Below are 55,448 nucleotides of genomic sequence, written 5' to 3' on the forward strand. Positions count from 1 at the left end.
TACGAGCAGATAAAGCGGTTCACCCTCGTCCCAGAGGCGTTCACCGAGGCCAACGATTTGCTCACGCCGACGCTGAAACTAAAACGTCGCAATATCGTGACGCGTCACGCGGACAGTGTTGCGGCCATGTATGCCGATTAATGTCGAATTGAAAAGGTGCGTTTATCAGTCGCCCGTCCGTTACCGCGACTAATGGAGGCGAAACTGTGGCAGAAGGCGGCTCACTGATTCCACTCGTCGCTGCTATCATCGGGATTGGCGTCGGAGCGCAGGTGCTCGCAGACCGCTTTCGGGTACCCAGTATCATCTTCCTCATCGCCTCCGGTATCATCCTCGGGCCGGAAGGACTGAACTTCGTCACGCGAGAATCGTTCGGTGGCGGGCTCTCGACTATCGTTGGCCTCTCCGTGGCCATCATCGTCTTCGAGGGCGCATTCCACCTGCGAATCAACAATCTGCGAGAAGCCCCTGCGGCAACGATTCGCTTGGTGACCATTGGGGCGATTATCGCCCTCGCGGGGACGGCGGCCGTCGTCCACTTCGCCCTCGGGGTGTCGTGGACGGTTGCCGCGCTCATCGGTGCGTTGCTCGTCGCGACGGGACCGACGGTCATCGCTCCCATCCTCGTGGTCGTTCCCGTACGCGACCGCGTGGCGACGGCGCTCGAAACCGAGGGCATCGTAAACGACGTGACGGCGGCCATCCTCGCGGTCGTCGTCTTCGAAATCATCCTCGTCGGCGACGCCACGCCCTTCGAGTTCATCCAGTTGTTCGTCGAACGACTCGGCGTCGGCATGGTCATCGGCGCGGCCGTCGCGGGCGTGCTTTGGTACCTGCTTCGGTACGTGGACCTCTCGCCCGCGAACGCCCCGCAGAACGCCCGCTTGCTGACGCTTGCGGGGGCGCTCGTGGCGTTCGCCGCGGCGGACGCCGTCCGCACCGAGGCCGGCATTGCGGCGGTAGCGACGGCAGGCATCCTGCTCGGCAACACGGACATCCCGTACGAAGAGCAGATCTCCGAGTTCAAAGGCGACATCACGCTGCTCGTCCTCTCGTTCGTGTTCATCGCGCTCGCGGCGTTGCTCGATTTCGAGACACTGCTCGGCCTCGGCGTTGCGGGGCTCGTCGTCGTGGTCGCGGTCGCGCTCGTCATTCGGCCGCTACTCGTGTTCATCTCGGCGGCGGGCGACCGCTTCACTCGCGGTGAAAAGCTGTTCATGAGTTTCGTCGGACCACGCGGGATTATCCCCGCATCCGTGGCGACGCTGTTCGCCGTCGAACTGCAGGCGGCCGGGTTCGACGAGGCGGCGACGGTCCTCGTCGGCACGGTGTTCCTCGTCATCCTCACCACCGTCGTCTTCGAGGGTGGCTTCGCTCGGTACATTGCAGAATATCTGGACGTGATACCAATGCGCGTAATTATCGTCGGCGGCGGAAAGGTGGGCCGTGCGCTCGCCGAACGCCTGGTCGACCGTGGCGAGAACGTAGTGATTATCGAACAAGACACCTCGGTCCTGCAGATTGCCCGCGACGCGGGATACACCGTCCACAACGGCGACGGGACGGACACGGACGTGTTGCGCGCTGCAGGTGCGGACAACGCGAAAATCATCGTCGCGGCCACTGGGGACGACGACGTGAACCTGCTTGTCTCGCAACTGGCGAGTTCGAAGTTCGACATCGACCGCATCATGGCCCGGGCGAACAACCCGGACAACGTCGATGCGTTCGAGGAACTCGGGGTTCGGACCATCTCGTCTGCGCTCGCGACGGCCTACGCGCTCGACAACCTCATCGAGCGTCCCGCGCTCTCGAACTGGATGACCGAAATCGGCCGCTCGGGCGACGTCCAGGAGACGGAGGTCACGGCTGACGACCTGGTCGGCAAGACCATCGGTGAAATCGACACCGAACTCCCCGATGGCGTGCTCATCGCGCTGGTCAGCCGCGACGGCAAAAACCAGATGCCAGACGAGGACTTCACCCTCCAGAACGGCGACCACGTTACGCTGCTCGGGCGCAAGGAGTCGGTTCGCACTGCGCTCAAGACGTTCAACCCGCGCGAATGACATGAACTGCATGTGCGTCGCTGCACGTTTATAATAAATTTTTATTAGCGTGGGGCCGTCTGTTTGGCCGAGAATGATACACACGAAAGGTCCCCTCTTGACCGTCGATGTCGGGTCGCGCGAGTTCGAGACCACGAACGTAGACGCGATTCTCGAAGCCTACGTCGGCGGTCGCGGCGTCGGCACGAAACTCGCCCACGACCGCATTCCATTCGATGCAGACCCGCTCAGCCCAGAAAACAGCCTCATCTTCGCTACCGGCCCACTCCAGACCTCCCAGATGAGCTTCACCGGTCGGATGAGCTGTACTGGACTCTCGCCGCTCACGAACGGCCTGCTCTCGTCTAACGCCGGCGGCTTCATGTCCCGACCGTTCGCCGATACGGGGTACAGCGCAGTCCAGTTCACGGGCGCGAGCGACGAACTGCTCGCCGTCCACGTCCGCGACGACGGCGTCACCTTCGAGGAAGTACCCGACCTCGCGGGAGCGAAACTCGACGAGGTTACGGCGTGGTTAGACGAGGCCCACGACCTCGGGCCGGAACACGCCGCCGCAATTGGACCGGCAGGCGAGAACGGCGTCCGCTTCGCCTCCATCATGACCTCGGAGAACCGGGCGTTCGGCCGTGGTGGCCTCGGCGCGGTGTTCGGTGCGAAGAACGTCAAAGTCATCACCTTCGACGGTGACTCGCGCCCCGACATCGAGTTGGACGTCGACATCACCGCGGAGATTCACCAGAAGGCCGCCAACGCTGACAGTCCAATGAAGTCGGCGGGAACCACGTCGGTCACGAACTACGCCAACTCGGTCGGGGCGCTCCCGACGAAGTACTTCGAGGAGACTTCCTACGAACACGCGCACAAAATCGGCGGGTCGGCCGTCGCAGAGAAGAAGTACAAAAAGGGCACCTGTTCTGCGTGTGCCTTCGCGTGCAAACTTCCCACGCGCGACGAGGAAAGCGGCCTCGAAACCGAGGGGCCGGAGTACGAGACGGTGATGGCGTTCGGGTCGAACGCGCTCGTGGACGACGTGGTGAACGTGATGAAGTCGAACGACCTCTGTAACAAACTCGGGATGGACACCATCTCGTGTGGCGACGCCGTCTCCGCCTACCTCGCCGCCCACGACGAGTTCGGCAACGTCGACCTCATCCACGAACTCGTCGAGAAAATCGCCTACCGCGAGGATGAAGGCGACATGCTGGCGGAAGGCATCGCCCGATTCCACGAGGAACTCGGCGTCGAAAACTGGACCATGAAAGGCATGGAGTTCTCGGCCCACGACGGGCGCACCCTGAACGGCCAGGGCCTCTCGTTCGCGACGGCGAACCGCGGGGCAGACCACATGTACGCCGAAATGTACAACCTCGAATACCCGCTCGTTGCGCCGCCACAGGCGCTCGACCCGGACGGCCTCGACGGCAAACCAGCGGTGCTCGTCGAACACGAGAACCTGAACGCGCTCAAAGACGCGGGCGTCCTCTGTAAGTTCGGATCGTCGTTCATGAAGGAAGAACGCTACGAGAAACTGTTCGACGCGAGTTACGCTGCCCTCCTCGAAGTGGGCGACCGCATCGTCACGCTCGAACGCCACTTCAACAACAAGCGCGGCTTCGACCGGGCTGACGACGACGCGCTGCCCTACGAACTGGACGGGTTCGACGAGGCACTCTCCGAGTACTACGAACTCCGAGGTTGGTCGGACGACGGCGTCGTGCCCGACGCGAATGTGGGAGACACGCCTGCTGCGGCCGATTAGACCAGCGATTCGAGGTCGGTCAACAGGGATTCTTCTTTCGTCGCTATCGCTGAGACAGCGTCGCCAATCTCCGTGAGCTGCGCTCGCAGGTCGGCTTCGTCCTCGGCTTTGCTCGCGGCTTTCAACTGCTCGCCGACCGCCGTCCAGTCGGCGGCAATCTGAGACATGCGCTCGCCGTGCGAGTCGTCGAGTTCGGGAACCTGCTCGGCCATCGACGCGAGGAACGCGGCGTAGAGCCGCCGGAAGGTGCCGCCACCCGTGCCGCGGCGTTCGACGTTCTGGTAGGCGAACCGCGCCGTCCACGTGATTTCGCGGAATTCGCCGAGGTCGGGAAATACGGGGAGTTCGTCCGCGAACCGGCGGATGCCGGGCAGGCCGTGTGCTGCTTCCACCCCGCCGAGCGACCACGGCGCGGATTCGGGGTTCTGCATGTAGGCTGCCGTCGTCCGAATCGCCTGTGTCGCCGCCTGTTCGAGGCTCGCCTGCGGCTCGGGGTCCGTGACGACGATGTGTCGTCTGGCGAGCGGAACCATCGCCTGTGAGGTCCACGCTTCGTCGAACTGCTCTCGGGAGAGGGTCTGCACTTCGTCGAACTCGCTATCCGAAATCTGCACGCTCTCGTCGTCGTAGCCTACGAGGAGGACGGTGTGTGGCGAGAAGTGGGTGTCCGTGTTGTAGTAATCGAGGTAGAATAAATCCACGAAGCACATGACCGGATTGCCGTCATCAAGGTCGGCCTCGACGGCGGCCCATGCTTCCTCGTGGCTCTGTCCCTCACGCTCCTCGTGGGGGATTTCGAGGTTAGCGAAGAAGGCCGATTCGAGCCACACTGGACGGCCGAAAAAGGCGCGATACGGTGGCTCCTCGGTGATGAAGTAGGTAAAGCCGAGGCCGGAGGCGAGGCCGAAGCACTCGGCCTCTGAGAGGCCCCAGCCGTAGAAATCGGAGAGATTGCGAAGCGAGGTAGACCCGCAGTGGTGTCCGGTTTCGTGGGTGTAGCCGGAGAGGTGCATACGTCGCGTTTTCGGCGGGCAAGCGATAACGATTGTGACCCGATCAGTCGACTTCGGGGTCGGCCTCGAAGAGTTCGGGGGCCACGTCAGCGGAGACGTGCTGTAGGGCCGGTGGACGGTCACGAGTCGCGTCAGTCATCGGCGGAGAGCGGCGTCCCGTCGTGGGCCGTCGGAGCGGGACTTTCACCGGTGGCAAAGGGGTACCACGACTGTTTTGCGTCGGTCAGACATGGGTCCTTGTAAGTCGTTTCTTCGGGTTCACAGAGTTCGACGATGGCCTCTGGCCCGGTCGCCTCGACCCACTCGCGAAACGACTGCCCCTCCTCGCGGAGGGCGGCGAACGACTCCATCAAGTTCTTGATGGCGCCGGGAATCTCGTCTGCGGGGATGCGCTGGCGCACCCACTCGACGAACGAGGGTTCCGCACCGATACCGCCACCGACGCCGAGGTCCATCGCTTCGACCATCTCCCCATCTTTCCGAGCACGCATCCCGAGCAACCCGATGTCGGCGGTGTTTGCCTGCCCGCAGTCGGCCGTACACCCCGAGTAGTGGATGTGGACGTTTTCCACGTCGTCGGGCAGCGAGACGTTGTCTCGAAGCCACCGCAGTAGCCGGGCCGTCCGCGCCTTCGTCTCGGTCAGCGCGAGCGAACAGAACTCCGTGCCGGTACACGCGATGGCCCCGCGCTGGAACGGGTTCGGCTCGGGGGTGTGCTTCGCGAGGAGCGGGTCGCCGAGGAGGTCGTCGAGTGCGCTCTTCGGCACGTCCATGATGAGTGGGTTCTGCCGGCGGGTCAGGCGTACCTCACCGCTACCGTACTCGTCTGCGAGGTCGGCGAGTGCGAGGGCATCGTCCGCAGTGAGTCGACCGACGGCCACGCTCAAGCCGACGTAGTAACGCCCGTCTGCCTGCTCGTGGACGCCAACGTGATCTGCCTTCCCCTCGCTCGGCGGCTTCCCGGCGTTGTACGTGTACGCTTCTCTGATGTCTGTCCCCGCTGTCCTGAGCGCGCCATCGACGTATTCGGCTTCGAGCAGGTCACGAATCTTCTCTGTGCCCCACTCGGTGACGAAGAACCGACTGCGATTTTTCGAGCGAACCTCCCGATTGCCGTGGTCGTGGTACAGTTCGACGAAGCCGCGGACTACGTCGTAGGCCTCCTCGGGGGTGACGAACACGTCGAGTGGCTGAGCCACCTTCGGTTTGCGACCGCCGAGACCGCCGCCGATGCGGACGTTAAAGCCCATCACCGGTTTGCCGTCCTCCTCCTTCCGGGCGGGTTCGAGGCCGATGTCGTTGATGCTGTCCTGGGCACAGCCCTCCCGACAACCGGTGATGCTGATGTTGAACTTCCGGGGCATATTCGCGAGCGAGTTGTCGGTTCTGAGTTCCGTCCGAACCCGTTCGAGAATCGACTTGGTCTCGACGAGCTCGTGGGTGTCTTTTCCGGCGACCGGACACCCAGAGATGTTTCGCATCGTATCGCCCCCCGACGAGCGCGTCGAGACGCCTGCCGCCTCCAGTCGCTCCCAGATGGCGGGCACGTCTTCGAGCTTCATCCAGTGAAGCTGAATCGATTGTCGGGTGGTAAGGTCGAGCCAGCCGTTACCGAACTCGGGGTTCGAGACCGGACCCGTCGAGAAGTCGCGGGCCACCTCGGCGATAGCCCGCATTTGCCCGGGTTCGAGTCGCCCGTTCGCGTTCGTCAGTCGCATCATGAAATAGCTCTCCTGGCCCCGCCGCTGATGGAATAGCCCCCAGAACTTGAACCGGGTGAACCACGCGTCGCGTTCGTCATCGGGAATCGAGTCCCAGCCAGTTTCAGCGAACGAGAGGAGTTCCTCACGCACGTCGTCTCCGTACAGACCGTCCTTCCAGTGTTCTTTTTTGTGTACCATGTTTATTTCCCAAACGAATGTCTATTTTTGAATCTGATTGTTCGACATTCGGCTCTATTTTTCCTGTCAGGATGTGCGCAACGAGACTATTTAATGATAATCGTTGAAATAATAAATTTAATAGTGTCTTTAGTTGTCGGATGGCCAGTTTAATAGTGAATAAGGGTTGTATAAGGATGTATTCTGTCTACTTTCTGGACGAATATGTGTTCGCACGTCTACTAATATTTTGAATCAATGACATTATCGGTTTGGCACGTTCGGGCGGTTCGCGCGGGCAATCGCGCCTCGCAGATCGGCGTGGGTATTGACGTTCGTGAAGGCGTCTCGTCCGGCGTGGGCCGTGGCTTCGCGTTCCGGAATCACGACCGGGTCGAGCAGTGCAACCAGGTCGTAGAGACTGCCGTCTCGCTCCCGAACCACCTCCGTGCAAACCGATTCGGCAGCCCGGACGTGTACGACCGCCGGAAACGGCGTGATGTGGTCACGAAAGCGAGTGACAGTCCCCGTCTTTGTGTCCGCTCGCGAGAACAGGAAGTCGAGAAATCCAGCGGAAAGAAACGGCATATCACAGGGCACGGCTGCCGCGTACTTCGCCTTCGTCGCTCGCAGACCGGTTCGGATGCCGGCCACCGGTCCACGGTCTGGAACGCGGTCGACGGCGAAGCGCACGACGTGGTCGGCGAGGGCTGACTCGATAGCCTCTCGTTGGGCCCGCCGACAGTTGACGACGACCTCGTCGACCGCCGGCGCGACCGCTTCCACGACGTGCCAGATGAGCGGTTTACCGAGCAGGGACGCCAACGCCTTGTCCTGGTTCTCGAACCGGGCGGACCGCCCGCCGGCGAGGACGATTCCGGCGCGTCCCGTATCCGCTTTCATCGAGGGATGCTCCGTTCAGTCATCGCTCGAACCAAAGCCACCGAATCCATCGACGTGGGCACGCTCTGCGATGACGGGCCGGGCGACGTAGGCGTTGAGCAGGACGATTGGCACCATGATGGTGGCCACGATGATGTAGCCGCCGTGGATGGCGCCGACCGACGCCGCGTAGGAGTAGACGAGCGGGAATCCGATACCGCCGAACGTCCCAATGCCGCCGACGATGCCCGCTGCCGCCCCGGAGTTGTTCGGGAACATCGCGGGAACCTGCGCGAAGATGGCTCCTTCGCTGAACGCACAGGCCACGCCGACGAGGAACCCGACGGCCACCGTGAGCAGGACGCTCCCCGTTTGCCCTGCGAGCGTGAGCGCGCCGAGCGAGACAACGATGGCGCTCAGGCAGACGACCGTCCACTGTTCGCGGTAGCGACCGGTGAAGACGGGGAGGACGTTGCGTTCGGTTCTGACCACCCAGTCGCTGACGAACCCGCCGATGGGCCGTAAGAGGCCGGCGGCGAGCGAGAACGTAGCCGCAAATGTACTCGCCACCACGAGATTCGAGCCGAACCCTTCCCGGAAGTAGGTGGGAAGCCACCCGTTCATCGAGATCTCGAGGCCGAAGCTCATCACGTAGCCAAGCGCGAGGGCGATGACGCCGTAGCGGGTCGCCGTGTGGGCGACGGCTTCGAGGGTGGCCGCCTCACGGTTCTTCGTGGCACGTTCCTCGGTGGCGGCGTCCTGGCCGAGCACGTAGTAGGTGACCGCCATCACGAGGGCGACGATGCCGGTATAGAAGAACGCGGCACGCCAACCGGTGTCGAACAGGGGGCCACTCCAACCGTCGAACAGCCGCGGGAGGATGAGTGCCCCGCCTGCCGCGCCGGCGTTGCCGATGCCGGCGTAGACGCCCTCCGCGGTCCCGAGTTGTTCTTCGGGGAACCATTGGGCGACGTGCTGGATGCCGACGACGAAGGTGATGCCCGCGGAAGCGACGACGAGTCGTTCGATGAAGAATACCTCGTAGCTGGTGGCGAAGGCACTCGCGATGCTGAATACACCCACGTAGCCAAGGACAATGGCGAATACCGTCGGCGCACCGTAGCGGTCAGAGAGCCATCCTGTGAGCATACGACCGGGCGGGGCGGTCCAGATGGCCGCGCTCGCGAGGATGCCGAGGTCGGTGAGGGAGAGGCCGAACTCGTCGGCGATGGCCCCGGTAAACGGGGCGAAAGAGAACCAGATGAGAAACGAGAGGTTGAACGCCGCCGTGGCGAGCACGAGCGTCCGCCACTTGGTCATCCTCATCTGCGTCCCTCCGGCGAGGAGATGGCTGCCTTCTCGTGGAGCGCGGCAGACGGCGCGGAAAGGGCCACTGCACACTGTTTGTAGTTCGGTTCGTTCGATCGCGGGTCTCTCGCGGCGATGGTCAGCTCGTTGGTCATCGGATGGTGAATCGGGAGCCAGACGAGTCCAACAGGGATGGCATCGTCCCGTTCGACCCGCGCCGGAATCGCACCCCGGCGCGAGGTGAGCACTGTCTGGTCGTCAGTAATCTGGTTATCGTACGTTCCTGCGGTGGCCGGGTTGATGCGCATTCGAACGGGCGCACCGTCGCCGTCGCGCGACCGGACACCGGTGTTGTAGCCGTCGGGCTCGCGGCCCGTCGTCAACACGAGGGGGTAGTCGTCGCTCGCTGGTTCGGGAAGTGCAGCGGGAAGAGTGGCGGAAAATCGTGCCTTCCCCGACGGGGTCGGAAACCGCCACTCGCCGTCTGCGTAGTACCGATAGCCACCCGAAGATTCCGCGTCGGGCGCGGGCCAGCGCACGGCCAACTCGGCGTTCAGCCGGTCGTAACTGATGCCCGAGCAATCGGCGTTCGTCCCCGCGGTGAGAGCGCGGAACTCGTCGAACACGGCGAACGGCTCGGGGCGGTGGCTCGGGAACACAGATGGTGCGAGACGCGCACCGACTCCGGCGATGATATCGCGGTCGGAGCGAACCCCGGACGGGGTATCCGTCGCCGGGCGCACCCGCGAAACGGTCCGTTCCATGTTCATGGCGGTGCCGTCTGATTCTCCCCACGTCGCCGCTGGCAGCACCACGTCTGCGTACTCGACCGTCTCCGAGCGAAAGGCGTCCTGGACGACGAGAAACGTCTCCTCGAACGCTCGACGTGCGGCCGACGCATCTGGCAATCCAGCGACGGGGTTGGTCGCCACAGTCCAGAGGACCGACGGCGCTGTCTCCACGATACCGACCGGGCCGGGACCGCTCTCTGCGGGCAACCGTGAGACTGGGACGCCCCAGTGGTCGGCGACGGTTTGTCGCTCGTCGGGGTCCTCGTACGACCGCTGGCCGGGCCAGGACCCCTTCGAGGAACAGACGCGCGTTCCCATCGAGTTGGCCTGTCCGGTGAGCGAGAACGGTCCGGTTCCCGGGCCGAGATTTCCGGTGGCGAGACAGAGGTCGACGAGTGCACCGGAGGTGGCCGTCCCCCGAACGCTCTGGTTGACCCCCATCCCCCAGTAGATGAGCGTGTCGCGTTCGAGTGCGGCAGCGAGTCGCGCCACGACTGCTTCGGAGACGCCCGCCTTCTTCGCCGCCGCCGCGACGGTCGGCAATCGGGCCACCAGCGCGTCGAATCCACTCGTGTGCGCCTCGATGAACGCCCGGTCCACGCGATTGGTTTCGACGAGGGAGGCAAGGACGGCGCGGGCGAGTGCCTCGTCGCCGCCGGGAGTGAGCTGGACGTGGCAGTCGGCCTGTGTCGCAGTCTTCGTCCGGACAGGATCGACGACCAGCAGTTCGCTGTCGTCGGCGCGGGCAGACGTGTAAATCCACCTGAACATGACAGGGTGGGCGACCGCGGGGTTGGCCCCCCAGACGATGTGCGACGACGCCTTGGGGATGTCGTCGTACGTTGGCGGTGGCGCGTCGCTCCCGAAGGCATCATAATAGGCGGTTACGGCGCTCGCCATGCACAGCGTGGTGTTCGCGTCGTAGTTGCGCGTCCCGACCACGCCCCGAGCGAGTTTTCCGAGGAGGTAGGCCGCCTCGTTGGTCTGCTGGCCACTGCCGAGAATCGCCACGTCGTCAGGCTGCGTGGCCATCGCGTCCTCAATGGCCGTCGAAACTCGGGTGAGGGCGGCTTCCCATGTCGTCCGAACGAGCTCGCCGTCCTTGCGGACGAGGGGTCTCGTCAGCCAGTCACCCCCGGGATTCGCTGTCTCGCGAATACCTCGGCCACAGGCGAGACCTCTGTTCACCGGGTGGTTCGCGTCGCCTCGCACTGAATCGATGCCGTAACCGATATCCGCTCCGACCTGAAGGTGGCCACACCCCACGGCACACCGCATGCACGTCGTGGGAACGGGGTCGCTCACACGGCCACCTCCGATTGACCAAACAGACTAATCCTACGTTCGTCGAACAACAGTAAAAATTCCGTTAACTCATTTCGATATTGCATGCTTTAGCGTGACTGATTCGAGTAATAAAACGATAACTGTTGAAAAAAGAATTTTCTGACGAATTTTTAGAGACGCGTGTCTGGTTTATAATGAACTTTAAACTCCTAAGTCACATATTCTGTCCAGATAATTGGATATTTTCTGGATGAATGCAACAAAATACTTTGGCCAACGTCCGTGTACATCTCTATGCGCGAACTCGAATCTGCGCACGAACTTCGGTGAAAAACGACTCGGCCGAGCACTGGGTGCTCACAGGGGTCGTCGCTCTATCGGCTGAACTCGATAGCGGCCCCTTGGCCAAAGCCGACGCACAGCGTCGCGAGCCCGTTCTCTGCGTCCTGCTTGATCATCTCGTGGATGAGGGTGACCGGGAGGCGTGCGCCACTCGCGCCGAGTGGGTGGCCGATAGCGATTGCGCCGCCGTTTACGTTGAGTTTCTCCTGGTCGATGCCGAGTTCGTTCGCGGAGTAGACACACTGGCTCGCGAACGCCTCGTTGATTTCGTAGAGGTCGTAGTCCTCGATGTCGGTGCCCGAGCGTTCGAGCAGGCCGCGGGTCGCCGGAACGGGGCCGATGCCCATCACGGTCGGGTCGACGCCGGCGACGTTGTTGTTGCCGACTTCGGCGAGGATGTCGAGGTCGCGTTCCTCTGCGAAGGCCTTCGAGGTGACGAGCAGGGCTGCTGCGCCGTCAGAAATCTGGGAGGCGTTGCCGGGGGTGACGGTGCCGTCTGCTTTGAAGACGGTCGGGAGGCCAGCGAGTTTCTCCGCGGTCGTGCCGGGGCGGAGACCCTCGTCTTTGGTGACTTTCTCCTCGCCGTTGTCGATTGGGACGATTTCGTCCTCGAAGCGGCCGGATTCAGTTGCCTCGACGGCGCGCTGCTGGCTGCGTGCGGCGAACTCGTCTTGCGTCTCGCGGGAGATGTCGTACTCCTCTGCGACCTTTTCTGCGGTCATGCCCATCTGGAGTTCGGCGACGTTGTACACCTCGTTCATGCGTGGGTGGGTTTTGTGGGTGTTGCCGCCCATCTCGACGCGGGACATGTTCTCGACGCCGCCCGCGATGATGGCGTCGCGCTGGCCGGCGCGGATGGCGTCGGAGGCGGAGATGAGCGCCTGCATCGAGGAGGCACACCAGCGGTTGATGGTCGTCGCGGGGACGGATTCGCCGAGTTCCGAGAGGAGCGCGATGACGCGGGCGACGTTGTTGCCCTGTTCGTCGCGCTGCTGGGCACAGCCCCACATCAGGTCGTCGATGTCCTCGCCTGCGAGGTTCGTTCGGGCGAGAATTTCGTTGATGAGCGGAATCGAGAGGTCCTCAGAGCGAACGTCTGCGAACACGCCACCGTCTTTCCCTTGCGGGGTTCGGACAGCCTGGACGATGACGGGAGTGTTGTCTGCCATGGCTGTCTCTAGAGGACCGGTGCGTGTTAAACCCACTCGAACCCACATGGCTAGCACCGAGAGTTTATTCGGCCTGTTCGACGGTCTTATGCCACTCCCACTCTTATTCCCCCGAGAATGAGCAGCCCGGAGCTTGACGTCGTTGAGTTCTTGTTGACGACACATCTCTACAACCAAGACCGCGACCGCGACGAGAACGACCTGCCGCCCCGATATCGCCGGGTTTTCTGGGGCGAGGATGGCATCGAACGACCGCTTCCCTCGACCACGAAGAAGGCCGCCGCGGCCACGGGCGTCGAACACCCCTGGGAAGCCGTCTCGGGGTTGATGTTCACGGACTTCGACGACTTCAATCAGGTCATCAAACTCACCGAGGCCGACCTCGCGAAGCAGTGGTATCTCGACCGTGCCGACCCAGAGCGCATCATGGGCGTCCCGACGCTCACCGCCGCCTTCGCCGAGGAAGTCGAGGACCTCGATTACGACCGCGCTCGCGCCGAGAATCGACCACTGCGTGCCGACCGCGTCTGGATTGACAGCCTGTTAGAGGAGTACTTCGACAGCGAGGAAGAAGAGGAGATGCTCGACCTCGTGGACGTGCTCGCGCCCGAGGAAATCGAGATGAGCTTAGACGACCTCGTCCTCACCGAGGACCAGGAGGGCGAGATTCTGAAAATCATGAAGGCCATCGAGCATCGCGACTACCTCGCCCAGATTGGCCTCCGCGAAATCGGGAAACTCCTCTACGTCGGCCCGCCCGGAACCGGGAAGACGACGACGGCACGCGCTCTCGCCCACGAACTCGACCTGCCATTCGTCGAGGTGAAACTGTCGATGATTACGAGCCAGTATCTCGGTGAGACGGCAAAGAACGTCGAGAAAACGTTCGAGGTCGCAAAACGCCTCTCGCCGTGTATCCTGTTCATGGACGAGTTCGACTTCGTGGCGAAAACCCGCGCGTCGGACGAGCACGCGGCCATCAAGCGCGCCGTGAACACCCTGCTCAAGTCCATCGACAACATCAGCCTGGTGCAGGACGACGTACTTCTCATTGGGGCGACGAACCACCCCGACCAACTCGACGCGGCGGCGTGGCGACGCTTCGACGAAATCGTCAACTTCCCGAAGCCGGACCACCAGATGCGCTCTGACATTCTCTGGGTCATCACCCGGAACATGGAAATCGTGGATTTCGACCCCGGCGAAGTTGCAGACCTCACCGAGGGGCTGACCGGCAGCGACCTTCGTCTCGTGATGCGCGAAGCCGTGCTCGAAGCACTCACCGAAGAGCGGATGGTGCTCACCCAGCAGGACCTTCTCGACGCGATTACCGACTTCGAGGAACGTGATACGCTGAAGGACCTGGACATGATGAACGGCGACCACGACGCGCTCATCGCGGGCGGGAGCGACTTGCCCGGCGGCTCCGACGACGGCCACGATCACGACCACGACGACCACGATCACGACCACAGTCACGACTGATGCAGGTCACGCTCCTCGGGACGGGTGACACGACGGGGACGCCCACGCCGAACTGCGACTGTGACACCTGCGTCGAAGCCCGGGAGCGTGGCGTCCACCGCAGCCGATTTTCCGTCCACATTCACAACGAACGCACCGAGGAGACGCTGCTCGTCGATGTGAGCCCCGACTTTCGCCACCAGTTTCTCACGAACGACGTGCCGCTCCCCGACGCGGCGCTCATCACCCACATCCACTTCGACCACGTCGACGGCCTCGGCAACGTCTATCGCCTGCTCTCTGACCTCCCCGTGTACGCCGCAGACGAGACGGACCCAGTCACCGGCGAGAGCGTCGCCGAAACGATTCGGGACAAATTCGACTACCTGAGCGCCATCACCGTCTGCGACTTCTCGCCGTTCGAAACTCGGAGGATTTGCGGCCTCGACGTGACGCTCGTGCCGGTTGACCACCCGCCGCTGCTCTGCTACGGACTCACCGTCGAAGACCCGGAGACCGGCGCGAAACTCTCGATTTCCGGTGATACGAGCTTCGACCTGCCCGACGACTCACGAGAACTGCTCAAAAACCCGGACCTCCTGCTCGCCGACGGCATCGTCCCAGGCCACCTCTCCGAGTACCACCCCGCCGGCGGAAGCCACCACGACGCAGATGGCACCGCCCGAACCTTCGGGACGAAACACATGACTCGCGAAGGCGCGATTGCTCTCGGCGAGGAACTGAACGCCTCAATCACTCGCCTCGTGCACATCGCCCACTACTATCCCGTCGAAGAAGCGTTCGAAGACCCGCTCGCCGTAGACGGCGAGCAGTATCAGCTATAGAAATCGGTCGAGGCCGCTCTGTTTTCGCGGGCCACTCGGGTTCGCGACCCACGGTGTCCGCCCGTCGCGGATGGCTGTGATGTCTACTGCGGGCGGGTCGGCCGGTTCGTAGCCGGGACACGCCGGCCCGCACGCTTCTGCCGGATTGACGATTGCATCTTTCCACTCGCAGTAGGGGATGCCATCGGCTCCTGCAACCACCGTCGTCGCCCCGTGGACACACGCCGGAAGGTCGAAACTTCGCCAGCCTTTGCCATACGCGCGCTCGGCCATCCGGCGGCGGAGTCGGGCCTTTTCTTCGGGCGTCGCGACGCGCATGTCGGTCCGCCCGGCGAACTCGTCGACGATGTCTACGCCCGACGCAGACGGGTCAAGCGGGGTCGGTTCCCGCACGACTTCGAGCCCCCCCGTTTCGGGTCGAAACCGCCAGACACCGACTTCTGCGGGGATGCGGTTCAGGTGCGCCCGTGTCACGTAGGATTCAGTGGCGAGAATCACCTCGTCGAACACGCCGAGAGAGACGTCTTTTCGCAACTGGAGTTCCAAATCGCCCGGCACGGAGAGGTCTGGTTTGTTCTCGATGCCGACGACCTTCCCGAACCAGTCGTCGGGATAGCGCGCCGTCTGGCGGACGTAGAGGCGTGACCCCCGGCGCACGCGCTCGAAGAAACCGATGTCGATGGCGCGCTCTGCGACGCTCCGTGCCCGCTCTGGGTGCATATCGAAGCAGTTGCGGTAGTATTTGGCCTGCCCGACGCCCGCACTGCTCTCGATGGCCGCGTCGGGAATCTCGTGGGGTGTAATCGACGCCCGGGCGTCGAACTCGGGGCCGGGTTGGACGCAGACGATGTCCATGATGCGCCGCCCGTGGACGCTCGCGCCCAGTTGGCGGGCGATAATTTGGGCTCGCTCGCGCTCGAGCTGGGCGCACAGGGCCACCTCGAACGCGAATTCAGACACGTATGAAGGGTGGTGTTGGTGGCTGAAAAACCTCGTGCTAGATGGAGTTTTGTATGGGTATTCTGGAGCTGTGTCACACGGGGCTTCCAACACCTCGAAAGCCCCCGACTTCTCGACGGCTGCACCTCGCTGCGCGCTTCGCTCGCGTCGCTCGCTCCAGTGCTTCCGTCGGTTCGCTCGCCGAGAAGTCGGCCCCTTTCAGTCCCACCCACGTGGTTTGCCTCCCCGCTCTACGGGCCGGGAAGCGCGTCTCGTCGCGCGACCCGGGGGAGGGCAGGCATGCTGTCTCTCATTGTGGCTCGTGATTCGTGCGGTCTTGGACCACTCACGAACTTCTCCCGAGCAACTTCGACCCTCCTAAACACCCAGCTCGTCAGCCAGGTCGTAAAACGTCTCAATCGTCAGGTCAGGCTCCCCGCCGAACGTCTCGTAGGGCGTGCCCTTCCTATCGACCCACACGCCTTGCATCCCGGCGTGCTGTGCGCCCATCACGTCGAACCAGCCGGCCGAAACGTGGGCGATCTCTTTTATCGGGGTTCCCGTCCGCCCCGCCGCGTGGCGATAAATCTCGGCGTCCGGCTTGAACGTCTCCACCTCGTGGGCCGAAATCGTGTCGGCGAGGAGGTCCGTGATTCCGGCGTGTTTCACCATCGAGTCGAGCATCTCGGGGTTTCCATTCGAGACGACGTAGCAGTCGTAGCCGCCGTCTTGCAGGCGCTCTATCCCGTCGCGCACGTCGTCGAACACGTCGAGTTCGTGGTAGACGGCGAGGATTTCGTCGCGCTCGTCGGTGGAGATGTCCACGCCGTGGACGTCTAAGGCGTACTGGAGGGCGTCGCGGTTCATCTCGTAGAAGGGCTGGTAGGCGTCAACGAAGTTCGCGACCATCGTGTACTCGATGGAGCGCGCGCGCCACAATTTAGAAACGGGTTCGGGGTCCGCAACCCGGTCCGCGAGCGCCTGCTCTGCGGCGTCTACGTCGACAATTGTACTGTACGAATCGAAGGTGACGGTCGTAACCCGGGCCGCGTCGAATGCCATGTCAGTGGGTTGCGCGCCGGGTTACAGAACTGTTTCCCTCACCGGGTGAGGAGCGACCCCACGGCGAACGGGAGCGCAAGCAAGCCGGCGACGCCACCGACCCACAGCGCCACGAACAGGGCTGGTGCGGGCAGGAGGGCCGTCGCCGCCACCGCGAGCGCGGCGAGTGCCGCGAACGCGAGGGTCACGAACAGCAGCGTGACGAGTGCGTCTGCGGCGGCGTCAGTGGGCGTTCTCGGGCCGAGTCGGGCGGCGGATGACAGGTGCGGGTTGGTTGCAGCCATGGGCTTCTTCCTCAGATAAAGAAAGGAGCCACGGCACCATATCTGATTCCTGAATTACATTTCTGTAAACGGGTGGACTGAACTGCGTTTCTGGAAGAAATGTGATAGTTCAGGCGGTCGTCCGCGAGTCGGCGGGTGCGGTGGCGGGGAACGTCTCTACGTCCGTCACGCGCAGGTCGCCGTCGAGGGTGACGCGCAGTTCCTCGTCGTCGAGCGGAATCGTGACCTGAATCGACCACGGGTCTTCGGAGACGATGGTGGTGTGGTTGTCGGAGACGCACCAGTCGAACTCCCAGTACGGCGTCGCACAGAGGTCGATGCCGTGATTTCGATGGAAGGTAACCATGTCCGACTGGTCGAGCAGTTTCAGCCCCACCGCAGAGCTAATCTGGTGGTTGCACTGCGCGCAGGTCAGCTCGACGCAGACCTCGCCCGCGAAGTCGGCGTCCTCGGCCCGTCTGAGGGTGGTCTCCATCCGCCCGGTACACTCGGGGCAGACGCCGTCGGCAGCGAGACAGTGGAGGTGGCGCACGCGCTGGTTGAACGCGGCCATGATCTCTTCGCGGGTGCGGTCGTTCAGGCCGCCCGGCGGGAAGGAGTAGCGAGAGTGAAATCGCCCGCAGACGGTGCAGTCGATGGTGATTTGTTCGTCGGCATAGGCGGCCTGTAGCCCGCCGCCGCAGTCGGCACACGACCCGGAAATCCCGAACGAGGGGAGTTCTGGGTCCTCGTTGAACGAGCCTTCGAGGACGGCGCGAACCACCTTCTTACCTGCGTGGCGAAAGTCGTAGCCGTCGTCGGTCTTCTTCACGAAGTGGCCGGTCAGCTTGCCGAGGTGGTAGTTGAACTGCGCGGAGTCACGCATCCCGACCGACCGCCGGAGTTCGGAGAAACTGACGGGCCGCTCGGGGGCCGTCCAGAGCGCTTCCAGAATGGCGAGGCGCGTCTCGTTGGCGATAGTGGAGAAGGCGTCGGCGGGTGCGAGACATTCCTCGCAGTCCTGGATGGAGGATTCCTTCATTGTGGTAACAGTTGTGACCCCGTTGCAAAAAGTTTCAGTGAAATAAATTTAGGTTGGATTCGTGATTACGCCTCCACCGCCGAGACGACGAGTTTGATGGCCGCGAACGGGACGAGCACGAGGGCGCTCACCAGGCCGACCATCCCGAGGACGAACAGCGCGGGGCCGGGGAGGAGTGAACTGACACCCACGGTCAGGACCGCGAGGGCGGTGGCGATGGCGAGTAGGATGACCCCAGCGCGGAGGTACTCGCTGAGGCGCTCTGCGGCCGTTCGAGCGGGTCTGCGGTAGGCGTACTGTGCGGCAGACAGGGTGCGAGTGTCGGTCTTCATGGACAGGTGAACGGAGGCGTTCGGGGTTAAAAAGAGTAATCTGAATTACATTTCTGTAAGCGACGATACTGAAGTCTGTTTCTGTCGAAAATCGGATAATTACTCGCGCCGGTAGGACTTCGCCCGCTCGACGGCGACGACGTCGAAGGTGTCGTCGAGGGTGACGCGCAGTTCCTCGGCTTCGAGGCTGATGTCGACGCGTGCCATCCACGGGTCGTCCTGGATGACGGTCGTGTGCTCGTCGCCGACGCACCACGGCAGTTCCCAGTAGGGAATGGTTCTGAGGTCGATGCCGTGGTCGCGGTAGAAACTCACCACGTCGGGCTGGTCGAGCAGGGTCATCCCGACGGCGGCGATGGCGCTCGCGTCGCACTGGACGCAGCGGTGGCTCACGGCGATTTCGAGTTCCGGCAGGCAGTGTTCGCCATCGACGATTTTCGAGCCCATCGAACTGCCACACTCGGGGCAGACGCCGTCGGCGGCGAGGCCGTAGAGGTGGCGCACCCACCGATTGTAGCCCTTCATCAACTCGTCGCGGGTGCGCCCGTAGATGCCCGCCGGCGGGTAGGGGTAGGCGCTGTGGACCCGGTCACAGGCCGGACAGACCACGGTGAGGTGTTCTTTCTCGTAGGCCGCCACCAGCGTCTCGCCACAGGAGACGCACGTTCCGGGCAGTGAGAAGGCGTCGATGCTCACGTCGTCGGTGAACATCCCCGAGATGAGGGTGCGCATCACGCGCTTGCCGGCGAACGTGAGGTCGTAACCGTCGTCTGATTTCTGGACGAAGCGGTCGAGCAACTGGCGCAGGTGGTAGTTGAACTGCGCCGAATCCTTCATGCCAACCGCTCGATTCAGGTCAGAGAACGTCACGGGCCGGGTCTCTGCGGCCCACAGCGCCTCTAAGATGGCCAGTCGTGTCTCGTTCGAGATGACGGCGAACACCTCTGCGGGCGCGGTTTTCGGTGTCGCAGAGAGTGGCACGACGGGTGCATCGCCCGGCGTGGGGTGAGATGACATACCACCTGTACGCCGCGAGGGGTCTAATCCCTTCCCTGAAGGAATCTTCAGCAGACCTGGGGAAACCCACAGCAGGCGGAGGGGCGCTCTGGCCCGCCCTCGCGCGGGGTGTGGGGCGAGAACAGTAGGTTTATGCGTCGCTCGGGGTGACTACTCTGTAAGATTACTCTCGAAATGACAGGGAAACATCAACAACCGGAGGTGAACATCGGACTCGTCGGTCACGTCGACCACGGCAAGACCACGCTCGTGCGAGCGCTCTCGGGGGAGTGGACGGACCAGCACTCGGAGGAGATGAAACGCGGTATCTCCATCCGCCTCGGCTACGCCGACGCGACGTTCCGCAAGTGTCCCGGTGTCGAAGCGCCGGCGTGTTACACCGTCGACGAAGAGTGCGAAGACGGCACGGAGAGCGAACCGCTTCGCACCGTCTCGTTCGTGGACGCGCCCGGCCACGAGACGCTCATGGCGACGATGCTCTCCGGAGCAGCCATCATGGACGGCGCGGTGTTGCTCGTGAGCGCCACCTCGCCCGTGCCACAGGCACAGACCGAAGAGCACCTGATGGCCCTCGACATCATCGGCATCGACAACATCGTCATCGCCCAAAACAAGGTCGACCTCGTCGACGCAGAGCAGGCCCGCGAGAACTACAAGCAGATAAAAGAGTTCACGAAGGGCACGGTCGCAGAGGACGCTCCCGTCGTCCCCATCAGCGCCCAACAGGAGGTCAACTTAGACCTGCTCATCCAGGCCATCGAAGAGGAGATTCCGACCCCAGATCGCGACCCGAGCGACGATGCCCGACTGCACATCGCCCGCAGTTTCGACATCAACCGCCCGGGGACGACCTGGGAGAACCTGACCGGTGGCGTCATCGGCGGGTCGCTCGTCGCGGGCGGTCTCGAAACCGACCAGGACATCGAAATCCGCCCCGGCCGCGAGGTCGAAGAGGGCGGCAAGACCGAGTGGCGACCGATTACGACGAACGTCCGTTCCATCCAGGCGGGTGGGCAGTCGGTCGATTCGGCCACGCCCGGTGGCCTGCTTGGCGTCGGTACTGGCCTCGACCCAAGCCTCACGAAAGGCGACGGACTCGCCGGCCAGATTGCAGGGCCACCAGGGTCGCTGCCACCGACGCGTGAAGCCTTCGAGATGACGGTGGACCTCTTAGACCGCGTCGTCGGCGACGACGAGGACACCGTCGACGAGATTTCGACCGGCGAACCGCTCATGATGACGGTCGGGACGGCCACCACCGTCGGTGCCGTCACGAGCGCCCGAGACGGCGAGTGTGAAGTTCGCCTAAAGCGCCCGGTCTGCGCCGCAGCAGGCGCGAAGGTCGCCATCAACCGCCGTGTCGGCGCGCGCTGGCGACTCATCGGCGTCGGCACGATTACGGAGTAGGATGGCGGTGACGGTGCTCATGGACGCGAACGCTCTGATGATGCCGGTCGAACTCGACGTGCGCGTGTTCGACGAACTCGACCGGTTGCTCGGCGTGGTCGACCTCGTGACCCCCGAAGCGGTCGTAGCCGAGTTGGAGAAACTCGCTGCGGGCGCGAGTCGCGAGGCGGTCGCCGCGAGCGTCGGAGCGGACCTCGCCCGCGAGCGCTGTCGCACCCTCACACACGATGCATCGTATGCGGACGACGCGATCGTCGAACTCGCCGACGACGGTGAGTGCGACTACGTCGTCACGAACGACGGACCCCTGAAACGGCGGTTGCTGGCCGCTGGCGTACCAGTAATTGGTATAAGGGGCCGGAACAAACTGGCAATCACTCGACCATAAGTATGTACAAACGGGTCAGACTCAAGGACACAGTCGAGGTGCCACCGAAGCACCTCGCGGACGTGTCTCCACAACTGGTAAAGCAGCTGTTACAGGACAAACTCGAAGGGCGGATGGACGAAGACGTGGGCAGCATCGTCAGCGTGACGAAGGTCCACGAAATCGGCGACGGCGCGGTCATCCCGAACAAGCCCGGCGTCTACTACGAAGCGGATTTCGACGCTCTCACCTACGACCCACAGATGCAGGAAGTCGTAGACGGCGAAGTCGTCGAAGTGGTCAACTTCGGCGCGTTCGTCGGCATCGGTCCCGTGGACGGGCTGCTCCACGTCTCACAGATTTCAGACGAATACCTCGCGTTCGACGAGGAAGGCCAACAACTGGCCTCCCGCGAGTCCAACCGCGCCCTCGGTGTGGGCGACTCGGTTCGCGCCCGCATCGTCACGAAGAGCATCGACGAGCGCAACCCACGCGACAGCAAAATCGGCCTCACGGCCAAACAGGTCGGCCTCGGCAAACACGGCTGGCTGAAAGAGGAGCGCGAACGCCGGCAGGCCGCTGCGGGTGAATAACCATGGCAAAGAAGCGCAAAGTGTGTCGCGACTGCCACCGCGTCCTCGAAGTCTCGGACGGTGACGTCTGTCCGGACTGTGGGTCTACGAGCCTCACCGAGGACTGGGCGGGCTACGTCGTCATCGCCCATCCCGAGAAGAGCGACATCGCCAAAGAGATGGGCGTCACCTCGCCGGGCGCCTACGCACTGAAGGTTCGATAGTGACCGACGACGCCGTCCTCACGCTCCCCGACGAATTGCGGTCGGCGTTCAAAGACCCGCTCGGACCGCTGTTTACCGACCCGGACGAACTCCTCCAACAGGCAGGGCGCCCGATTATCGCCGTCGGCGACATCGTCACCTACCATCTGACGCAGGCGGGCGTCGTCCCCGACGTGGCCGTCATCGACGGCAAGACCAAGCGCAAAGCCGTAGACGAGGCCATCTCCGAGGCCATCGGCGGGTACGACCGTCGTCTCACGTCGGTCAACCCGGCCGCGACGCTCACCGAGGAGTTGCTCTCGGTGCTGCGGGAGGCCATCGACGCGCCGGAGACCGTCGTCATCGTCGTCGAGGGCGAAGAGGACCTCGCGACGCTGCCGGCCATCGTCGCCGCCCCGGAGGGGGCAAGCGTGGTCTACGGCCAACCCGACGCGGGCATGGTGCTCGTCACCGTGACGCCGGAGGTCCGCCATCGCATGTTTTCCCTGCTCGAAGCGATGGCGGGCGACCACGAAGCGGCGTGGACAGCCCTCGGCGTTGACGCAGAATAGGCCGCCAGTCCCTTCGAAATCCTTTTAGCCGGTTCGCCGCCAAATCCCTGTAACTGAGTTACCATGGACATTACCATCCTCGAAGAATCGGAAAATCCGATGCTTCACCGAACGGACGTTCGCTTCGAAATCATCCACGACGAGGCCACGCCGTCGCGCCTTTCGGTCCGCGACAGCCTCGCCGCGAAACTGAACAAAGACGCCTCGGAAGTCGTCGTCCGCAAGATGGACACGAAGTTCGGCATGCGCAAGACCCGCGGCGTCGCGAAGGTCTACGACAGCTCCGAGTTCGCCCGTGAGGTCGAACAGAAGCACATGCTAGAACGCAACAAGATTCTCGCAGACGGCGAGGACGCAGACGCCGAGGCGGAGGAAGCGTAGATGGCCCGTCACGAACTCTACAACGAAGACGGCACGACCGACCGCGAGATGTGCCCAGAGTGTGGCGACGCATTCCTCGCAGAGCACAGTGACCGCTTCCACTGCGGCCGCTGTGGCTACACCGAGTGGAAATAGGGAATGCGCGTACTCGGTATCGAGGGGACCGCGTGGGCGGCGAGCGCGGCGATTCACGACACCGAGACCGATTCAACTGTTATCGTCTCAGACCCCTACCAACCAGCGACGGGTGGGATTCACCCGCGCGAGGCCGCAGAACACATGGCCAGTGCCATCCCTCGCGTCGTCTCCGAGGTCCTTGACGAGGCAGCGGGCCCCGTCAACTACGTCGCCTTCTCTCGGGGACCGGGACTCGGCCCGTGTCTCAGAATCGTCGGTACGGCCGCCCGGTCGCTCGCACAGGCACTCGACGTTCCGCTCGTCGGCGTCAACCACATGGTGGCTCACCTGGAAATCGGCCGCCACCAGTCGGGATTCGACTCGCCGGTCTGTCTGAACGCGAGCGGCGCGAACGCCCACCTCCTCGGCTTCCACAACGGGCGCTATCAGGTGCTCGGCGAGACGATGGACACCGGCGTCGGCAACGCAATCGACAAGTTCTCTCGGCACGTCGGCTGGTCGCATCCCGGCGGCCCGAAAGTCGAAAAGTACGCCGAGGGCGGGGAACTCATCGACCTGCCCTACGTCGTCAAGGGAATGGACTTCTCGTTTTCCGGCATCATGAGTGCGGCCAAACAGGCCTACGACGACGGCGCGTCTGTCGAGGACGTCTGTTTCTCGCTGCAAGAGAACATCTTCGGGATGCTCACCGAAGTCGCAGAGCGCGCGCTCTCGCTCACCGGAAGCGACGAACTCGTCCTCGGGGGTGGGGTCGCCCAGAACGCCCGCCTTCAGGAGATGTTGCGGACGATGTGCGAGGAGCGGGGCGCTGACTTCTACGCCCCCGAACCGCGCTTCCTGCGCGACAACGCCGGCATGATTGCGGTGCTCGGCGCGACGATGGCGCAAGCAGGCGACACCATCGCCGTCGCGGAGTCGGCGGTCAACCCCGACTTCCGCCCGGACCAGGTGCCCGTCACCTGGCGCGAGGACGAGAGCGTCGCCGTCGTTGGCGAGGCCGGACGTGAACTGGTCGGCGCGGAGGCCACCGTCACCGTCGAAGGTAACCAGGTCGTGAAACGCCGCCTGCCCAAGACGTATCGCCATCCCGAGTTGGACGCCCACCTCCGCAAGACTCGCACCGTTCAGGAGGCGCGTCTGTTCAGCGAGGCGCGAAAACACGGCGTCCCGACGCCCGTCGTCTACGACGTGGACGTCCGCGAGGGCGCGCTCACGCTCGAATTCGTCGGCGAGAAGGATTTGAGTGCGGACCTCACCGCCGCGCGCGTTCGGGACGTGGGCCGCCACCTCGCCGCGCTCCATCGGGCGGGATTCGTCCACGGCGACCCGACGACACGCAACGTCCGCGTCGGCGAGTTCACCTACCTCATCGACTTCGGCCTCGGGTTCTACACCGACCACGTCGAGGACTACGCGATGGACCTCCACGTCTTCCACCAGAGTCTGACGGGGACGGCGAGCGACCCAGAACCGCTGCGCGACGCGGTAGAGGCCGGCTATCGCGAGGCGGGCGACGAGCGCGTCCTGCGCCAACTCCGGGAAATCGAGGGTCGCGGGCGGTATCAGGAAAGCCACTAATTCCTTAACCCTCCCCTTCGTATGCGTTCGTATGGCTGACAAACCATCGTCCGGAGAGATACTGGGGATTCCGTACAACTTCGAACGCCCGAGCCTGAAGCGCATGCTGCAGTCGTACTGGCAGCCAGGCGACGAGATGCTCGTCGAGAAGCCCTTCGGCATCGGCTACACCCTGAACCTCGCCAATTGGCGGTCGTGGATCGTCCTCGGCGTCGTCGGCGCACTGCTCTACCAGGAGCGCAACAAGGTCGTCGAGAAAGAAGACCTGCCGGACGAGGGGCCGGTCGAGGTCATCGTCGACTGAGCGCGACTCGTTTTTCCGCCCGGCATCGACATTCGACAGGCTATTTTCTCCCGCCCACGCCCACTTGGATATGCTCCGGTTCGTCACAGGCAACGAGGGGAAGGTCCGCGAGGCAGAAACCTACCTCACGGAACCACTCGCACAGGCCGACTTCGACTACACCGAAGTCCAGAGCGACAGTTTAGCCGAAATCGCGCTCCACGGCGCGCGAGAGGCGTTCGACCACCTCGACGGCGACGACCCCATCATCGTAGACGATTCGGGACTGTTCATCGACGCACTCGGCGGCTTTCCCGGCCCGTACTCGGCGTACGTCGAGGACACCGTCGGCGTCGAGCGGGTCTGGAACCTCACCGAGATGGAGGACAATCGCCGCGCTCGATTTCGTTCTGTGGTGGCCTACTACGACGGCGAACGGGCGGAGACGTTCGAGGGGAGCGTTCGTGGGCGCATCGTCGCGCCCCGCGGTGAGGGTGGCTTTGGCTACGACCCAATCTTCGAGCACAACGGGACGACGCTCGCGGAGATGGACGTGGAGACGAAAAACTCGATTAGCCACCGCGGGCGGGCGCTGGCGAAGTTCGCCGAGTGGTTCAGCACCGACGGCGAGTGGAATCCGGGCGTGCCGGAATAGGCGCGAGCGTCGAGGGTTGCCTGCCCCAGTCTACGCACGCGGGTCGCGGTCCGGGCCGGGATACTCGCCGCCGCCGACCACGTCGTAGAGCGATTCGGGGTCGAACAGTTTTGCGAAGGCGTCGGGGTGCTTGACGCTCGTTTTCACGCGTTTTTGCATGGCTGCACCGGCTTTCGCGCTCCGGAAGCCTTCGTCGAACGAGAGGATGTGGGCGGCCTGCCCGTGGTAGGCCGAGGCGAGCGCGGGGTGGTCTTGTGGCGGGTGTTCGACGCGCACTCGGAGGGTCTCGATTTTCGCGCGCCAGTCTGCGGCGAGTTCGGCGTCCGCGAGTCGGGTGATGACGGCTTCTGCGTCGTCGAGCAACTCGTCTGAGGCCACCAGTTCGACCCACGAGTGGCGGCGAACGTGGTCGAGCGCCTCGCGGGCGGGGCCGCCGACGAGCAGGTCCGCGGCCAACACGTCCGCGTCGCCGACCACGCGTGCGGGGTTCGGATTACTCATCGCGCACCTCGGTGAGGGCGTCTCGCACCGCTCGTTCGGTGGTTTCGTGACGCGCCGCACGCTCGAACAGGTCGGCCCAGGTCATGCTCGCAGGTTGCAGGGCGCGGGCGAAAACCGTTACGCGCGCCGGGAGAGAAGCCACCAGCCAGCGAGGCCGACGACGAAGGCGACGCCCACGCCGAAGACGAGGCCGAGCAGGCCCACCGCGATGGTGACCGGCAGGTGGTCTGATTCGAGCGAGACGCGACCCAGCTGGAGGGCGACCACGACGAGAAGGACGCCGAGCAGCGCCATCGGGAAGCCAACGAGCACGCCCGCCACGAGTGCCGCAAGCCCGTAGAGGACGCCGAGGATGACGTTCGCGCCGCCGGTTCGCGCACCGAAGGCGTACTTGCCGGCGAGGCCGCCGCTGCCGTGGCACATCGGAAGGCCGCCGAGCGGGACGGCGAGCAGGTTCATCGAGCCCATGCTGCCGGCGAGGCGGTCTGCGGACACGTCGCGGTCGAAGAGGTCGGAGAGCAGGAGCGAGGTGGCGACGGCGGCGTTGCCGACGGTCATCGCTAACTGGCCGGCGAGGCCCTCCGTTGCGGCGAGCGAGAGCGTGGGTGGCCCGGCCGGGAATAGTGCCAGCGAGGGAACGGAAACAGTAAACGGCGTCTGTGAGAGGGCCACGAAAACCCCGACTCCGAGCACGACGAGCGCACTCGCCTGCGTGTATCCGAAGAGCGCGACGACGCCGACGAGTGCCACGCCGCCGACGGCGATGGCTGGGTCACCGACACCAAGGGAGAGACCGGTCTGGGCGAGCAGGAGGGCGACGGCGAGTTGTACGCCTCGGATGACCGGTAATCCCACGATTTCGGAAAGTCGAGAGAGCGTTCCCAGTCGCCCCGCGACGAGCAAGATTCCCCCGGCCAGCAGGCCCGCGGCGACGAGTTCGCCGTGGGTGATTGCGCCGGCGATCGCGAGTCCGGCGAGTGCCTTCATCGGTTCGACTGAGAGGGGAAGTCCGTAGCGGACGCCCCAGACGACCTGAAACAGCCCGAAGAAGAGCAGAATGTGGGCGAGCGACGCCTCTGTGAGCGTTCCAATCGCGACGATGAGCGGGAGGGCCGTAATCGAATCTCCTAACGCGCCAGTCAGTTCGTTCGTCGTGAATTTGAGTGCCGGACGGGTCCGCTCGGCGTGCCCAATCGCCATCGTGTGGGTCGTAGCGCTCGATTGGCTTCATTCTTCTCAGTAACCTCATCTCCAAACGTTTTCCACACGATGCAACCAAATTTGGTTATTCCGCTTCATCAAGATTTAATGCGGGTACCGCCATCGATACGCTCAGGATGCAACGACGACGGTTCCTCCAGGCGACGGGCGCGGGCGCGCTTCTCGGGCTCAGTGGCTGTCTCGACTCCGATGGCAACGACGCGGCGAACAACCAACAGACGCCCGCCCAGTCCGGGCAAATTGGCGACGGCGAACTCGTCCTCGCGACGACGACGAGCACGTACGACACGGGCCTGCTCGACGCGATTCACCCAACCTTCGAGAAGAACTTCGGCGTGACGATAAAAACCCTCTCGAAGGGAACGGGTGCGAGTCTCCGTACCGCCCGTGACGGGGACGCGGACGTCATCCTCGTCCACGCCCGGAACGCAGAAGACAAGTTCATGCAGGATGGCTTCGGCGTCAACCGCCGCGACGTGATGTTCAACGACTTCGTCGTCGTCGGGCCCGAGGACGATTCGGCGGGAATCAACGGAATGGGGAGCGCCACGGAAGCGTTCTCGACCATCGCCGAGTCTGAAGCCGTGTTCGTCTCTCGCGGCGACGATTCCGGCACGCACAAGAAAGAACGCATCATCTGGGAGGAGGCCGGCGTCGAACCGAGCGGTGGGTGGTACCGCGAAGTCGGGAAAGGGATGGGTGATACGCTCATCCAGGCAGACCAGACGGGTGCCTACACGCTCGCAGACCGGGGGACGTACCTCTCGATGCAGAGCGACATCGACCTCGTCATCCACGTCCAGGGGCCGCTCAAGGGTGGACCGGTCATCCTGAAAAACCCCTACGGCGTGATGGCCGTAAACCCCGCAAAGTACGAGGACGTGAACTACCAGGCCGCGATGGCGTACATTGGGTTCCTCACGAGCCCTCAGGGCCAGTCGATGATCGAGAACTACACCGCGAACGGCTCGCAGTTGTTCTTCCCGAACGCCATTTCAGAAGAGCCGAACTTCGAGCAGTACGTCCCCCAGGGTTACTCCGCGTCGCAGGCGCAGTCGCTCTCGACGCGCGACAAGCAGTACCTCTACTGGGTCGACCAGCAGGTTCCGGCCGATTACTAACGGCCACTTTCACCCACAGCGTGTGCCCGCCCGATTCCCCACTCACAGAAATACAAGGAGGAAGCCCACGGCTTTAGCCGTCCTCAGAACGGCAGAGCCGTTCTGATGGGCTGCACAAGAGCTGTACTCTTGTGAACGTGGGAGGAATCCGATAGCAGATGGATACCGACGACGTTACATTGCCAACCCCATCGAAAACGCTTTGATTGGTGGTGTTGGCCCTTGAACTGCCTGATTGGGATGTTGCACCACGGGAACTTCGTCCAACACAGGCACACGTCGCGGGCGCACTGCGAGCGACGTGAACCCCGCTTCGTGGGGCGAGGGCGCATCCTCTCCGTCGAAACATCCGACGTCCAGCATGGAACACTGTACCACGGGGCACAAGAACCGCAGGCGGTTGTGCTACCTCCACGTTTCGGTGGACGCTGTTCTGGCCACGTCCGCGTGAGACACGCACTCCCTGTGGGTTGGGTCGCCCGTCAGGAGGCCCGAGAGTCCGAGACGATGAACACGAGTGGTTGCTCCATGCTCCCACGCTGTCAGGCGTTAGAGTCGGAGTCTCCTGGACAATTAAATTGCCACGGCGGGTGGCCCACCGCTGAGGCAAACCCACGACTGTAGTCGTGAGTACCTGACTCGTGGCCTTTTAGTCACCTGACACCCGAGGACAGCACGTGTTAGAGAGCCTCGCGGACCTGAACTGGCGCTATCTCATCAGCATCACTGTCGTGTCCCTCCAGGTGAGCACGACGGCGGTGCTGTTGAGCACCCTGTTCAGCCTACCCGTGGCGCTCTCTGTAGGATTCACCGACTTCCCCGGTAAGCGCGTCGTCACCGCCGTCATCAACACGGGGATGGGTCTCCCGAGCGTGGTCGTCGGCCTCGTCGTCTTGCTCGCGCTCTCTCGGTCCGGCCCCCTCGGGAGCCTCCAACTGTTGTTCACCCCGGAGGCCATGATCATCTCGCAGGTCATCCTCGCGGCCCCCGTCATTACGAGCGTGACGCTCTCGGCCATCGAGAGCGTCGGCCAATCGGTCAGAGACGCCGCCTATGCCGCCGGTGGCACCCAACTGGACGTGGCCCTCGTCGTCGTCAAAGAAGCCCGGTACGGCATCGTCACGGCCATTCTCGCGGGTTACGGTCGGGCAATCAGCGAGGTCGGGTCGATTCTTATCGTCGGGGGGAACATCGTCCTCTCCGACGGCACGTCGCTCACCCGAACGCTCACGACAGCCATCACCGTGGAGGCTCGACGCGGGCGCTTCGAGACGGGTATCGCCCTCGGTATCGTCCTCCTCGTCCTCGTCCTCGGCGTGAACGCGCTTGGGGCGTGGGTCCGCGACCGCGGACGGTGGGACGCATGATTCGAATCGAGAACCTCTCACACGGCTTCGACAACGGGCGGGTCCTCGCCGACGTTTCGCTCGCCGTCGAACCGGGCGAAGTCCTGGCTATCGTGGGTCCCTCTGGAACCGGGAAAACGACGCTGTTGCGCCTGCTCGCGCTGTTCGAACCGCCTCAGGAGGGGTCGGTTCGCGTAGACGACACGGACGTCTGGTCGCTCCCACGAGAGAACCGCCTCGCGCTCCGACGACGCATCGGCATGGTGTTCCAGGACCGAAGTCTGTTCAGTACGACCGTCGGCAAGAATGCGGCCTACGGCCTCGAAGTGCGTCGGTCGTGGACCGACCGCCTCGCCGGGCGACTGTCCCGAAACGGCACCCACGAGGCGGTCCTCGACGCCCTCGAAACGGTCGGCATGCGCGACCAGGTAGACCAACACGCCCTCGGGCTGTCGGCGGGTGAAGCCCAGCGCGTCGCGTTCGCCCGGGCACTCGCCGTCGAACCGGACGTGCTCCTCCTCGACGAACCGACCTCGAATCTGGACCCCCGGAACACCGCGTTGCTCGAACAGGCCGTAGACCGGGCGCGTGATCGTGGCATCGGCGTCGTCATCGCGACCCACGACATGCAGCAAGCACGCCGCGTGTCCGACCGCACGGCGGTGCTGTTGGCTGGTGAGTGTATCGAACGCGGGCCGACAGAACGAGTGTTCGAGCACCCACACGACGAGCGGGCGCGAAAGTTCATCACCGGCGAACTGGTGTACTAGCTGGCCGTCGCCTGTCGGTTCTCACCAAGCAGGACGTTTTTCACTTCGTCCATGTCACCAACCTCTGCGATGACCGAGACGCGATCTCCCGGCTGGACGACGGTCTGGGGTAGCGGGATAGTCTGGGCGTTGTGCGCCCGACCGTGGGCGTAGAGGACGGCCCGGTCTGGGAGTTCGATTTCGCTGATGTGCAGGTCGATGACCGGCGAGTCGTCGGGCAGCGAGAAACTCGCGAGCGAGAGGTCTGCGGTGAGGTCTGCGATGATGTTGAAGTCGCCGCCGAGCAGCGCGTTCTTCGCGCCGATAGCTCCGAGGCGCTCGGGATAGATGATTTCGTCTACCTCTGCCGCGTACTTCTGGTAAATTTCTTCGCGGTAGTCCTCGTCGATGCGCATGACCGTTCGACAGCCGTGGTTCGCGGCGACGATACAGGCCGCGTAGTTCACGTTCAGGTCGCCGGAGAGGCCGCCGAAGGCGTCCGCCGAATCGAGGTCTGCGTCGTTCAGTATCTGTTCGTCCATCGCGTCGCCTTCGATGACCGAGAACCCCTCGTCGCGGGCACGGTCACACTTTTTCGGGTCGATTTCGATGATGGTGACGTCGTGCCCCTCCTCTTTTAGAATTCGCGCGGTTCGGTGACCCACGCGCCCGAAGCCTACAATGACATACCTCATACGGCCTCCATACGACGGCGGGCGTAAAAACGTTAGTTACTGACTATCACGTCGCAAGCTTCAGGCTCATCCTCCGTCTTCGTGGTGTATGGCGCGACAGCGAACCGCCGTCCGGGGATTCGGTCTCGCGATGATCACCCTCGCGTGCGGTGGTCAGGTCTGGCTGTTCACCATGGTCGGAACGCCCGCGGTCGGCGAGTGGTTCCTCTACCTCTCGCCAGCCTTCGGACTGCTCGGATTCGTCGGCTTTGGCACCCTGCTCACCTCGTATATGGACCGGTAATCGCTCACTTCACGCCGCTCCCGTCAGTTAATTTCAGAACGTTGGACAGTAGATATAAGTTCGCGCGGCCCAATCGTCCATCCGGGGGTGGGACGCGGTGACTGTGCCACGAACCTCGTCAGTCCGGTTCGTCGCATACCGCCCTGAATGCCGTCGGATTGGGGTCCCGGCGGCGGTCCCCTTCGTTTCGACGCAGACGCGACAAGCCGTGCTCACGTCCGTCATCATCCACGGTTCGTGGCTCGACTGTCCACGCCGTCTCCTGCCCCTTTCGAAAAACGAGGAGTGACGACTATTCTTCGCCGTGTGGCGGCTGGAGCGCTGCGTTGCTCGGCCGCGACCCGCTGAACTTCGGCGCGGCGCGTTTGCCGCGGTCGTCGCTGAGGAACACGATTCCGCGACCGATGTCGCTCGCGATGGTCGTCCCGCGCTCGTAGACGGCCCCCCAGAACGAGGACCCATCGGGGTCGTAGCGAGACAGTTCCTCGGGATTCGCAGGGTCGATCACGTTGAACACCGTGAGGCCCCCGTCGTACCACGAGGTATAGAGGCGATTGCTCGTCACGTCGAAATTATGCGACGTGCGGAACGCCTCGACGTCAGGCGGACTGATGCGTGCCACCTGTTCGGGATTGTCGAAATCAGTCACGTCGAACACCTTGATGCCGCCGTAGTCGTCGTTGTCCGGTTTGTCGACGTATCCGCCGGGGAACGTCTCTGCGCCCACGAACACGTACTTGCCGTCGGGAGTTGGTTGGACGTAGTGGGAATTCCCCGGGAGGGTGAGGAGGCGTTCCCAGAGATTCCCGTTGGGAGCTTGGTCCGCGTTCGGAGCCATTCCGAACCCGCTTACAGCCTCGGGGTTTGCCGGGTCGCTCACATCGAGCACCCACGTCCCGGCGTCCCAGTAGGCGAGGTAGGCGTAGTCACCCTGAACGTACACGTCGTGGATGAAATTGGTCTCTCGGTCGAGTTCCGGTCGGTCGTCCTCGACGGCCCACCGCGAGAGCAGCGACGGGTTCGTCGGGTCGCTCACGTCCACGATTTGCAGTTCGCTGTCGTCGAACGGCGCTTCCTTCGCAATGTAACAGACGTCTCCGACGAGGTAGTGGTTGTGGACTCCCTCGGGAAGGACCTGCCACGTCCCCTGGAACTCGGGGTTCGCTGGGTCGCTGATGTCGTAAAAGTGCGTCCCGATTTCGTCTTCGGGAGCGCGGTCTTCGTCCCCATCGCCGTCGCCGTGGTCGTGTTCTTCGCTACCCTGACTGCTGATGGCGAGCAGGTCGCCGTCTACTTTCACGTCCCAGACGCCCGCGCCGGGGACTTCCATGTCTACGAGCAGTTCCGGGTCGTGGGGTTTACGCCAATCGACGACGGCGAGTCCATCGTTCGTCGCCGCGTAGGCGTAGGTTCCCTGCGTCGTCACCTCCGTGATTCCGCTCACGCCGACTTCGCCGAGCAGTGAGAGGGTTCGGTCGTCTTGTTTCGCACTCGCTACGCCCATACCGCCCGCCGCAACCGCGGAGGCGCCGAGCAACTTGAGCGCCTGCCGTCGTGTCGTGTGGTTGGAAGGCATAATCCATCCCTTCGGTCACGCCGGAATTAATTAAAATATTCTTACGTTAGGAATAATATTGACGTTGATAGTTTGACACGCTTGCGCAGCTGGTTTTGCGACGACGGCCACGCGAGACAGACGACCTAATCGTCTTCAAACGCCGCGTCAGAACGACTGGTCTTCTTCGTCTTCGGATTCGCTCGCCTCGTTTCCGCTCGTTCCCCTGTCCGTGTACCCCTCGCGTCCGACGTACTCAGCTGGCAGATTTGCCTGAATCGACTCGAACAGTTCCACTGGCGAGCCGTACTCCTCGTCTTCGATGTGCGAGAGCACCTCCGCGATGGTCAGCTCGTCGTCGGTGTTCGCCGATTCGAGTTTCGTCTCCCCAATCTCCTCGCGGACCGTCGCGATGTCTGCGGGAAAGTCGAGTTCGGATTCGAGGTAGTCCTGCAGTTCTTGAACGTCCATGCTCGGAGATTCGTGAGCCAGTGGTTTCGGTGTTGTGGCAGTCTTCACGGCAATCCAAACTCCCACGTCCTTCGCAGATGCCGTATGTGGACGCCTCACGGCTCCTGTCCGCACACGTTCATCTTCTCACGCGACGCTAGATACACCTGTGCCAACGATCCGAACGAACGACGTTCTCACCTACTACGAGGAGCGTGGCGACGGGCCACCTCTCGTGTTCATTCACGGGGCCATCGTGGACCACAACCAGTGGAACCCGCAGATAGACGCCCTCAGCGACGGCTACCGGACCATCGCCTACGACGTGCGCGGCCACGGCCGAACCGGCGGCTCCGACCGAGACGCCTACTCCATCGACCTCTTTGCGGACGACCTGGACGCGCTCATCGACGGCCTCGGCCTCGACCGGCCAGTCCTCTGTGGCACCTCGACGGGTGGCTGCATCGCGCAGGTGTACGCCGCCCGCCACCCCGAGAAGATTGCCGGCCTCGTGCTTGCGGACACGTTCACCCCCGCCCTCCTCACTCGCGGCGAGTGGCTCCAGCGGTCTACGATGCTCAAAGCGACAATTCCGTTCGTCCGCCTCGTCGGCTACGAGCGCGTCGAGAAGGTCCTTGTCAGGATTCAAGAACGCCTCTCCCGGGGCGCGAGCGGCGATTACGAGCACATCGAACGGCTCCGCGAGCAGGGACCAAAGATGACCACCGACGAGTTCGCGAAGGTGATTCGCGCCGTCGCAAGTTTCCACGAGACGACCGTCGAGTACGCGGCGATTACCGCCCCGACGCTCGTGCTCTACGGCGAAAACGAACCGCCGTTTCTCCGCCGCCACGCACCCCTCCTCGGCGCTCGAATCGACGGGGCCGTCGTCCGGACCGTCCCCGAGGGTGGCCACGCCTCGAACCTCGACAACCCCGCGTTCTTCAGCGATGCGATGCGGGCGTTTCTGGAGGCGAACGTCGTGACTGTGTAGGATTTGGATTGCTGAGACACGTGAGGCTGGGATTTGAACTCAGTCGCTAACGCTCCTTGCTCAAATCCCGCTGACGGCTCACTACTCACTCGAAACGACTCGCTATCGCTCGTTGTGTGAGTTCGTAAGAAGAGCCTAGGCCGGGATTTGAACCCGGGCTCTCGTCCTTACCAAGGACGCGCTTTACCGCTAAGCTACCCAGGCAGGCATTACCCACTTACGGCGGTTTGTTGTTAGACGTTTCGATTCGCATCAGGGGTCCGTCGCCGAGGTTCGGACCCCGTCGTCCAGTCCCTTGCCCGCGTCGTGGGCCGCGAGATGGCCCGCGAGCGACTTCGTGACGGCGTCCGTGTAGAGAATCGTCGCCGTGGGGAAGGCGACGGCCTCATAGGTCGTCGTCAGGTTGCGGACGAACGCCCGCAGGGCGGGTGAGATAGTCGCGCCGACGGCGGTGGTTCCCGCGACGAGCGCGAGGTCGAGGACATCGCGTTCTAAGTTGCGGTCTAAGTCGTCGGTGTCGGCGTCGGGTTCGCCTCGCAGCGTCTGGTCGCGGCCGAAGGCCTGGACCGTCGCGACGGCGTTGTTCGCGGCTTCGGTCCGGGCGAGAAGGTGAAATCCGCGGGAGACGAGCACGTCCGCGGCGAGTACGTCCAAATTCGCCTGTTCGACGTTGGTCTCCCACGAGGGGTTCTGTGTGAGGGTTCGCGTGAGGCGAAGGCCTTCGTAAATTAGCTGGACGCCCGCGGCCCGGGTTCGAATCGCGTGTGGTTCGGCACCGTCGATGGCCTGGGCACAAAGGAGCGTCAGGACCCCCGGGGCCATCGACCCTGTAGAGAGTATGGCCTCCAAGTCGCCACGGAGGCGCACTGGCTCGATTTCACGTATCGCGTCCAGCGCGGCGCGGCGGACCGCATCGGCTTCCTCCATTGCCCCAATTTAGCGGCGGGAAGGGCAAAGACCTTTGGAAACGGACGGTCACTTCCTGCCATGATTTCGACCACGGATACCGGGGCTTTGCGGGTGGTCACTCTGGACCGCCCCGCCCAGCGAAACGCCCTCACGGTCGACGGTCTCGAAGCCCTCTCCGAGGCCGTCACCGAGACGGACGCGACAGTCGTCTACATCCACGGCGCGGGCAGCGCCTTCTCCGCGGGGGCAGACCTCTCCGAAGTGCGGGACTTGGACGGCCAAGCAGCGAAGGAGTTCGCCGAACTCGGCCAGCGCGTCGCCGCGGACATCGAGAATGCGGAGGCCGTCACCGTCGCGGGTATCGACGGCGCGGCGCGCGGTGGCGGCGTCGAACTCGCGCTCGCCTGCGACGTTCGGGTGGCGACCCAGCGGGCGACGTTCGCGGAACCCGGCGTCGTGTTCGGCCTCTTCGGTGCGTGGGGCGGGACGGTTCGCCTGCCGAAAATCGTCGGCCAGGGCGAAGCACTCGACATCGGCCTCACCGGTCGCATTATCGACGCGGACGAGGCCCTTCGCGTGGGGCTCATCTCCCAGATCACCGAAAACCCGCAGGCGGTCGCAGAGCGCATCGCGTCGAACAACCCGGCTGCACTCCGAGTCGTGAAAGAACGCATCAGAGACGAGGCCACGACGGACGCTCAAGAGCGCGCCGAGGCCGAGGCGTTCGCCGACCTCGTCGAGACGGCGGTCGATTTTGACTCTCACCGAAAAGGTTGAGTCGCTTCCACGTGCAGGAGTTGCTAACCAATGCCCGAGTGTTCGTACTGTGATGCGTCGTTCGCAGACGAGGCGGCCTACCACCGTCACCTGCGCGACGAACACGCCGCAGAACTCGGGCCAATCGACCGCAGACGGGTGGGCGTAGACCGCGACCAGCCGACGGCCGTCGATGCCGCACCCTACGCGCTCGTGGTGGTCGTCGTCACCGTCGCGGCCATCATCGGCTACGTCACCTTCTTCGCGGGAAGCGACGAGATTCGCCCGACGAACTTCGGCGGCGCGCACTTCCACGGTCCAATCACAGTGACCATCGGCGGTGACCAGCTGGATTTCAGCCAGGACCGCTTCCAGCGTCAGGACGCCGCCTTCCACTTCGAGGGCGGTGACGGCACCACCTGGCACGGTCACGCGAATCAAATCACGCTCAAATACGCCATGGGGACACTCAACATCTCGGTGACGGAATCGACTGTCTCGTACGACGGCACGACCTACTCGGAAGCCGACGGCGACACGGTGCGCGTGCAGGTAAACGGCCGGTCTGTGACGCCGGGTGACTATCTGCTCGCTGAGGGTGACCGCATCGCCATCGTCGCGGAAAAAGGGTAGGTCCCGAAACGGAACGCCTCAGTGCCCCGAGAGCGGGTCGGGGCCCGGCGGGACGTGACGTTTGTGCTCGCTTTTCGTGTACAGTTCGTCTACCCGGTCGACGACGGACTCGTCTACGCCGAGGGTCGCCATCGTCTGTGCCTTCGTGAGCGGGCCGTCTACGTGCAGGGCGAGCACCTGGTCTAAGGTGTCGTAGGAGACGCCCATCTCTTCTTCGTCGGTCTGGCCGACCCACATCTCCGCGGTAGCGGTCTTCGCCGCGAGGTCTTCGGAGACGCCGACGTGGCGGGCCAGTTGCCGTACCTGCCCCTTATAGAGGTTCGCGATTGGGTGGCAATCGACCGCGCCGTCGCCGTACTTCGTGAAGTAGCCGACGAGCGCCTCAGACCGGTTGCCCGTCCCGAGGACGAGTCGGCTGTCGTGATTCGCGACGAGGTAGTTGAGCACGGCTCGCGTGCGGACGCGGACGTTCCCGGCGGCGAGCTGGTCGTCTGCGGCCTCCGGCACGGCGGCGAGGAACTCTTCGACGATGGGGTTGATTTCGATGACGTCGTACTCGATTTCGAGCAGCTGGGCGACGCGCTCTGCGTCGCTCATGTTGTCCGCCGCGTTGACCTCACTCGGGAGGACGAGGCCTCGGACGTGTTTCTTCCCGAGTGCTTCGACCGCGAGAAACGCTGTGAGCGTCGAGTCGATACCGCCCGAGAGACCGAGGACGGCCCCATCGACGCCCGCGGCGCGAACCTGGTCGCGGATGAACTGAGTGATGTGTTCGCGGTGGGCGTCGAGTTCGGCCTCTGTAAACGAGAGGTCGATTCGAGTTGCGACGTCGGCGGACTGAGTATCGGTCATTGGCGAAAGTAGGGGCGGGAGCGTCAAATAGCCTTGTTACCACGGCGAATTTGTGGACGTTCGTAGCGCGAACGGGGCCGTGGCTCGTCGATTCGAGGGTCTGAGAAGTGCGCCCGCCGGGAATTGAACCCGGATTGTAGCCTTGGGAAGGCTAAGTCATGCCATTAGACCACGGACGCGCTGTCTGCGTCTTTCCATTCTTCGGCGTCACACTTGAACGTAGCGCTTCTCGCGGGTCGTGACTGCGCGGCTGTACAGCGATTCGGTTCCGCAGCGGATGTACGTTCGCCCTCACGTCCCGTAGGTTCCGGGTACGGGCAACAGCGCGTAGACGATGGCCGAGACGACAGTCACGCCGCCGAGGACGAGGAACGTCGTCTCGAACCCGGAGAAATCGCTGAGGAGGCCGACGAGGGCCGGACCCGCCGCGCCGACGAGGAAGAACACGGTTCGGACGAGTCCCCACGATGCGCCCTGCACCTCGTCCGGGAGCAACCGGATGATGTAGGCGTTCGTGACCGGATAGGTCCCGAGTCGCACCCCGACTACGGCCGAGAGAATGGCGAACGGGACGACCCCGGAGACGAACGGGACGACGAACAGCGGGAGTGCGCCGATGGCCGCCGCGACGGCGAGGACGGCCCGGTCGCTGTACGTGTCGGCGAGGCCGCCCGCGAGCGGTTGGGCCACCGCTCCGGCGAGGAAAATGAGCCCATAGAGTCCCGCCGCTGTCCCCTGATTGAGTCCCTTCACTTCGGTCAGGTAGGTCGGAAAGAACGCGGCGAAGCCCTGAAAACTCGAGAGCAGGAGCGTAATCGCGACGACGGCGATGAGTACCGGACGCTTGAGCACACCCTCGACGATGCCGTCCATATCCTTGGCGACACTGCGCCCATCGTTGCCGACTGCTGCAGACCGGGCACGAGGGACGACGCGCCAGACGAACAGGGCGATGAGCGCGAACAGGGGGACGAGCAGGCCGAGGGTGGTGCGCCAGCCGATGCTGACCACCAGCACCCCGGCCAGAAAGGGGATCAGCGCCCCGCCGATGCTCCCCGCGGCGAACGTCACGCCGATTGCGGTTCCATCGCTTTTGTCGTACACTGCAGAGAGTATCGTCCCGCGTGCCGGGCCGTAGAGTCCCATCCCCAGGCCGAGCAACAGGCTACCGAGGACGAACGCGGCGAACAGCGGCGAGAGTGCGAGTCCGGCGACGGCAAGCGCGGTGAGGCCGAGACTCGCCACGAGGAGCGTCCGCTCGCCGAAGCGGTCGACGAGCAGCCCCGCCGGAAACTGCATGATGGCGTAGCCACTCCACAGCGCGGAGTAGGCGAGGCCGGCGGCGGCGTTGTCGAGGACGAACGCCGTCTTGATTTGCGGTAGAATCGCGGGCACCGCGGCTCTGAGTCCGTAGACGAGAAACCAGCCGAGCGCAATCGAAACGAGAATCGGGCCGCGGCCATCGCTCCAGAGTCCCCGAACGTTCGCTGCGAGTGAGGTTCGTTCGGGGGACTCTGTGGCCATGCACCGGGCGTTTCGGGCGAGCCCTCAAAACGGTATGTGAGCCGTCAGGGTCTGCCGGATTCTCAGGTTGCCTCGGTTAGAGGCCGCCCTGATTGACGCTGGTCGTCCAGCCTGTTCGTTCGCCCGACATGCTCGTTCCGCTTCTGAAGCGATTGCCCGTCACGATCCCGTTCTTGAGCGAGGCGCGACTGTACTGGTACAGCTTTCCGGCTTTGAAGTCGTTGTTCTGAAGCCGGATGTAGTCGGCACCGTCGTCGAGCAGCAGCGAGAGGCCGTCGTCTCCCTTCCCGTGATAGAACGTACAGCCACTGATGTCCACCCACGGCGCGTCGATGACGAGGCCGTGGCGCTTGCCGTCGGACGGCGGGTTCAACCGGACTTCCCAGTCCTTAATCTTCACGTTCGCGCGGCTGATGCGCCCGAGTTGCGCCCGGGTGCCGCTCCCGCCAGTGTCGTTGATGGTCCAGTTCGAACAGACGATCATCCCTTCGTCGTCGCCGCTGCCCCTGAACTCACAAATGTACTGGGAGTCGTCGGAGTTGACGTGAATGTTCGTCAGTTGGCAGTGTTTCGTGTCCTCGTTTACGCGAATGAGTTCGGAGGGCGTCCCCTGAATCGCATCGATGTAGATGCTGTTCGCGACGGCGTGGCGGGCTTTCGCGACCCAGAGGGCGGCATAGGAGTAGTCGCGGTCCTCCGCGTCGTCGTTTATCAGGTGGCACTTGTACGCGAAGTCACCGTCGCCGAGGCGAAGCATCCCGGCACCACAGTTTTTGATCTGGGTGTTTCGGACGCTCACCTGGCCGTTGTGTCCGGCGCTGTAGATGCCGTTGTTGATGAACCCCTCGATGAACGAGTTCTCGATGACGATGTGACCGAGGTGGTCACGTTCGAGCGAGATACCCATCGGATGTTCTTGCTCCCTTTGCTCCGGGTTGTAGTATCCGCCGTCGGGCATGGTGACGCTCACGTAGCCGCGACCGGTTTCCTTGAGCAGGGTCGGGTGGATGGAGTAGACCTGACCGTAGTCGCGGTCCATCTCGCCGATGATTTTGATGTTGTTGATGTAGAGGTATTCGTCTACGGCCGCCTGGATGGAGGAAGCCGCACACTGGGGCATGGTAATGTCGAACGTGATGTTCTCTGTGAGGAACATGTCCGCGTTGTCCTTCGCCCCGCTGCCCAACTTCAGGAAGTGGGTCATCTGCGGATCTCTGCATTTCACCCTCGCCTGTGGCTTCCCGATAATACCGAAGGCGTCGAACTTCTCGACGGTGACTGCGGTGTTCCAGGTGTACTCGCCCTCTGGGAGAACGTAGATGGTCGTGCTGTTGACGCCACCGTCGAAGTCGTCCTTGATGAACTTCCCGAGGTCGTCGTCCGTTCCCGGCTGGATGCCGCGCTCGGTGACGTCCACGACGTTCCAGCTCTTGACGGACATCGAATCGAGGATTGCGCCCTTGGTGATTTCCAGGCTTCCTGGATTTACGGCACCGGCATCATCCTCGTCTGCGCCCGAAATCGGCGACTGGAATTTGACCGGGCCGGGGGCGTCGCCGTCGCCCTCGTAGGCCCGCATCGACCACGTTTGGGCGGTCGAGTCACGGAGTTGGATGGTCCCGTTTCCGGAGCCGGAGGTGCTCCAGGACGAGAAATCATCCGACGTCGTGATGTCGTTCAGATTGAGGATGTTGTTCCCCTCCATGTTGAGGTTGCCGTCGATGGAGAGGGCGTCGTTCTCCGGGGTCAGATTTCGGAACGATGCGTTGGGGGATGGTCGGCCGTTGCCAACCACGCTCAGCCCTGTGAGCCCCGCCAGCGCGAGTAATCCCCGTCGAGTCGTATCGAACGTCTCGTCGTTGTCGTCCGGTTCGTCAGTATTTTCTTTCATGCTATAAATTGCCCCTCGGCAAGACAGTAACGTACTAACGACTGTTATTATAGAGTGACTAAACTATGACGAAACGAAAGGATGATGCTGCGTTAACAACTCGTTATCCAGCATAATTACGGGTTATTCCGGGTTTTACGGGCTCGTATTCCGGATGAAACGACATTTTCGAGATTGACATCTACAGTGGCTCACATTTTCGGCATCCGGCGGGTGTTTTTCCCGACAACCGTTATCGGAGCGGCCTTTCGACGTAGCAACCCCGTTATCAGGTAGGTAACAATACCCATGGCTCACTCATCACATACTGGGGGAAACGCGTGTACGGACAATCGGACAATTCGGCAACCGTGGGGGGTCGCCGATGAAAACAGTCTCAACAGGTATCGAAATTTTAGATCGCAAACTCGGTGGTGGCATTCCGGCCGGCAGTATCGTCGCGCTCGTGGCGAAGCCTGCGAGCCAGGCAGAACTGGTGCTCTTGGAATTGACTGCCGAGCACGAAACGCTGTATCTCACCACCCAGCGATCCGCACAGGCGGTCCGCGACGCGATAGACCGAACGTCTACGCGAGTGGGTGAACCGGTCGTCCAGGAAGTCGAAGCTGAAGCGCCAATCGACCACGCGCTGGCACTGATTCGGCAGCTGCCAGAGGGGGTCAACCTCATCGTAGACTCCGTCGACGTGCTCGAAGCAGATGGGGGCGTTCGGTATCGCAACTTCCTGAACGACCTCCAGACTCACATGGTGAACATCGGCGGCGTTGCCTACCTGCACTGCCTCGACGGGCGGGCCGTTCCGCCGATGCGAGATACCACCGAGTACATGGCGGACCTCGTCTTCACGCTCTCGACGGACGTGAAGGGCGAAACCATCGAGAATCGCCTGACGATTCCAAAGTATCGCGGCGGGGCCGCGATTCGAGACGCCATCAAGCTCCAGTTGGCAGACCGAGTCGCCATCGACACCAGCCGCGACATCGCCTAGTCCTGCGTTTTCTCCCCGAGTTCTGCCCGAAGTTTTTCAGTTGCAGATTCATCGAACCGCAGCGGTCGTCGCCACCACGGTCCCTTTCCAGAATCGCTGGACCACTCGGTGACGGCGTGATTCGCCGTCGCTCCCGCCTCCGGCGTGCTGAGCGGGAACGCCCGGTCGAACAGGCGCGACTCATTGGGGTCGCCGCGAAGCAACACTCGGGCGTCGAAGGGATCGCGTTTGAGGTGGGCGTTCGAGGCGAATGCCGCTTTCTCAGTCGCCGAAAGCTCGTCGAAATCGTCGCCCGAAACCGGGTCGCGGGCGAGTTCGAACTGCCCGATGATGTAACAGCCCCAGCGCGGGGCAATCCAGGGCGCGGGGTCGTCGCCCGCTGTCGAAAGGGTGGCGTAAAAGTACACGAAATCACCCGCTTCGAGCGATTGCAGCGGTCGGGCTTTGACGCCGAACGGGTCGCCGTAGGTGTAGTTTTCACACGGACCATAGTCGGCGAACTCCGGGTCCAAGTGGACCGGTGTCTCGCGGATTTCTGCTGGTATCTCCATCGAGAGACCGAGGTCTGCGTAGGTCGGGACCGGGTCGGTCGTGGACGCTTCTTCCGGTATCGGGACGTACTCGAAACTGCCGTCGTCGTAAATCGGGCCGCGAAAGCCGGGCGCGTTGGTGTTCGCGCCGATGTTGATGGCGACGCTTCGTGGCATAGTGGTCACTCGGGGCACGACGCTAAAACGTTAAACGGAGAGTGGCTGGATACACTCTTTGCAAAAGACGAACACCGGGTCTGCCTCGTTCTGGGTGCCACAATGTGGACACTGGCGGAACTCGCCCGGGACGTGCCCGCTCTGGGTTCCGTAGTCCGCAGTCGCGCTCGACCCCTCGTACCCGGAGGCGTCGCTCGGCGAGAATTGTTCGAATCGAGACTCATCGCTCGTGCGGAGGTATTGGTAGACCAACAGGTGGATGACGGTGAACCCGATGATGTAGGCGACAACCCACCCCCACGCGTCGAGCATACTTTGAGATACGGTGTCAAGGTACTTTGTCTCTTCGGCGTTACAGGCCCTTAGGCTGGTCTAAGCCGGATGACGCGATCGTCACCGTCCTTGGCAAGTCCGCGCCCGTCTCGATTGCTCGTCGTGACGTAGAGGTGGCCGCCCGGTCCCGAAAATGCCGTCCTGAGTCGGCCGAATTCATCGACTAACAACTGTTCTTGTTCGGTTACAGTCCGGTTATCGAACCGAATTCGCCGCAGATACGACCCTTTCAGCATCGGCACGAAGAGGTCACCCTGCCACTGGCTGATGGGGCCGTCGTAAAACGCCGCGCTCCCCGGGGCAATCGTGGGCGTGTAGGAGACGAGCGGGTCGGTGTACTCGCCACCGGAATCGCCCATCACGTCGGGCCAACCGTAGTTGTTCCCGGCTTCGAGGACGTTGATTTCGTCCGCGCGGTCCGGGCCGTGTTCACTCGAAAAGAGCACGCCGTCATCACGGAAGGCGAGGCCCTGTGGATTCCGGTGGCCGTAGGTGAACACCGCGTTGTCGAAGTGATTGTCCGGGTGTGGTTCCCCGTCGAGGGTCAGGCGTAGCACCTTCCCGTTTAACGTCTCTGTGTCCTGTGCGCCGTCGCGTTCGCGGGCGTCGCCCGCCGTCGCGTACAGTGCGCCCTCGGGACCGACCGCGAGGCGGCCGCCGTCGTGGGTGGTCGCGCCGGGGATGCCCGAAACGATTTCTTCGAATGCCCAGTCGTTCCCGACGTCGTGGCGGAGGATACGATTCAGCATTCGCGTGTTCGGGGTGTGCGTCTGGTAGGTGTAGGCCACGTCGGGGTCGTCGGGGTGGAACACGAGGCCGAGCAGGCCCGCCTCCCCCCTCGCTGCCGTCGCATCGGTCATGTCCCGGACCACCTCGCGCTCGCCGTCGCGAACGCGGACGATGCGGCCCGGGCGCTCGGTGAGATACAGGTCGCCATCGCGAAACGCTGCCCCCCACGGGACTTCGAGGCCGGTTGCGAAGGTTTCGACCACGACCTCCTGGTCACCGACTGTGGTCGTCGAATCGTCGGGGGCGGACCCGCCGAGGCCGGGGAGGGTACAGCCGGCGAGTCCGGCCGTGGCAGTGGCTGCGACGCCTGCGAGGTAGGCGCGTCGATTCATGCTCGCAGTTAGGGCTCACGGGCGGAAAAGCCCTCGTCTGCGAGCAATTCCGACGTTTCCGCGTGGCGCTTTGAAAGGGCGACGTACCGGTCGCCGGCGGCGAACCAGCCCGAGTCCTCCAGTTCGAACTTCACTTCGGCGGGCGACCCGGCCACGAGCACGCCGCCGGGGATTTCGGTGTCCTCGGTGACGACGCTGCCGGCCGCGACGATGGACTTCTCGCCAATTACCGCCCGGTCGAGGACGACGGCGTTCATGCCGACGAGACTTCGCTCGCGTACCGTCGCGTCGTGGACGATCGCGCCGTGGCCGACGGTGGCGTAGGGTTCGAGGACGGCGTCCTCGTGGAGCGTCGCGTTGTCCTGGACGTTCGCCCCTTCGCCGATTTCGATGGTTCCGACGTCCCCTCGGAGGACGGCGTTCGGCCAGACGCTGGCGTCGGGACCGATTCGCACGTCGCCGATGACCACGGCTGCGGGGTCGACGTAGGCACTGTCTGCGATTTGGGGTTCCTTCCCGTCGAACGAGCGGAGCATAGCCTCGCTTGGTGGGTCTGGGCCAAAAGTCCTCGTCTGGGTGGGAAAATCAGTTCGGCGGCTGTCGCGTGCGCCCGAATTCGTCGAACTCGTCTAACTCCTCGGGGAGTTCGTACGGAATCTTGCGCTCGTCGCGGTGGCTCTCGTAGCGTTCGTCGACCGGGTGGGCGACTGACTCCCAGCCGGGTTTGACGCGGACGCTCTTTGCGGGCTGGCCGACGACGACGTGGTGGGGTGGCACGTCGTGCTGGACGACCGACCGGGCACCGGCGACCGAGTTTTCGCCGACTTTGACCCCGGCGCGAACCATCACGTCGAACGTCAGGCGTGCGTCGTCTTCGACGATGGTGTGGAAGTTTTCGACGGCGGTCTGGTCGTTGATGTCGTGGTCGTGGCTGTAGATGTGGACGCCGTCGGAAATCGAACAGCGACGCCCGATGGTGAGCTTGCCGCGGTCGTCAAGGTGGACGTCGTCGTGGATGACGGTGTTGTCGCCGATGGAAATGTTGTGCCCGTAGGTCATCGTGACGCCCTTGAAGATGCGGAGGTTGTCGCCTGCATCCTCGAAGAGGTGGTTCGCGAGCATTTGCCGGAAGCGCAGGGCGAACTCGATGTTGTCCGCCATCGGCGTCGCGTCGAACTGCCGCCAGAGCCACTGGAGGTGTTTCGAGCGCTTGAACTTCTCCTCGTCTTTCTCCGCGTAGTACTCGCTTTCGAGGGTGGAGTTACACGGGTCGTAGCCCTGCAGGCGAACGCGCTCTGCGGTAGAGACCGACTCGCCGTTCTGCCAGCGTTCGTATGCGTCTCGGTCGCCGTAGAGGTCTACGAGAACGTCCTCTACGACCTCGCAGGTACTTTCTTCGTCACCCGAGAGTCGCTCATCGACCTCGTCGATGAACGCCCTGACGCCTGCCTCTGCGGCGTCAGGCAGGTGGACGTGTCGCTTCGTCATGGCAACTCGTTCACGCTGGTGACTGATAGGGGTTTCCGTTACGGCACTTCCGGAACCGCACTCCACAATAACTGTAACGGCCGGTCGGGGCAGAATGCACACGGATAAGTGCGTCTCGTCCCTACCCCCGCCCATGCACTACCGAACACTCGGCGACTCGGGCGTCGAGGTCAGCGAAGTCGGCTTCGGTGCGTGGGTCGTCGGCACCGACTGGTGGGGCGACAAATCGGAAGCCGAATCCATCGAGATGGTCCAGCACGCCCTCTCCGAGGGAATCACCTTCTTCGACACCGGTGACGTGTACGGCCACGGCCGCAGCGAGGAACTCATCGGCCAGGCACTCGCAGAACACCGCGACGAAGTCACCATCGGCACGAAAATCGGCTACGACTTCTACAACCACGCGCAGGCCGGCCACGGCGAGATTCCGAAGAACCTCGACCCCGACTGGATGCGCCAGTGCGTCGAAAAGAGCATCGACCGCCTCGGCGTCGAGCACATCGACTTCCTGCAACTGCACAACGCGAACGTAGACGAGGTCACGCCCGAGGTCATGGACGTGCTCTACGAACTGCGCGACGAGGGCCGCGTGGATGCCCTCGGCTGGGCGCTCGGCCCCTCGATTGGGTGGCTCGCAGAAGGCGACCGCGCCGTCGAACTCGACTTCGACGCCATCCAGACGGTGTACAACATGTTCGAGCAGGTGCCCGGCCAGCACTTCCTCGACACCATCCGTCGTGAGAACGCGGACACCTCCATCATCGCCCGCGTGCCCCACTCCTCGGGCCTCCTGAACGAGCAGGTCCGTCCGGAGACGGAACTCGAATCCGGTGACCACCGTGGGTTCCGCCCCGACGCCTGGTACGAAACCGGCTGGGATAAACTCGAAACCGTGCGCTTCCTCGAACGGGATGGCCAGCGCTCCATGGCCCAGGCCGCAATCCAGTGGCTCCTCAGCCACGACGAAGTCGCCTCCGTCACGCCGACGTTCCACTCCACCGACGACATCACCGAGTGGGCCGCTGCCTCCGAGACGCCGCCGCTCTCGCCGGAAGAACAGGAGCGCGTCGCCGCGCTCTACGAGACCAACTTCGAAATCGACCGCAACGACGGCATGGACAGCCTTCGCTCCTCTGTCGATGGCGAAGACATCGAAGCCGCCGGCCTGAAACTTAAGAACGCTGGCGCGTAATCGCAACCCCTCGGTTGCAACTCGAAAACCGAATGCAGGCTGGCGTCTGACGCTGATTTTCGTTCACTTTCACCACGGTTTACCTGTCAGCGACAGCGCGTAACTGAACTGCAAAGTCGAACCCCTTCGTTGCGAGTCGAGACCCGCTTACGGAACCTGTCTGACGGTCGAAGTGAAGTGGGCGAACCTGTTGACGGGCCAAGACTTACGCACCGACGGTGCGGAGGTCTTCACATGGTAGACGTGCTCCTCGTGAACCAGCGCATCGCGGACGGAAACGTAGACCGCGCGAAGGCTCTCCTGTCGCAGCTGGACGACCCAGAAACGCTGGACGCCGCACTCGCTATCCTCGACGCGGAGGGCGTCCACACTGAATCGGCGTTCCTTCGGCACGACGACGAAGGCCCGTTCGTCACCTACTACATCGAAGCCGAAGACGGCGCGACGGTGTACGACGTGTTCAAACACGTCACCGAAAATCCCGAGGCGCAACCCGACGAGATGGCGGCCTTCATCGAAGAATTTAACGCCGTGATGGACGGCGACCCGTATCTCGTCGAATCAGAGGTGCTGTACCATCTGGTGAATCCCGAGCGGCCAGAAAAGGTGAACTGAACTTCTACGCCAAGAAGACGTGCCGCGGCCGGTCTGCAAGGATGTCGCGGCCCCACTGCACGGTGTCGCGGAAAGCTTCACTGCGGAAGAACGCCATCGCGTCCTCCTTGTCGCGCCACTGGCTGGCGATGAACATGTCGTTCTCGTCGTCCAGATTGGCGAGCAGCGCGGTCTCTAAGTGGCCGTCCATGTCGTCGAGCAGGCCGCCGACGACCTCGAACTTCTCGACGAAGTCCTCGCGGTGCTCCGGTTTCACGGTGTAGAACATTCCCATTGTCCCGAAGCCGGATTCTTCGCCGGCGCGGGCGACGATGCCGGGCAGGTCTGCGAGGAACCCGCCTGCGGTGTTGGCCGCGCTCTGGGTCTTCCAGATGCTGACGATGGCCGTCTTGTCGGCCATCTCGGCGTCGTAGACGGCCGTCTTGACGTGGGTGTCGTAGTGGTCGAACCGTTCGCGCATGCCGTCGACTTCGTCGTAGACTTCCTGCGGGTCGGCCTCCGAGTAGAGCACCATCGCGTAGACATCTTCGCCGTGTGGCTGGCCGGAGTAGATGTTCAGGTCCTCCAGTTCGGCGCGGAGGTCTGCGTCTTCGTCAGTGCCGTGTGAGGCGGTCTCGTCTGCTTCGTCGTCGCTCTCGGTGCCCCCTTCTTCGCCAATCTGTGCGCCCATCCCCGACTGGACGCCTTCTAAGTCGGAGAGGAAGCCGGATGCGGTGTCGGCGGCGCGCTTGTTCTTCCAGAGGCTGATGACGCCCGCGTGGCCGGCGTCGGCCCGCACCGCGGTCATGACGTGGGTGTCGTAGTGGTCGAAGTTTGTGCGCAGGCCGCTGACTTCGGCGGCGAGGTCCTCTGCGTCGGCGGTGGACTCGAAGATGAGGCCGTAGCCCGTTTCTGGATACTCGTCGAGTCGGACGCCGTACTTGCGCAGTTCCTGTTCGAACTGGTCGCGGTCGACTTCCTCGTGGGTGTCCTCTTCTGGAACCGGTGGCTTGCCGCCTGAACTGGCGCTGTCTGCGGATTTCTGCTCAACTGCGGGGGCCGTTCCGGTCGGGACGTGTTCGCCCGCGAGGTAGGCTTCCAGGTCAGCGGGCGGGAATCGGCGCCCGACGTAGAACTGGCCGAACTCCGCGAAGCGGGAGGTAGAGGGGTCGAAGCGCATCTCGTTGAGCAGTTGTTTTACGTCGGTCAGGTCGTCGGCGAACAGGGTGACGCCCCACTCCCAGTCGTCCATGCCGATGGAGCCGGTGATGACCTGTTTTACCTTCCCGGCGTACTGCTTGCCGATTTCGCCGTGGGCCGAGAGGTGGTCCGCCCGCTCGTCGAACGGCAGGTCGTACCAGTTGTCCTCGGGGCCGCGGCGCTTGCTCATCGGGTAGAAGGAGACGAACTCGGCGTCCGGGATGTCCGGCTTGATGCGCGACTGGATGTACCGGGCGATGCCGGTGTCCACGTCGCCGTCCTCCTCGAAGTACTCCTGGGACATGTACCCCGAAACCTCCGTCACGGAGACGTACGAGGAGGTCTGCTCTGTGAACTGGGCGAAGGCGGTCTGTTCGAACTGGCGCTCTGCGACGTCAAGGTGGGCCATCGTCGGGCGCAGGTGCAAGATGAGCAGGTCGGCCTTGTGCCCGAGAATCGAGAAGACGGCCGACGCACCCTCCTCCGCATCGGCGAGTGCCTCGTGGTCGGTGAGGAACTCGACGCCCTCTGCTGTGGCTCGCTCTCGGATGCGGGCGGGGGCCTCGCGCCAGGCGTCCCAGTCCACCGTCCGAAAGTCGTGCAGTGCGTACCAGCCCTCGTCGGTCTGTGGCGGTTCGCGTCGCTCCATGGATGGACGTTAGCGGGCAAAGATAAGGGCGTTTTGAGTTTCAGGCGAGCAGTTGCGGCCCGAAGATCATCACCACGAGGCCCGCGAGCATCGTGAGGCTAATCGAGGTCGTAATCGCTCTGGACAACTCACGGCCGTCCTGCACGGGAAGTCGCGAGACGATGGCTTCCGTGCTCGTCCGGAGAATGTGCCCGCCGTCGAGCGGGAACGCCGGAATGCAGTTGAAGAAGCCGAGCTGGAGGTTCACCCAGCCGCTCCAGAACAGGACGTTGGCGAGGGTGAACACGCCACCGCCGAGGAACGCGAGCGGGCCGCGAATCTCGTAGAAGTTCGTCACCATGTCCACGAACCCGGCGAAGTTGTAGCTGAGTCCGGGCGAGAGGACGCTCGCGAACGGCAGGAACAGGATGACGCCGATGCGCTGGATGAACGACACTGCGCCGAACCCGCCCTCGCCGTCGCCGCCGAGTGCCGCGAGGTACTCGTCTGCGGGGTACGGGTCCACGCCGAAGTCGTCAACCGTCACACCGGAGATGCCGGGCTGGGTGAACACGCCGAGCAGACCGCCACCCGTCCGTGGGTTCTCGTCGAGTTCCACGTCGTAGCTGACCTGTTCACCGTCGAGGACGCCTTCGATGGTCACCGTCTGGCCGGCCTGCGTGTTCGCGAGTGCTCGCTGGAGTGCCTGCTGGTCCACCGTCCGCGTGCCGTTTACGGACGTGATGACCATCGTCTCCTCTTCGGGTGCGCCAGCGTCGGTGAGCGGGCCGTCGGGGCTCACCTGTACGAGTGCCCCGGCGGCGAACGTCGCGCTCCCTTTGTCCGTCTGGATGGTCGAGACGGTGCGGTTCTGGAGGGCGTCACGGAGTTCTGCCTCCGTGCCGACTTGCGTACCGTTCACCGACTGAATCGTCGGCGGGTCGCCAGAGAGGTCGATGCCCTCGACTACGCGGGGGACGGCCCCGGTAATGATGAGCGACCGCTCTACGGTGCGTTGTTCGCCGCTTTTGAGCGACACGTCCACGGTTCGGCTCTCGTTCGCGAGGACGGCGTCGAGTTCGCTCGCGCTCGTCACGTCCTGGCCGTTTATCTGCGTGATGACGTCACCGGGTTGGAGGCCGGCAGCAGCGGCCGCAGAGCCGTCTGCGACGTTTCCGACCGGTGCGCCGGGCACGACGGCGATAGAGCCGACGACGGGACCGAACAGCAGCGCGAACGCCACGAGCGAGATGGCGAAGTTGTTGGTCACGCCGGCGGCGAACATCCGCGTCTGTCCGCCGCGGTCGGCCTTCTGTCTGCTCTCCTCGTCGGGTTCGACGAACGCGCCGACGGGAATCAGCGTGAGCAGGGCGAGGCCCATCGACTCGATTTTTATGTCTTCGACCCGGCAGAGCAGGCCGTGGCCGCCCTCGTGGACGACGAGGCCGATGAGGAGGCCGAGGACGATTTCGGGGGCCGCAGAGAGCGGGAGGAAGTCGTTGACCCCCGGAATCACGAGGACGTTTCGCGGTTCGGTGATGGCACTCGCCGTTGGCTGGGTGAGCGTGCTGTACGCAGAGAAGAGCACGGCGAGGAACGACCCGACCATGATAACGAGCGCGATGCCGATGCCGAGATTGCCCCACGCCCGCCAGAACCGACGGGGGCCCGCCAACCAGTCGAGAAATGCCTTGCCGCGTTGTGTATGAATCGTCGTGATGGGGCCCTGAATCCGCACGGACGGCGGGAGCAGGCCCCGTGCTCGCAGGCCCATTGCGACGACCGTATAGAAGGCCAGGCCAGCGAGTACCCACACGAGGGTGTCTACCATTACCCCAAATCAGGTGCCTAACCGCAAAGAGGGTTTTGGGGTACGACGAGGTGGGTCAGCCCTGTCGGCGCAGGCGGGTCACGACGAACTCCCGGTCGAGTTCGCCGAGGAAGGTGCCGAGTCGCGGCCCCTGTTCGGCGTCGAAAAATAACCGGTAGCCAGCGGTGAAGAAGTCGCCGACGCCGACGTCGTGGCGCTTTGCCGTCTCGTAGATTTCGCCCTGAATCGCCTCGCCGTCGTGGCCCGCTTCGACGAACTCAGCGAGGTCTTCGAGGGCGGCCTGTGTCGCCTCGTCGAAGTCCGTCTCCGGCAACTCAACTTGCAGGCGGTAGTTGTACTCGTTGTCCATGCGCTCGGCCCAGTTGCGCGCCTTCTCGACGCGCTTCAGGGCGTCTTCGACCGCCCACGCGGGCGTGTCGTCGGTGAAGTGCTCCTCGTTGCGCGCCATCTCTTCGCGCAGGTCCACGTCGTCGGTCATCCCGAGGACGGCCGCGAAGGTGTAGGGTAGGCGCACGCGGTCTTCGTTCACTTCGTCTACGAGGAACGGATAGACGCGGTCTGCGAGCGGTTTCAGGTCCTCGTCGTCGGTGCGGTCGAAGTAGATGGCCTCGAAGCGGTCGAAGTCGTCGACGAGCTGGTTCAGCCGCGAGACGTCGAAGTCGCGGGCCTTCTTCGGCGAGAGCGAGAAGAAGTACTTGAACACTTCCGGTTCGAGGAGTTCGAGCACTTCGTGGGCGGTCACGACGTTCCCGGCGGAGGAGGAGAGTGCCTCTCCATTGTAGGTGAACCACTCGTATACCATCGGGACGGGGGCCTCGTTGCCGAGGACGTTTTCTGCGATGTCCTTGCCGGAGGGCCACGACCCGGCGGCGTGGTCCTTGCCGAACGGTTCGTGGTCGACCTTGAGGACCTGCCACTGGGCGGGCCACTCGAAGCGCCACGGCAACTTGCCGTCGCGGAAGGTGGCCGTGCCTTTGTGCCCACAGCCCTCGATGACGTTGCCGCCGGCTTTCAGGTCGGTACACTCGTACTCGACGGTGCCCGCCTCGATGTCGTAGGAAAGCACCGTCTCGGTGAGTTTGCCGCAGTTCTCACAGATGGGATTGAACGGAATGTAGTCGGCATCGACCTTGTCCTGATACTTCGAGAGCACATCTGCGGCCTTCTCCTGATTTTCGAGCAGGTAGGCGACCACGTCGTCGAACTTGCCTTCGGCGTACAGTTCTGTGTTCGAGATAACCTCGATTGGGATGCCGAACGCTTCCGCATTCTTCGCGAGCAGTTTCGTCTGGTGTGCGCCAAAGGAGTCACAGCACCCGAACGGATCGGGCACCGAGGTCAGTGGCTTGCCGAGGTTGCGCCCGAGTGCGCCCGGATTCTCGAGCTCGCCGAGTTCCTTGATGTTGAAGTCCAGGTCGGCGAGTTTACGCGGAATCTTGCGCAGCGGGTCCTTGTCGTCGGAGGTGAACACCTGTCGGACCTCGTGGCCGCGCTCGCGGAGGACTTCGGCGACGAAGTAGCCGCGAATAATCTCGTTCAGGTGGCCGATGTGGGGGATGCCGGAGGGCGAGACGCCGCCCTTGATGATGATGGGGTCTTCGGGGTCGCGCGCTTCTATCTCGTCTGCCACCTCGTCCGCCCAGAAGACGCGGTGTTCGGGAGCGGCTGCTGTGTCGCTCATCTTACGGAACCCAGAACGTCGGTTCGTTGCCCACGCCCTCGGGGACGATGTCCGTACCCTCGTGTTCGCCGGTGCGGACGGCCTTCCCGATGCGCTCGGGGTCGGTGCCGTCTAAGACGATGGCGCGCATCGAGGAGCGCTCGATGAGTTTCGCAGCGAGCAGGTCGACCGGGGCACTCGACCCCGCGCTCATCTCGATGTTGGCGATGACGTCTACGAGTTCGCTCGCGGTCATCTCCTCGAAGCGCGTGGCGTCAGCTTCTGTGCGTGGGTCAGCCGAGTAGACACCGTCCACGCTCGTCGCGTAGACGAGCAAGTCGGCGTTCACGTACTCCGCGAGTGCGGCGCTTACGGCGTCGGTCGTCTGGCCGGGGGTGACGCCACCCATCACGGCGATGTCGCCGCGACGGAGGGCTTCGCCCGCTTCCTCGTAGGTGAGGGCGGGTTTCGGCGCGGCGCGCTCGCCGAGGGCGGTGAGCAGGAGGCGCGCGTTGAGCCGCGTCACGTCGATGCCCAGCTGGTCGAGCTGGATTTCGTTCGCGCCGTGGGCGCGGGCGGCCTTGATGTACTGGCGGGCGACGCCGCCCCCACCGACGACGATGCCGAGGTTGATTCCCTCTCCTGCGAGCGATTCGACGACGGCGGCGTGCTCTTCGACTCGCTCTGACCCAAGCGACGGTGCGAGCACGCTCCCACCGATAGAAACGACGACCTTCATGTCTGTTCGTGGTAGCCCAGAGTTCGCCTTAAGAGTTGCCAACTTGGCGGCGAAGCGTACAAGCGAGTCGCGCCCGTTTCGGCGGATATGCAGGTCTTCTCAGTTTGTGGCGACGGGGCCGACGCGCTGGCGGCACGACTCGCCGCGCGACTCGATTCGAACGGGCGGGTAGCGACGATTTCTCGGGTGGACGTCACACCCGAGGACCCGCGTCCAGCGGGCGTTTCGACAGCCTACACGCTCACTGACGCCGGCTGGTCGGGCGCGGGCGACGGGTCGCTTTCGGCCCTCATCGACCGCGTCGCGCCGGACCACGCCTACGCCATCGTCACGGGCGAGCCAGGTGCGCGACTGCCCCACGTCGTCTGTGGCGACGTCGAACACGCGGGCGAGACGCTCTACCGGGTCGAGGACGCTGAATCGGCAGCCGTTCCCGCAATCGTCGAAGCCGTAGCGGACCTCGAACCGTACGAGACGCTCGAATCGCTCGTCGCACAGGTCAAGGCTTCAGAACGGGCAGAACTGTCGGGCGCGATCGCCACGTTCACGGGTCGCGTGCGTGCGAAGGAGTCTACTAACGATGCGCCGACGGAGTACCTCCAGTTCGAGAAGTACGAGGGCATCGCAGAGGAGCGCATGGACACTATCTCGCGGGAACTCGAAGAACGCGACGGCGTCCTCGACGTGGTGATGCACCACCGGACGGGCGTCATCGAGTACGGCGAGGACATCGTCTTCGTGGTCGTGCTCGCCGCCCACCGTGGTGAGGCCTTCCAGACGGTCGAAGACGGCATCAATCGCCTCAAAGAAGAAGTTCCGCTGTTTAAAAAGGAAGTGACAGTTGACGAGGAGTTCTGGGTCCACGAACGCCAGTAGTCTGCGCGCCACTGAGCGCGCGCAATCCGAGGCAAACTGTGCTTGCGGAACAATTTGCCGCATTTGTGGACTCGAGACGCTCGAATTTCCCTCGAATATCGTGACTTACCAACTCTTGATTTTACGCCGTTAGCTCGGGCTTTAAAATGTTAAACGCCCGCAAAACACGTCGTAAAAGATTGTCTGACGGACGCTTCAGCGGTAAAACGACCCAAATCAATCCTAAGGTTCTGGCCCTTATATGCTCCCGAAGTTTGAATGAGCAGTCGAGGTGTTAGAGATGAGCGCTACAACGCAGCAGCCCTCCACTGTCAGCAAAGAAGATCGGCTCAAGAACTACCTGAAGCAACGCGCAATGGAGAAGGGTGAATTCTTCTTCAAAGGCAAGTTCATCGCCGACGACGTCGGTCTCTCCCCAAAGGAGATCGGCGGGCTGATGGTCAAGCTCAAGGAGTCAGCTACTGACATTACCATCGAAAAGTGGTCGTACACGAGCGCCACCACCTGGCGCGTTCAGCAGGCCACGGTCTAAGCGCCAAACTGCACCTACAGCGAAACCAGTCACCGCGTGCCACCACACGCACTGACATCCCAACAGACGGTCACCGCGTGCCACATTGGTGACCAACCAATCTGCGTGCCACCACACGCACACCACACCGTTCCACTTCTCGTCCCGTGATCCCCGTCACGGGATTTATCAACGCTCCACCCGTAGCGAGAGCCAATGGACCCCCCCGGTCCACCGGAAGACGGCCCACCGGTGGATGCATTTTCGACCGCGTTTCACGTCTACGAGACTCGGACTGACGGAACGCGCCTGTTCTACTACGGCGTGCCCCTCGACACGACCGAGTCGGTCGAGCGGCAGGTCTGGCCGCTGTTCAAAGAACACGGCTACGAAGTCGTCCTCACCCAGCAGACCGGCGAACACGTCCTCGTCGCCGAACCCCGGTCGAACGGCGGCAACGGCTTCCCGTGGACGAACGTG

At 63.4% G+C, this 55,448-nt stretch carries 59 protein-coding genes and 2 tRNA genes (2 of these 61 running past the window's edge); 29 read left to right on the plus strand and 32 right to left on the minus strand.

The genetic code is table 11. The features are described from left to right. From P1M51_RS00600 to P1M51_RS00610, 3 genes are all read left to right on the plus strand, one after another. Positions 1-141 carry the 3' end of a long-chain fatty acid--CoA ligase gene (locus tag P1M51_RS00600; protein WP_276246247.1) on the plus strand. 1,794 nt of this gene lie to the left of the window's left edge, so 141 of the gene's 1,935 nt are visible here — the last part of the coding sequence; its start codon lies beyond the left edge, outside the window; its stop codon occupies positions 139-141. A 65-nt stretch (positions 142-206) separates the two neighbouring features. Further along, a complete protein-coding gene (locus P1M51_RS00605; protein ID WP_276246248.1) occupies positions 207-2,069 on the plus strand; it encodes a cation:proton antiporter in 1,863 nt (620 codons plus the stop codon). A gap of 73 nt (positions 2,070-2,142) precedes the next feature. Next, complete coding sequence (locus P1M51_RS00610) at positions 2,143-3,828, plus strand: aldehyde ferredoxin oxidoreductase family protein (protein WP_276274741.1); 1,686 nt, start codon at positions 2,143-2,145, stop codon at positions 3,826-3,828. On the opposite strand, the gene P1M51_RS00615 is transcribed toward P1M51_RS00610, so the two are convergent. The 6 genes from P1M51_RS00615 to P1M51_RS00640 form a co-directional block, all read right to left on the minus strand. Continuing rightward, positions 3,825-4,841 carry a BtrH N-terminal domain-containing protein gene (locus tag P1M51_RS00615; RefSeq protein ID WP_276246250.1) on the minus strand — a complete coding sequence of 339 codons (1,017 nt, stop codon included), beginning with the start codon at positions 4,839-4,841 and terminating at the stop codon, positions 3,825-3,827. The two genes, P1M51_RS00610 and P1M51_RS00615, sit on opposite strands and share 4 nt — an antisense overlap. Positions 4,842-4,972: 131 nt before the next feature. Then, positions 4,973-6,742, minus strand: coding sequence for a nitrite/sulfite reductase (locus P1M51_RS00620; protein WP_276274742.1), 1,770 nt, complete (start codon positions 6,740-6,742; stop codon positions 4,973-4,975). A gap of 243 nt (positions 6,743-6,985) precedes the next feature. Further along, complete coding sequence (locus tag P1M51_RS00625; protein WP_276246252.1) at positions 6,986-7,624, minus strand: molybdenum cofactor guanylyltransferase; 639 nt, start codon at positions 7,622-7,624, stop codon at positions 6,986-6,988. 15 nt (positions 7,625-7,639) lie between these two features. Continuing rightward, on the minus strand, positions 7,640-8,923 hold the full coding sequence (locus P1M51_RS00630; protein ID WP_369685317.1) for an MFS transporter: 1,284 nt from the start codon (positions 8,921-8,923) through the stop codon (positions 7,640-7,642). Between the two features lie 2 nt (positions 8,924-8,925). Beyond that, entirely contained in the window at positions 8,926-10,980 is a 2,055-nt protein-coding gene (nasA, locus tag P1M51_RS00635; RefSeq protein ID WP_276274988.1) for an assimilatory nitrate reductase NasA, read from the minus strand. A gap of 383 nt (positions 10,981-11,363) precedes the next feature. After that, entirely contained in the window at positions 11,364-12,500 is a 1,137-nt protein-coding gene (locus P1M51_RS00640) for a thiolase family protein (protein WP_276274744.1), read from the minus strand. Between the two features lie 117 nt (positions 12,501-12,617). Here P1M51_RS00640 and P1M51_RS00645 point away from each other — a divergent pair, with 117 nt between their 5' ends. Beyond that, positions 12,618-13,985 (plus strand): ATP-binding protein, encoded by a 1,368-nt coding sequence (locus P1M51_RS00645; RefSeq protein WP_276246255.1) that lies wholly within the window; start codon positions 12,618-12,620, stop codon positions 13,983-13,985. Further along, positions 13,985-14,809, plus strand: coding sequence for an MBL fold metallo-hydrolase (locus P1M51_RS00650; RefSeq protein WP_276246256.1), 825 nt, complete (start codon positions 13,985-13,987; stop codon positions 14,807-14,809). The genes P1M51_RS00645 and P1M51_RS00650 overlap by 1 nt, the downstream gene beginning before the upstream one ends. On the opposite strand, the gene P1M51_RS00655 is transcribed toward P1M51_RS00650, so the two are convergent. The 6 genes from P1M51_RS00655 to P1M51_RS00680 all read right to left on the minus strand — a co-directional run bounded on the left by P1M51_RS00655 (position 14,804) and on the right by P1M51_RS00680 (position 19,464). Continuing rightward, entirely contained in the window at positions 14,804-15,769 is a 966-nt protein-coding gene (locus P1M51_RS00655) for a DUF5787 family protein (RefSeq protein WP_276246257.1), read from the minus strand. The genes P1M51_RS00650 and P1M51_RS00655 overlap by 6 nt on opposite strands. Positions 15,770-16,126: 357 nt before the next feature. Beyond that, a complete protein-coding gene (locus P1M51_RS00660) occupies positions 16,127-16,810 on the minus strand; it encodes a haloacid dehalogenase type II (RefSeq protein WP_276246258.1) in 684 nt (227 codons plus the stop codon). A gap of 38 nt (positions 16,811-16,848) precedes the next feature. Then, positions 16,849-17,094: a hypothetical protein gene (locus P1M51_RS00665; protein WP_276246259.1), complete on the minus strand. Its 246-nt coding sequence runs from the start codon at positions 17,092-17,094 to the stop codon at positions 16,849-16,851. 109 nt (positions 17,095-17,203) lie between these two features. Beyond that, positions 17,204-18,115 carry a helix-turn-helix domain-containing protein gene (locus P1M51_RS00670; RefSeq protein ID WP_276274745.1) on the minus strand — a complete coding sequence of 304 codons (912 nt, stop codon included), beginning with the start codon at positions 18,113-18,115 and terminating at the stop codon, positions 17,204-17,206. A gap of 65 nt (positions 18,116-18,180) precedes the next feature. Then, complete coding sequence (locus P1M51_RS00675) at positions 18,181-18,447, minus strand: hypothetical protein (RefSeq protein WP_276246261.1); 267 nt, start codon at positions 18,445-18,447, stop codon at positions 18,181-18,183. A gap of 99 nt (positions 18,448-18,546) precedes the next feature. Beyond that, positions 18,547-19,464: a helix-turn-helix transcriptional regulator gene (locus tag P1M51_RS00680; protein ID WP_276246262.1), complete on the minus strand. Its 918-nt coding sequence runs from the start codon at positions 19,462-19,464 to the stop codon at positions 18,547-18,549. A 174-nt stretch (positions 19,465-19,638) separates the two neighbouring features. On the opposite strand from P1M51_RS00680, the gene P1M51_RS00685 reads away from it, so the two are divergent. The 10 genes from P1M51_RS00685 to rdgB all read left to right on the plus strand — a co-directional run bounded on the left by P1M51_RS00685 (position 19,639) and on the right by rdgB (position 25,620). After that, positions 19,639-20,871: a translation initiation factor IF-2 subunit gamma gene (locus P1M51_RS00685; RefSeq protein WP_276246263.1), complete on the plus strand. Its 1,233-nt coding sequence runs from the start codon at positions 19,639-19,641 to the stop codon at positions 20,869-20,871. A 19-nt stretch (positions 20,872-20,890) separates the two neighbouring features. Beyond that, positions 20,891-21,259, plus strand: a complete 369-nt coding sequence (locus P1M51_RS00690; RefSeq protein ID WP_369685074.1) for a twitching motility protein PilT — start codon at positions 20,891-20,893, stop codon at positions 21,257-21,259. Between the two features lie 2 nt (positions 21,260-21,261). Further along, a complete protein-coding gene (locus P1M51_RS00695) occupies positions 21,262-21,831 on the plus strand; it encodes a DNA-directed RNA polymerase (protein ID WP_276246265.1) in 570 nt (189 codons plus the stop codon). A gap of 2 nt (positions 21,832-21,833) precedes the next feature. Next, complete coding sequence (gene spt4 / locus P1M51_RS00700) at positions 21,834-22,034, plus strand: transcription elongation factor subunit Spt4 (RefSeq protein ID WP_276246266.1); 201 nt, start codon at positions 21,834-21,836, stop codon at positions 22,032-22,034. Continuing rightward, entirely contained in the window at positions 22,034-22,585 is a 552-nt protein-coding gene (locus tag P1M51_RS00705) for a GTP-dependent dephospho-CoA kinase family protein (RefSeq protein WP_276246267.1), read from the plus strand. The genes spt4 and P1M51_RS00705 overlap by 1 nt, the downstream gene beginning before the upstream one ends. A gap of 63 nt (positions 22,586-22,648) precedes the next feature. Next, entirely contained in the window at positions 22,649-22,966 is a 318-nt protein-coding gene (locus P1M51_RS00710) for a 30S ribosomal protein S24e (RefSeq protein WP_276246268.1), read from the plus strand. Next, entirely contained in the window at positions 22,967-23,101 is a 135-nt protein-coding gene (locus P1M51_RS00715; RefSeq protein WP_276246269.1) for a 30S ribosomal protein S27ae, read from the plus strand. Positions 23,102-23,104: 3 nt separating this feature from the next. Next, complete coding sequence (locus P1M51_RS00720; RefSeq protein WP_276246270.1) at positions 23,105-24,682, plus strand: bifunctional N(6)-L-threonylcarbamoyladenine synthase/serine/threonine protein kinase; 1,578 nt, start codon at positions 23,105-23,107, stop codon at positions 24,680-24,682. Positions 24,683-24,713: 31 nt separating this feature from the next. Next, the gene (locus P1M51_RS00725) at positions 24,714-24,986 is read left to right on the plus strand and encodes a DUF5808 domain-containing protein (RefSeq protein WP_276246271.1); all 273 of its coding nucleotides are present in this window, start codon (positions 24,714-24,716) and stop codon (positions 24,984-24,986) included. 70 nt (positions 24,987-25,056) lie between these two features. Continuing rightward, the gene (rdgB, locus tag P1M51_RS00730) at positions 25,057-25,620 is read left to right on the plus strand and encodes an RdgB/HAM1 family non-canonical purine NTP pyrophosphatase (RefSeq protein WP_276246272.1); all 564 of its coding nucleotides are present in this window, start codon (positions 25,057-25,059) and stop codon (positions 25,618-25,620) included. A gap of 30 nt (positions 25,621-25,650) precedes the next feature. On the opposite strand, the gene P1M51_RS00735 is transcribed toward rdgB, so the two are convergent. Further along, complete coding sequence (locus P1M51_RS00735; protein WP_276246273.1) at positions 25,651-26,121, minus strand: hypothetical protein; 471 nt, start codon at positions 26,119-26,121, stop codon at positions 25,651-25,653. A gap of 117 nt (positions 26,122-26,238) precedes the next feature. Continuing rightward, on the minus strand, positions 26,239-27,321 hold the full coding sequence (locus P1M51_RS00740) for a putative sulfate/molybdate transporter (protein ID WP_276246274.1): 1,083 nt from the start codon (positions 27,319-27,321) through the stop codon (positions 26,239-26,241). A gap of 137 nt (positions 27,322-27,458) precedes the next feature. Between P1M51_RS00740 and P1M51_RS00745 the strand changes: the two genes are divergently transcribed. From P1M51_RS00745 to P1M51_RS00755, 3 genes are all read left to right on the plus strand, one after another. Beyond that, positions 27,459-28,463 carry a substrate-binding domain-containing protein gene (locus P1M51_RS00745; RefSeq protein ID WP_276246275.1) on the plus strand — a complete coding sequence of 335 codons (1,005 nt, stop codon included), beginning with the start codon at positions 27,459-27,461 and terminating at the stop codon, positions 28,461-28,463. A gap of 677 nt (positions 28,464-29,140) precedes the next feature. Next, a complete protein-coding gene (locus P1M51_RS00750; RefSeq protein ID WP_276246276.1) occupies positions 29,141-29,830 on the plus strand; it encodes an ABC transporter permease in 690 nt (229 codons plus the stop codon). After that, positions 29,827-30,579, plus strand: coding sequence for an amino acid ABC transporter ATP-binding protein (locus P1M51_RS00755; RefSeq protein ID WP_276246277.1), 753 nt, complete (start codon positions 29,827-29,829; stop codon positions 30,577-30,579). Before P1M51_RS00750 ends, P1M51_RS00755 begins: the two co-directional genes overlap by 4 nt. Here P1M51_RS00755 and P1M51_RS00760 read toward each other — a convergent pair. Then, a complete protein-coding gene (locus P1M51_RS00760) occupies positions 30,576-31,253 on the minus strand; it encodes a TrkA family potassium uptake protein (RefSeq protein WP_276246278.1) in 678 nt (225 codons plus the stop codon). The genes P1M51_RS00755 and P1M51_RS00760 overlap by 4 nt on opposite strands. A gap of 88 nt (positions 31,254-31,341) precedes the next feature. Between P1M51_RS00760 and P1M51_RS00765 the strand changes: the two genes are divergently transcribed. Together P1M51_RS00765 and P1M51_RS00770 are read left to right on the plus strand one after the other, a co-directional pair. Continuing rightward, entirely contained in the window at positions 31,342-31,536 is a 195-nt protein-coding gene (locus P1M51_RS00765) for a hypothetical protein (protein ID WP_276246279.1), read from the plus strand. Positions 31,537-31,639: 103 nt separating this feature from the next. Beyond that, on the plus strand, positions 31,640-31,825 hold the full coding sequence (locus P1M51_RS00770) for a hypothetical protein (RefSeq protein WP_276274746.1): 186 nt from the start codon (positions 31,640-31,642) through the stop codon (positions 31,823-31,825). A 3-nt stretch (positions 31,826-31,828) separates the two neighbouring features. On the opposite strand, the gene P1M51_RS00775 is transcribed toward P1M51_RS00770, so the two are convergent. Together P1M51_RS00775 and P1M51_RS00780 are read right to left on the minus strand one after the other, a co-directional pair. After that, complete coding sequence (locus tag P1M51_RS00775; protein WP_276246280.1) at positions 31,829-33,112, minus strand: LVIVD repeat-containing protein; 1,284 nt, start codon at positions 33,110-33,112, stop codon at positions 31,829-31,831. A 147-nt stretch (positions 33,113-33,259) separates the two neighbouring features. Beyond that, positions 33,260-33,562: a hypothetical protein gene (locus P1M51_RS00780; protein ID WP_276246281.1), complete on the minus strand. Its 303-nt coding sequence runs from the start codon at positions 33,560-33,562 to the stop codon at positions 33,260-33,262. A gap of 148 nt (positions 33,563-33,710) precedes the next feature. Between P1M51_RS00780 and P1M51_RS00785 the strand changes: the two genes are divergently transcribed. Further along, positions 33,711-34,535 carry an alpha/beta fold hydrolase gene (locus P1M51_RS00785; protein ID WP_276246282.1) on the plus strand — a complete coding sequence of 275 codons (825 nt, stop codon included), beginning with the start codon at positions 33,711-33,713 and terminating at the stop codon, positions 34,533-34,535. Positions 34,536-34,667: 132 nt separating this feature from the next. Here P1M51_RS00785 and P1M51_RS00790 read toward each other — a convergent pair. After that, positions 34,668-34,739, minus strand: a tRNA-Thr gene (locus tag P1M51_RS00790). Between the two features lie 48 nt (positions 34,740-34,787). Then, positions 34,788-35,462 (minus strand): hypothetical protein, encoded by a 675-nt coding sequence (locus P1M51_RS00795; RefSeq protein WP_276246283.1) that lies wholly within the window; start codon positions 35,460-35,462, stop codon positions 34,788-34,790. 60 nt (positions 35,463-35,522) lie between these two features. On the opposite strand from P1M51_RS00795, the gene P1M51_RS00800 reads away from it, so the two are divergent. Together P1M51_RS00800 and P1M51_RS00805 are read left to right on the plus strand one after the other, a co-directional pair. After that, positions 35,523-36,221, plus strand: a complete 699-nt coding sequence (locus tag P1M51_RS00800; RefSeq protein WP_276246284.1) for an enoyl-CoA hydratase/isomerase family protein — start codon at positions 35,523-35,525, stop codon at positions 36,219-36,221. A gap of 30 nt (positions 36,222-36,251) precedes the next feature. Continuing rightward, complete coding sequence (locus P1M51_RS00805; protein ID WP_276246285.1) at positions 36,252-36,833, plus strand: hypothetical protein; 582 nt, start codon at positions 36,252-36,254, stop codon at positions 36,831-36,833. An 18-nt stretch (positions 36,834-36,851) separates the two neighbouring features. On the opposite strand, the gene P1M51_RS00810 is transcribed toward P1M51_RS00805, so the two are convergent. The 4 genes from P1M51_RS00810 to P1M51_RS00825 all read right to left on the minus strand — a co-directional run bounded on the left by P1M51_RS00810 (position 36,852) and on the right by P1M51_RS00825 (position 41,100). Continuing rightward, entirely contained in the window at positions 36,852-37,685 is an 834-nt protein-coding gene (locus tag P1M51_RS00810; RefSeq protein WP_276246286.1) for an NAD+ synthase, read from the minus strand. A gap of 108 nt (positions 37,686-37,793) precedes the next feature. Next, positions 37,794-37,864, minus strand: a tRNA-Gly gene (locus tag P1M51_RS00815). Positions 37,865-37,976: 112 nt separating this feature from the next. Beyond that, complete coding sequence (locus P1M51_RS00820; RefSeq protein ID WP_276246287.1) at positions 37,977-39,209, minus strand: MFS transporter; 1,233 nt, start codon at positions 39,207-39,209, stop codon at positions 37,977-37,979. Between the two features lie 76 nt (positions 39,210-39,285). Next, entirely contained in the window at positions 39,286-41,100 is a 1,815-nt protein-coding gene (locus P1M51_RS00825) for a hypothetical protein (protein ID WP_276274747.1), read from the minus strand. Positions 41,101-41,464: 364 nt separating this feature from the next. On the opposite strand from P1M51_RS00825, the gene P1M51_RS00830 reads away from it, so the two are divergent. Beyond that, the gene (locus P1M51_RS00830; RefSeq protein ID WP_276246289.1) at positions 41,465-42,088 is read left to right on the plus strand and encodes a transcriptional regulator; all 624 of its coding nucleotides are present in this window, start codon (positions 41,465-41,467) and stop codon (positions 42,086-42,088) included. On the opposite strand, the gene P1M51_RS00835 is transcribed toward P1M51_RS00830, so the two are convergent. The 5 genes from P1M51_RS00835 to P1M51_RS00855 are packed head-to-tail and all read right to left on the minus strand — an operon-like array spanning position 42,085 to position 45,737. Then, positions 42,085-42,795 carry a hypothetical protein gene (locus P1M51_RS00835; protein ID WP_276246290.1) on the minus strand — a complete coding sequence of 237 codons (711 nt, stop codon included), beginning with the start codon at positions 42,793-42,795 and terminating at the stop codon, positions 42,085-42,087. The two genes, P1M51_RS00830 and P1M51_RS00835, sit on opposite strands and share 4 nt — an antisense overlap. Before the next feature lie 30 nt (positions 42,796-42,825). Next, on the minus strand, positions 42,826-43,107 hold the full coding sequence (locus tag P1M51_RS00840; RefSeq protein WP_276246291.1) for a hypothetical protein: 282 nt from the start codon (positions 43,105-43,107) through the stop codon (positions 42,826-42,828). A 50-nt stretch (positions 43,108-43,157) separates the two neighbouring features. Next, positions 43,158-44,249 carry a sorbosone dehydrogenase family protein gene (locus P1M51_RS00845; RefSeq protein WP_276246292.1) on the minus strand — a complete coding sequence of 364 codons (1,092 nt, stop codon included), beginning with the start codon at positions 44,247-44,249 and terminating at the stop codon, positions 43,158-43,160. A gap of 8 nt (positions 44,250-44,257) precedes the next feature. Continuing rightward, positions 44,258-44,785 (minus strand): gamma carbonic anhydrase family protein, encoded by a 528-nt coding sequence (locus P1M51_RS00850; RefSeq protein WP_276246293.1) that lies wholly within the window; start codon positions 44,783-44,785, stop codon positions 44,258-44,260. Between the two features lie 49 nt (positions 44,786-44,834). Next, a complete protein-coding gene (locus P1M51_RS00855) occupies positions 44,835-45,737 on the minus strand; it encodes an acyltransferase (protein ID WP_276246294.1) in 903 nt (300 codons plus the stop codon). 133 nt (positions 45,738-45,870) lie between these two features. Here P1M51_RS00855 and P1M51_RS00860 point away from each other — a divergent pair, with 133 nt between their 5' ends. Together P1M51_RS00860 and P1M51_RS00865 are read left to right on the plus strand one after the other, a co-directional pair. Further along, the gene (locus P1M51_RS00860) at positions 45,871-46,929 is read left to right on the plus strand and encodes an aldo/keto reductase (protein WP_276274748.1); all 1,059 of its coding nucleotides are present in this window, start codon (positions 45,871-45,873) and stop codon (positions 46,927-46,929) included. A 234-nt stretch (positions 46,930-47,163) separates the two neighbouring features. After that, positions 47,164-47,544 (plus strand): DUF6176 family protein, encoded by a 381-nt coding sequence (locus P1M51_RS00865; protein ID WP_276246296.1) that lies wholly within the window; start codon positions 47,164-47,166, stop codon positions 47,542-47,544. 4 nt (positions 47,545-47,548) lie between these two features. Here P1M51_RS00865 and P1M51_RS00870 read toward each other — a convergent pair whose 3' ends face one another. The 4 genes from P1M51_RS00870 to pyrH are packed head-to-tail and all read right to left on the minus strand — an operon-like array spanning position 47,549 to position 53,581. Continuing rightward, positions 47,549-49,372: a heme-binding protein gene (locus tag P1M51_RS00870; RefSeq protein WP_276246297.1), complete on the minus strand. Its 1,824-nt coding sequence runs from the start codon at positions 49,370-49,372 to the stop codon at positions 47,549-47,551. Positions 49,373-49,412: 40 nt separating this feature from the next. Continuing rightward, positions 49,413-51,182, minus strand: coding sequence for a site-2 protease family protein (locus P1M51_RS00875; protein ID WP_276246298.1), 1,770 nt, complete (start codon positions 51,180-51,182; stop codon positions 49,413-49,415). A gap of 55 nt (positions 51,183-51,237) precedes the next feature. After that, entirely contained in the window at positions 51,238-52,863 is a 1,626-nt protein-coding gene (lysS, locus tag P1M51_RS00880) for a lysine--tRNA ligase (protein ID WP_276246299.1), read from the minus strand. Position 52,864: 1 nt separating this feature from the next. After that, the gene (gene pyrH, locus P1M51_RS00885; RefSeq protein ID WP_276246300.1) at positions 52,865-53,581 is read right to left on the minus strand and encodes a UMP kinase; all 717 of its coding nucleotides are present in this window, start codon (positions 53,579-53,581) and stop codon (positions 52,865-52,867) included. Between the two features lie 87 nt (positions 53,582-53,668). Between pyrH and P1M51_RS00890 the strand changes: the two genes are divergently transcribed. The 3 genes from P1M51_RS00890 to P1M51_RS00900 all read left to right on the plus strand — a co-directional run. Beyond that, complete coding sequence (locus tag P1M51_RS00890; protein ID WP_276246301.1) at positions 53,669-54,457, plus strand: molybdopterin synthase; 789 nt, start codon at positions 53,669-53,671, stop codon at positions 54,455-54,457. 280 nt (positions 54,458-54,737) lie between these two features. Continuing rightward, complete coding sequence (locus P1M51_RS00895; RefSeq protein ID WP_276246302.1) at positions 54,738-54,989, plus strand: hypothetical protein; 252 nt, start codon at positions 54,738-54,740, stop codon at positions 54,987-54,989. 195 nt (positions 54,990-55,184) lie between these two features. Next, a protein-coding gene (locus P1M51_RS00900) for a site-2 protease family protein (protein ID WP_276246303.1) crosses the window boundary here: on the plus strand, positions 55,185-55,448 show its start. 855 nt of this gene lie beyond the right edge of the window; only the first 264 of its 1,119 coding nucleotides appear in the window; the start codon lies at positions 55,185-55,187; its stop codon lies beyond the right edge, outside the window.

Source organism: Haladaptatus sp. QDMS2 (assembly GCF_029338295.1).
GTDB lineage: Archaea > Halobacteriota > Halobacteria > Halobacteriales > Halococcaceae > QDMS2.

Bases quoted from the DNA above. Each gene is read 5' to 3' on its own strand.
- P1M51_RS00610 (WP_276274741.1), top strand. From the start codon at position 2,143: ATGATACACACGAAAGGTCCCCTCTTGACCGTCGATGTCGGGTCGCGC.
- P1M51_RS00615 (WP_276246250.1), bottom strand. From the start codon at position 4,841: ATGCACCTCTCCGGCTACACCCACGAAACCGGACACCACTGCGGGTCT.
- P1M51_RS00620 (WP_276274742.1), bottom strand. From the start codon at position 6,742: ATGGTACACAAAAAAGAACACTGGAAGGACGGTCTGTACGGAGACGAC.
- P1M51_RS00625 (WP_276246252.1), bottom strand. From the start codon at position 7,624: ATGAAAGCGGATACGGGACGCGCCGGAATCGTCCTCGCCGGCGGGCGG.
- P1M51_RS00630 (WP_369685317.1), bottom strand. From the start codon at position 8,923: ATGACCAAGTGGCGGACGCTCGTGCTCGCCACGGCGGCGTTCAACCTC.
- nasA (WP_276274988.1), bottom strand. From the start codon at position 10,980: ATGCGGTGTGCCGTGGGGTGTGGCCACCTTCAGGTCGGAGCGGATATC.
- P1M51_RS00640 (WP_276274744.1), bottom strand. From the start codon at position 12,500: ATGGCAGACAACACTCCCGTCATCGTCCAGGCTGTCCGAACCCCGCAA.
- P1M51_RS00645 (WP_276246255.1), top strand. From the start codon at position 12,618: ATGAGCAGCCCGGAGCTTGACGTCGTTGAGTTCTTGTTGACGACACAT.
- P1M51_RS00650 (WP_276246256.1), top strand. From the start codon at position 13,985: ATGCAGGTCACGCTCCTCGGGACGGGTGACACGACGGGGACGCCCACG.
- P1M51_RS00660 (WP_276246258.1), bottom strand. From the start codon at position 16,810: ATGGCATTCGACGCGGCCCGGGTTACGACCGTCACCTTCGATTCGTAC.
- P1M51_RS00665 (WP_276246259.1), bottom strand. From the start codon at position 17,094: ATGGCTGCAACCAACCCGCACCTGTCATCCGCCGCCCGACTCGGCCCG.
- P1M51_RS00670 (WP_276274745.1), bottom strand. From the start codon at position 18,115: ATGAAGGAATCCTCCATCCAGGACTGCGAGGAATGTCTCGCACCCGCC.
- P1M51_RS00675 (WP_276246261.1), bottom strand. From the start codon at position 18,447: ATGAAGACCGACACTCGCACCCTGTCTGCCGCACAGTACGCCTACCGC.
- P1M51_RS00680 (WP_276246262.1), bottom strand. From the start codon at position 19,464: ATGTCATCTCACCCCACGCCGGGCGATGCACCCGTCGTGCCACTCTCT.
- P1M51_RS00685 (WP_276246263.1), top strand. From the start codon at position 19,639: ATGACAGGGAAACATCAACAACCGGAGGTGAACATCGGACTCGTCGGT.
- P1M51_RS00690 (WP_369685074.1), top strand. From the start codon at position 20,891: ATGGACGCGAACGCTCTGATGATGCCGGTCGAACTCGACGTGCGCGTG.
- P1M51_RS00695 (WP_276246265.1), top strand. From the start codon at position 21,262: ATGTACAAACGGGTCAGACTCAAGGACACAGTCGAGGTGCCACCGAAG.
- spt4 (WP_276246266.1), top strand. From the start codon at position 21,834: ATGGCAAAGAAGCGCAAAGTGTGTCGCGACTGCCACCGCGTCCTCGAA.
- P1M51_RS00710 (WP_276246268.1), top strand. From the start codon at position 22,649: ATGGACATTACCATCCTCGAAGAATCGGAAAATCCGATGCTTCACCGA.
- P1M51_RS00715 (WP_276246269.1), top strand. From the start codon at position 22,967: ATGGCCCGTCACGAACTCTACAACGAAGACGGCACGACCGACCGCGAG.
- P1M51_RS00720 (WP_276246270.1), top strand. From the start codon at position 23,105: ATGCGCGTACTCGGTATCGAGGGGACCGCGTGGGCGGCGAGCGCGGCG.
- P1M51_RS00725 (WP_276246271.1), top strand. From the start codon at position 24,714: ATGGCTGACAAACCATCGTCCGGAGAGATACTGGGGATTCCGTACAAC.
- rdgB (WP_276246272.1), top strand. From the start codon at position 25,057: ATGCTCCGGTTCGTCACAGGCAACGAGGGGAAGGTCCGCGAGGCAGAA.
- P1M51_RS00735 (WP_276246273.1), bottom strand. From the start codon at position 26,121: ATGAGTAATCCGAACCCCGCACGCGTGGTCGGCGACGCGGACGTGTTG.
- P1M51_RS00740 (WP_276246274.1), bottom strand. From the start codon at position 27,321: ATGGCGATTGGGCACGCCGAGCGGACCCGTCCGGCACTCAAATTCACG.
- P1M51_RS00745 (WP_276246275.1), top strand. From the start codon at position 27,459: ATGCAACGACGACGGTTCCTCCAGGCGACGGGCGCGGGCGCGCTTCTC.
- P1M51_RS00755 (WP_276246277.1), top strand. From the start codon at position 29,827: ATGATTCGAATCGAGAACCTCTCACACGGCTTCGACAACGGGCGGGTC.
- P1M51_RS00760 (WP_276246278.1), bottom strand. From the start codon at position 31,253: ATGAGGTATGTCATTGTAGGCTTCGGGCGCGTGGGTCACCGAACCGCG.
- P1M51_RS00765 (WP_276246279.1), top strand. From the start codon at position 31,342: ATGGCGCGACAGCGAACCGCCGTCCGGGGATTCGGTCTCGCGATGATC.
- P1M51_RS00775 (WP_276246280.1), bottom strand. From the start codon at position 33,112: ATGCCTTCCAACCACACGACACGACGGCAGGCGCTCAAGTTGCTCGGC.
- P1M51_RS00780 (WP_276246281.1), bottom strand. From the start codon at position 33,562: ATGGACGTTCAAGAACTGCAGGACTACCTCGAATCCGAACTCGACTTT.
- P1M51_RS00795 (WP_276246283.1), bottom strand. From the start codon at position 35,462: ATGGAGGAAGCCGATGCGGTCCGCCGCGCCGCGCTGGACGCGATACGT.
- P1M51_RS00800 (WP_276246284.1), top strand. From the start codon at position 35,523: ATGATTTCGACCACGGATACCGGGGCTTTGCGGGTGGTCACTCTGGAC.
- P1M51_RS00805 (WP_276246285.1), top strand. From the start codon at position 36,252: ATGCCCGAGTGTTCGTACTGTGATGCGTCGTTCGCAGACGAGGCGGCC.
- P1M51_RS00810 (WP_276246286.1), bottom strand. From the start codon at position 37,685: ATGACCGATACTCAGTCCGCCGACGTCGCAACTCGAATCGACCTCTCG.
- P1M51_RS00820 (WP_276246287.1), bottom strand. From the start codon at position 39,209: ATGGCCACAGAGTCCCCCGAACGAACCTCACTCGCAGCGAACGTTCGG.
- P1M51_RS00825 (WP_276274747.1), bottom strand. From the start codon at position 41,100: ATGAAAGAAAATACTGACGAACCGGACGACAACGACGAGACGTTCGAT.
- P1M51_RS00830 (WP_276246289.1), top strand. From the start codon at position 41,465: ATGAAAACAGTCTCAACAGGTATCGAAATTTTAGATCGCAAACTCGGT.
- P1M51_RS00835 (WP_276246290.1), bottom strand. From the start codon at position 42,795: ATGCCACGAAGCGTCGCCATCAACATCGGCGCGAACACCAACGCGCCC.
- P1M51_RS00840 (WP_276246291.1), bottom strand. From the start codon at position 43,107: ATGCTCGACGCGTGGGGGTGGGTTGTCGCCTACATCATCGGGTTCACC.
- P1M51_RS00845 (WP_276246292.1), bottom strand. From the start codon at position 44,249: ATGAATCGACGCGCCTACCTCGCAGGCGTCGCAGCCACTGCCACGGCC.
- P1M51_RS00850 (WP_276246293.1), bottom strand. From the start codon at position 44,785: ATGCTCCGCTCGTTCGACGGGAAGGAACCCCAAATCGCAGACAGTGCC.
- P1M51_RS00855 (WP_276246294.1), bottom strand. From the start codon at position 45,737: ATGACGAAGCGACACGTCCACCTGCCTGACGCCGCAGAGGCAGGCGTC.
- P1M51_RS00860 (WP_276274748.1), top strand. From the start codon at position 45,871: ATGCACTACCGAACACTCGGCGACTCGGGCGTCGAGGTCAGCGAAGTC.
- P1M51_RS00865 (WP_276246296.1), top strand. From the start codon at position 47,164: ATGGTAGACGTGCTCCTCGTGAACCAGCGCATCGCGGACGGAAACGTA.
- P1M51_RS00870 (WP_276246297.1), bottom strand. From the start codon at position 49,372: ATGGAGCGACGCGAACCGCCACAGACCGACGAGGGCTGGTACGCACTG.
- P1M51_RS00875 (WP_276246298.1), bottom strand. From the start codon at position 51,182: ATGGTAGACACCCTCGTGTGGGTACTCGCTGGCCTGGCCTTCTATACG.
- lysS (WP_276246299.1), bottom strand. From the start codon at position 52,863: ATGAGCGACACAGCAGCCGCTCCCGAACACCGCGTCTTCTGGGCGGAC.
- pyrH (WP_276246300.1), bottom strand. From the start codon at position 53,581: ATGAAGGTCGTCGTTTCTATCGGTGGGAGCGTGCTCGCACCGTCGCTT.
- P1M51_RS00890 (WP_276246301.1), top strand. From the start codon at position 53,669: ATGCAGGTCTTCTCAGTTTGTGGCGACGGGGCCGACGCGCTGGCGGCA.
- P1M51_RS00895 (WP_276246302.1), top strand. From the start codon at position 54,738: ATGAGCGCTACAACGCAGCAGCCCTCCACTGTCAGCAAAGAAGATCGG.